The sequence below is a fragment of the uncultured Algimonas sp. genome (genome assembly GCF_947498175.1).
GTDB lineage: Bacteria > Pseudomonadota > Alphaproteobacteria > Caulobacterales > Maricaulaceae > Litorimonas.
Genome location: NZ_CANMJB010000008.1, coordinates 57,481 through 103,112, shown reverse-complemented (window position 1 = coordinate 103,112; position 45,632 = coordinate 57,481). Strand labels below are relative to the sequence as shown.

The following is a 45,632-nucleotide window of genomic DNA, read 5'->3' as shown; positions in this document are numbered from 1 at the left end:
TCCTCCCCCGCGAGGGGGAGGTGCCGAACGCAGTGAGGCGGAGGGGGACATACGAAAAAGCCCGCCGTCAGGCGGACGTTCATGGGCTTGCAACGCGCCGTTTCCTCTCGCGCCCTTTGGGGCGCGTGTCCGTACCGGACAAGGTTTGCGACGAACGGCTTCGCCGTTCTTAGACCCGCACGCGGGACGCAAACCTATCGGCCAGCATCAGTCGCGTCTGTAGATCCGCTCCATCACCCGCGCCAGGGTCGCGTCCGGGAGCAACCGGGCGGCGTGGGCGGAGAGGCGGTTGAGGCGGCCGGGGACGCGGATCGCGCGGTCGGACGTATAGAAGGCCAGCAGTTCGGCGGCCACTTCGTCCGGGTCGGCCAGATGGTCCTGCAGCGTCGCCAGCGCGTCGATGTCGGTCATTTCGGTCTTGATCCCACCCGGTTCGAACACGCCCACGCTGGTCCGCCCGTTCCATTCCTCGCGCAGGGCGAGCGCGAAATTGTGCAGGAAGGCTTTCGTGCCGGAATAGACGGCTTGGTAGGGCAGCGGGATCTGACCGGCCATCGACCCGACGAAGACAAGCCGGCCGCCCTCCAACGCGTCGTGGAGGCCGCGCGCCAGGCGGATGTTCGCCATGACGTTGGTCTCGATCATGGCCGCGTCGAGCGCGTCGGAGCCGTCGGCGAACCGTCCGACATCGGTCACGCCCGCATTCAGCACGGCGCCCGTCAGCGGCCCGGCATCCGCGCACAGCGCCTGGATGCCCTCGGGGTCCAGCAAGTCGAGGATGCGCGTCTCCACGCCGGCATGGCGTTCGGCCAGGTCTTCCAAAGGGTCGGGGCGGCGCGCCGTCGCGACGACCTTGGCCCCGCCTTGCGCCAGCAGAACGGACAGCGCGCGGCCCAGCCCGGAGCTGGCCCCGGTGACGAGAACGCGCTGGTCCGAAAGCGGCAAGACCCCCGCCCTAGAGCTGCGGATTGACGAGGAACTTCTCGCCCGTCTTCTTGGCGTTGTAGCGCGCGACGATGTCGGCGTTCAGCGCATCGGCCAGACCGATTTCATCGGTATAGGTGGAGGCGAAGGTGGTGGTCAGTTCGTCGGCCACGCGCTTTCGCAGACGCATCGCCGTTTCCATCCCCGCCTTGGCGAGGAAGTTGGGCAGCAGCCAGCCGCCCACGCCCCAGGCCATGCCGTAGCCGCGCGTCAGAGTGGTCGGCGAGGGATCGAGCGACCCGTAGAGATAGACCTGCTTGTGGTGGACCGACCCATAAATGCTGTAGGCTCCGGGCGTGCGGGCCGCCGCGCCTTCCATGGCGGTCAATATGTCGGAGGCGAGCCGTCCGCCCCCCGTCGCGTCGAACGCCAGCGTCGCGCCGGTCTCGTGCACCGCGTCGATCAGCTGTGGAATGAAGTTGTCGTCCGAGCTGTCGACCACATGGGTCGCGCCGATGGATGCGAGCAGCTCCGCCTGCTCTTTCCGGCGCACGATGTTGACCAATGGGACTTCGTCCGCCTTGCAGATCTTGACCAGCATCTGGCCGAGGTTCGAGGCGGCCGCCGTATGGACCAGAGCGGTGTGGCCGTCCTGGCGCATTGTTTCCGGAAAGCAGAGCGCGGTCAGCGGATTGACGAAGGAGGATGCGCCGTCGCGCGCCGTATGACCGTCATTGAGCGGCAGGACCTGCATGACCGGAACGGCGCGGTATTGCGCGTACATGCCGCCGCCCATGGCGGCGACCGTCTTGCCCATCAGCGCCTTCGCCGCCGGGCTGTCTCCGGCCGCGACCACCGTTCCGGCGCCTTCGTTTCCGATGGGCAGGGCTTGGCCGATCCGGCCCTTCATCATGCGCATCCCCTGCCCCGGCACGGGCGCGACCAAGGCATCGCCTTCGTTCTTTGCCTGGCTCATGTCGGAATAGCCGAACATGACGCCGTGGTCGGACGGGTTGATCGGGGCGGCCTCGACCCGGATCACTACCTGGTCCGGTTTGGGCACGGGCATGGGCTTGTCGACCGTTTCCAGCCGCAACCGCCCGTCCTCCGTCACGGTGGAAACCAGGGCTTTATAGGTGTCGGGCAGGCTCATGCGGTCGTCCTTCGGCTAGGGGCTTTGCGCCCTGACTAGCCTGTCGCGCGGCCGCCCTCCACCCTTCATGCATGAATGCGAGGTCGGCATGCGCTGGACAGCACCGGACCGGCGGGACAAGGGGACCGCATGTCACGCACCGCGAAGCTCGCTCTCATCCTGCCGTTCCTGCTCGGCCTGTTCATGTCGGTGCAAGCTGTCTTTCTGCCGGAGCGCTTGCGCGAGACGCTCGGCGGGCTCGCCGCGACGGGACCGGTCGGGGCGGCCAGCCTCTATGCGGATTTCCCGGCCTATTTCCTAACCTACACGATCGGCATCGGCGCCGCCCTGTTCGCCGGGCGGCGCGATTGGCTGTTCGCCCCGATCGCCTTGTTCGGCCTGACGGCGGTCGGCCGGATCGGGCACGGCCTGGTGAACGGTTTCGTGCTGGGCGCGCTGATGCCGATCGGGGTGGAAATCGTTGCCTGCGCGCTGATGGCCTATGCCTGGCGCAGCCGACCCGTGACCTAGCCGGCCGATAAGCTAGCCAACCAAGGCGGCCGCCGTCTTGGCGGCGACATCGTCCGCGCTCACGCCGGGCGCGAGTTCGACGGTCTTCAGCCCGCCCCCGTGGTCCTTGGCGACCACATCGAACACGCCGAGGTCGGTGATGATCCGGTCCACGCAGGCCTTGCCGGTCAGCGGCAGGGTGCATTCCTTGAGCAGTTTCGGCTCGCCGCGCTTGTTGGTGTGGTCGGTCACGACGATGACGCGGCCGACGCCCGCCACGAGGTCCATCGCCCCGCCCATGCCCTTGACCAGCTTGCCCGGGATCATCCAGTTGGCGAGATCGCCGTTTTCCGCCACTTCCATCGCGCCGAGGATCGCCATAGCGATCTTGCCGCCCCGGATCATGCCGAAGCTGGTCGCGCTGTCGAAGAAGGCCGTGTGCGGCAACTCCGTGATGGTCTGCTTGCCGGCGTTGATCAGGTCGGCATCCTCCTCGCCCGCCACGGGAAACGGTCCCATGCCGAGCATGCCGTTTTCCGACTGCAGCGTGACGCTCATCCCGTCCGGGATGTGGTTGGCCACCAGCGTCGGTATGCCGATGCCGAGATTGACATACATGCCGTCTTCGAGTTCCTGCGCCGCCCGCGCGGCCATCTGGTTTCTGTCCCAAGCCATGCTCTTACGCCTCCCGCACGGTGCGCTGCTCGATGCGCTTCTCGTGCTCGCCCTGGATCAGGCGGTGCACGTAGATGCCGGGCAGGTGGATGTGATCGGGGTCCAGCTCGCCCGGCTCCACGATCTCTTCGACTTCCATGACGCAGATCTTCCCGCAGGTGGCGGCGGGCAGGTTGAAGTTGCGAGCCGTCTTGCGGAACACCGCGTTTCCGGTCGTGTCGGCCTTCCAGGCCTTCACGATGGCGAGGTCGGCGACGATGCCGCGTTCCAATATGTAGTCCTCTCCGTCGAAGCTCTTCACCTCCTTGCCCTCGGCGATGACGGTGCCGACGCCCGTCTTGGTGTAGAAGCCCGGGATCCCCGCCCCGCCTGCGCGCATGCGTTCGGCCAGCGTGCCCTGCGGGTTGAATTCCAGTTCCAGCTCGCCGGAGAGATATTGGCGCATGAATTCGGCATTCTCGCCGACGTAAGAACTTGCCATCTTCTTGACCTGCTTGGTCTGGAGCAGCAGCCCTAGCCCGAAATCGTCCACGCCCGCATTGTTGGAATAGACGGTCAGGTCTTTCGTTCCCGCATCGCGGATCGCCGCGATGGCCAGCTCCGGAATGCCGCACAGGCCGAAGCCGCCCGCGGCGATGGTCATGCCGTCGAACAACACGCCGTCCAGCGCGGCAGCCGCGGAATCGTAGACCTTGTTCTTCATCAGACCGCTTTCACCTGTTGGTCGATCGCGCCGAAGATGGAGTTGCCGTCCGCGTCGAGCATTTCGATGCGGACCGTGTCGCCTTCGCTCATGAAGGGCGTGACGAATTCGCCCGTCTCGATCTTCTCGATCATGCGCAGCTCGGCGATGCAGGCATAGCCGCGGCCGCCGTCCTCGACCTTCTTGCCGGGCCCGCCGTCCTCGCCCTTGTTGGACACGGTGCCGGAGCCCACGATCGTGCCGGCCAGCAGCGGCCGCGTCTTGGCCGCGTGGGCGACGAGGCGCGCGAGGCTGAACGTCGCGTCCTGATGGGCATGCGGGCGGCCGAAAGGCTCGCCATTATAGTCCACGTTGAGCGGACGGTGAACCAGTCCGTCGGCCCACAGGTCGCCGAGTGCGTCCGGCGTCACGGCAACCGGCGAAAAGGCGCAAGGCGGCTTGGACTGCACGAAGCCGAACCCCTTGGCGAGTTCCGCCGGGATCAGGCCGCGCAAGCTGACATCGTTGCAGAGCAGGACCAGCTTGATGTGGTCCAGCGCGTCCGCTTCGCTGACGCCGAGCGGCACGTCGTCGGTGATGACGGCGATCTCGCCCTCCATGTCGTAGCCCCAGCTCATGTCGGTGAAGGGGATGGGATCGCGCGGGGCGAGGTTCGGGCCGTTGACGCCCTGATACATGAGCGGATCGTCGTAGAAGCTCTCCGGCACTTCGGCGCCGCGCGCTTTGCGGACCAGTTCGACATGGTTGATATAGGCGGAGCCGTCCAGCCATTGCGCGGCGCGCGGCAGCGGGCTTTCGCACTCGGTCTCGTCGAAGGGTTTGGCGTCGGCGTTCCCACTGCATAGATCATCGCAGCGCTTTTGCAGCATGGTCGCAACATTGGACCAATCGTCCAGCGCCGCTTGCAGGGTCGGGGCGATGTCAGACGCATCGACATAGGTGGACAGGTCCGGCTTCACGACGACCAGTCGGCCGTCGCGCGTGCCGTTCTTGAGGGTGGCGAGTTTCATGGTCAGTCCTTAAGTCGCGTCGATTTGCGTGTCGGGGTGAGCGCGCTGGAAAGGCTCCAGCGTCGCGCAGATGGTTTCAATACGCCGGATCAGGGGAAACGGCTCCAGATTCGTTTTCCAACGCCGCGCATTGTAGAGGCGCGGCATCAGGACGATCTCGAACAGCGACGGCGTTCCGAACGGCAGATCGCCCATCCAGTCAGTGGCTTCGAGACGCTGCTCGATCGGGGTGAAAGTCTTGTGGATCCAACGTTCCTGCCAGGCGATCACGGCCGCATCGTCCGCCCCGAATTCGGAGCGCAGATAGGTCAGCACCGGCATGTTGTTGGGCGCGTGGAGTTCGGTCGCGACGGCGAAATAGAGATCGCGGCACAGTGCGGCCATCGCCGGATCGTCTGGCACGAAGGGCGCCTGCGAATACGTCCGGTCCAACCAGTCGATGGCCGTCAGGGACTGCGTGATCTGCAGATCGCCCGTGTCGAGGAGCGGCACGGTGCCGTGCGGATTGACCGCCTGGTAGGCCTCGCTCCTATGCTCGCCTTTGAGCAGGTTCACCGGGGCATAGTCGTAATCCAGGCTCTTGAGGTTCAGCGCGATGCGGACGCGGTAGCTCGTGGAAGAGCGCCAGTAACCGTGGAGCTTCACTGAGCGGCTTTCTTCGCGTTCTCCGCATTGGCGATCTCATGTAGCCAGGCGGCGTGGCGGGGCGCTTTCTTGGTCTCGCTCCATTCGTCCAGCATGGGGCGCGACACGCGCTTGAGTTCGGCATATTGCTCGGCTGTCCCGATATCGGCGGCCAGCTCGACGCGGTGGCCGTTCGGATCGAAGAAGTAGATCGACTTGAAGATGCCGTGATGGGTCGGGCCGAGCACGTCGAGACCCAGGCCTTCAAGATGCTCTTTGGCCGCGGTCAACTCGTCCTCGCTCCCGACCTTGAACGCCAAGTGCTGCACCCATTCCGGCGTATTGCCGTCGCGCCCCATGTCGGGCTGTTCCGGCAGCTCGAAGAAGGCCAGCACGTTGCCATTCCCGGCTTCCAGGAAGACATGCATGTAGGGATCGTAGGCGCCCGTGGAGGGCACATGGTCTTCGGCGAACGCCTTGGTGAATTCCATGCCGAGCGCGCGCTCATAAAACTCGACCGTTTCCTTCGCATCCTTGCAGCGATAGGCGACGTGGTGAACGCCGCCCAAATTGACGGGATGCGTGGCCATTACGCAACCTCCTCGGCAGCCTTTTGAACCTCCAGCACCCCGCGTTCGATCTGATCACGCTCGATGCTCTCGAACAGGGCCTTGAAGTTCCCTTCCCCGAATCCGTCTTCGTAATCGCCAACGCGCTGGATGAATTCGAAGAAGACCGGACCCACGCGCGGTTCGGCGAAGATCTGCAGCAGCAGGCGCGGCGTGCCGTCCTCCGTTGTCCCGTCCAGCAAAATGCCGCGCGACTGCAAGGCTTCCACGTCCTGGCCGTGCCCCGGCAGGCGCTCTTCCAGCATGGCGTAGTAGGTTTCCGGCGGCGCGGTCATGAACGGCACGCCTAGTTCCTTCAGCTTGTCCCAGGCCGCGACGATGTCGTCGCAGATCAGGGCGATGTGCTGGATGCCTTCGCCGTTATATTCGCGCAGGAACTCCTCGATCTGGCCCTTGCCGTTCTCGCCTTCCTCGTTGAGCGGAATGCGAATCTTGCCGTCGGGCGCCGTCAGCGCCTTGGACGTCAGGCCGGTATATTCGCCCTTGATGTCGAAATAGCGGATTTCGCGGAAATTGAAGAGCTTTTCGTAGAAATCCGCCCAGTAGGCCATGCGCCCGCCATAGACATTGTGCGTCAGGTGATCGATCCGCTTGAAGCCGCAGCCTTCCGGGAATTTCTCGACACCCGGCAGGACATCGAAATCGATATCGTAGATCGACAGCACGCCCCGATCCCGGGCGCTTTCGTCATTGTAGCGATCGACCAGATAGATGATCGAATTGCCGATGCCGCGAATACCCGGGATGCGCAGTTCCATGGGTCCGGTCTGAACATCGACGGGTTCCGCCCCCTGCTCCAGCAAATGGGCGTAGGCCGCCTTGGCGTCACGGACGCGGAACGCCATGCCGCAGGCCGACGGGCCGTGCTCGCGGGCGAAATAATGGGCCGCGGATTTCGGTTCGTAATTGGTGATCAGGTTGATGCCGCCTTGGCGCCAGAGATCCACGTCCTTGGAGCGGTGACGCGCGACTTTCGTGAAACCCATCGTCTCGAAGACAGGCTCCAGAACGCCTTTCTCGGGAGCGGAGAATTCGACGAACTCGAAACCGTCGAGTCCAGCGGGGTTTTCAAACAGGTCGGCCATGACGTGATCTATCCTTGCATCGGGCGGGGTCAGGTCACATATAATCGAAACAGGTTGCAATAACAACCATTTTCGGGATGACGCGTCATGACCCCCTCCTCGACCGACCGATCGGACACCGATCTCGATGCGCTCGAACCGCTCAGCCTGGATGCCAGCTGGATCTACAAGGTCGCCGTCCTGGCCGACCGCGTCGCGCGCCATACGTCGCAGACCGCCTCGGACGTGGCCGGCCTAAACCTCAGCCAATGGCGCGTGCTGGCCGCCATCGCCGACGAGACCGGACGCACCGCCTCCCAAGTCGTCGCCCTCACCCCGATGGATAAAGGCTTGGTCTCGCGGGCCGTCGCGACCTTGGTCGAGGCCGGACTGGTCCAGCGCGAAGCGTCCGACCAGGACGGCCGCCGGGCTCATCTGCATCTCACGCCGCGAGGCCGTCAGACCTATGACCGGATCATCGACCGGCTCCGCCTTTCCGGTGGGCTCGGCTGGAACATGCTCAGCGCGTCCGGGACGGATCGCTTCCTAAAAACGCTCGACCGGCTGATCGGAACCTATCCCCGCGCCAAGGGCTGACGGACACGCCGCCCGATCCACTGCGAAAGCCTGCAAACCCCGCGCGAAAACCCCTTGCCCCCCCGCCCCGCCCCGACTAAAGCCCGCCGCCTAGACGCACCGGTAGCTCAGCTGGATAGAGCACCAGACTACGAATCTGGGGGTCGGGGGTTCGAATCCTCCCCGGTGCGCCATAAACCAAGCTCATATTTTCTATAAGTCGTTGGTTTCCTTAGGGAAATTAGCGTTGTCCTTAACGGTCCTCCTACGTCCTCTTCTATTGGGGTCCAGATTGGGGTCCAAGCTGGGGTACATAGAAATATGTCCATACGTCGTAACCACTACCTCGAACAACGCGGCCACCGTTGGTACTATGTGCGCCGCGTTCCAACCCAATACAGATGCATCGACACGCGCCGCCGCGTGAAGGTCGCGCTCCTCACAGACTCGCTCACCATTGCCCGCGAGAGGCGGGACGCCCTTATGGATGCCGACGAGCATTTCTGGGAAAGCTCACTCGCCAAGCACATGGGCACGACCGTCGAAGAGACACCCGAAATGTGTCGCTATCGCAGCGCCAGACGCCGTGCGCGGGCCATGGGTTTCGAGTTCAAGCCAATGGCGAAGATCGCTGCGTTCGAGCCTGTCGAGACTATCGTTGAACGTGTCAAAGCACTTGCCAAACCTGACGTAACAGACCGCGAAGCAGAAGCGACCTTGGGCACGATAGAGCCTCCCAAGGACACGGTGCGCGATGCGTTTAAGCTCTATTGCGACAAGCTCAGCATTGGCGAGACGAGCACGAAATCGCCTGAGCAAATCGTGCGCTGGAAGGCGACAAAGGCTCGTGCGGTGGAGCACTTCATTGCGCTTTGCGGCAACGTCACGATGGACGCCTTGACGCGAGATCACGGGCGGCAGTTCTACGACTGGTGGGGCGAAAGATTGCGCCCGGACAATCGCGAATGCCGAACCTATCGCCCCAATAGCGCCAACCGAGAGCTTGGAAATATGCGCCAGTTGTTCCGTGAATACTGGACCTATCAAGGCGACGAGGACCGCGAAAACCCGTTCCGCAAGCTCCGCTTCAAGGACACACCCGCCGAGCCGACACCGCCTTTTCCAGACGATTGGGTACGCTCAAACGTCATCCAGCCGAACGCACTGGAAGGCATAAATGAGGAGGTGCAGCTCATCGCCTACGCGCTCATCGAGACCGGGTGCAGGCCGAGCGAGATCGCCAATCTACGCCCGGAGAACATCTGCCTGGACGCCGACGTGCCGCATATTCGCATCCGGCCCACGTCGAAACGAGAGCTTAAATCCGTGTCGTCGCGTCGTGATATTCCGCTCATCGGCGTGTCGCTGGAGGCCATGAAGCGAGCCCCAAACGGCTTTCCGCGCTATCGGGATCGCGGCAATTCGCTGTCCGCTGCGCTGCTAAAGAGCTTCCATAATCGCGGCCTCATGCCGACCGACAAGCATTGCATCTACAGCTTCCGCCACGCCTTTGAGAGCCGAATGTTGGAGGCTGGATTGGACTATGGATTGCGCTGCACACTCATGGGCCACAAGAACAATCGCCCCCAATATGGCGATGGCGGGTCGCTCGCCTACCGCCACGCAGAGCTTTCAAAGATTGCTCATCCGGTCAGCCGAGCCTTCATTGAAAGCTTGCCGAGTTTGGACCGCTAGCGCCCTCTTTCAGCAAGTCATCGAGCAGCTTTTCGCGGTCCTCGATAGCTTTCAGCTCGCGCTGCAAACGCTCCATGATCGGCCAAGGCGCATCGCCAAACTTGCGGATGATGCCTGCAAGCGTCGTCATGGCTTGCCGAATGTCGTCAGCGGTCGCGGCGGTCTGTGGGGAGTCAGTCATGGTCAAAACCTACCACGGGAAGGCGTTTTCGCGCCAGCGAAGCGTTGCAGGCGGGAAGAGGATGGATGAGGAATCTGGGCTGGGCACGGGTCAGGGCGTGGAGTGCAAGATAAAAGGAGGTGTATACACCTAGGGCCTAAACCCTTTCTGCACATCGGTTTTTCGTGTCGACACCGCGAAATGGGTGTATACACCAGTTCGCGTTTTTCTCAGGTTTTACTGAGGTTTTTCGTGTCTCCACCAAGGCTCAACCCTTTTGCAGCCTCTTCGATCCTCTTCCCAGCGGTTGGTCAAAACTCTCCGATATCGCCGAGAACCAATGGTGCAAACTCGCCTCAGTTCGTGCGCTATCGCTGCCGCATTGCGCACGTTCCGGCTGTTTCGTGCGTCATTGGCCTTATCCGTTAGGTCGCTAAGTTTTCTTAGTGGCAGCCTTAAGAAAAGATTCGGCCATATCCTTTCTTAAGGGTCAGCTCTCGGCTGAGAATCACGGCGGATGACAATCGGGTGTAATTGGGTATAAACGGGTATGGACTACACCCGATTAGATATCCGTTTCGGCCAAGACCTCGTCAAACTCGTCGCCGAGGTGGACGAGTTCAAAGGGCGTTGGGATGCGCTCAAAACGCTCGCGCCGGATCGCCTGCAAAGCTTGCGCAAAGTCGCGACGATTGAGAGCATCGGATCATCCACCCGGATCGAGGGCGCGAAGCTCACAGACGCGCAGGTCGAGAAACTACTCACCAACCTCAAAACGCAGAGCTTCCAAACCCGCGATGAGCAGGAAGTGGCAGGCTACGCCGAGGCGATGGATTTGGTCTTCCAAGCGTGGGAAGACATGGCCGTCACCGAGAACCACATCCGGCAGCTCCACAAGACGCTCTTGCGCCACAGCACGAAGGACGAGCGGCATAGGGGCGGCTACAAGACGCTCGACAATCACGTCGTCGCTTTTGAACCGGACGGCGAGGAGCTAGGCGTCGTCTTCGAAACGGCCACGCCATTCGAGACCCCGCGCGAGATGGAAGCGCTGGTCGCCTGGACGCAAAAAGCCATCCGCGAAGAAGCGCTACACCCGCTCCTCATCATTGCCGTTTTCATCGTGCAGTTCTTGGCGATCCATCCCTTCCAAGACGGTAACGGTCGCTTGTCCCGCGTGCTCACCACACTCATGCTGTTGAGGGCTGGCTACGCCTACGTGCCCTATGCGTCGCTTGAAAGCGTCGTGGAGGAGAACAAGGGGCAGTACTACAACGCGCTCCGGCGAACGCAGAAGACGCTCGCGGATGAGCCAGATTGGGAGCCGTGGATTGGATTCTTCCTGCGGGCTTTGAAGAAGCAGGCGAGCATTCTGGCGGCGCGGGTTGCCGATGAAGGTATACGGAAAAAATCTGAGCAAAGACTTCATCCTTTGTCGCAACAGATTTTAGAGTTGTTTCATGATGCAAATCGACTGACACTCTCTCAAGTTGTTAAACGTACAAATGCGAATCGAAACACTGTGAAGGTCAGAATGCGAGAGTTGGTCGCATCGGGTCATATATCGCAACACGGGAAGGCTCGCGCGACGTGGTACGAGTTGGAGAGGGCTAAGACCTGAATGACAATCGGCTATCAACCGCTTCACGGATATTTCAATGCTCACCACCTGACACTTGAAGGGACGGACGAAGGGGCATTCACCCGTTCACTTTCATCCGCCCGTGTTGAGATGAATCCTCACCAAGTAAATGCGGCGTTGTTTGCTCTTAGCTCACCGCTTTCAAAGGGTGTGCTCCTCGCGGACGAGGTTGGGCTGGGTAAGACAATCGAAGCTGGGTTGGTCATCTCTCAACGCTGGGCTGAGATGAAGCGGCGTATAATTCTGATCGTGCCTGCTTCGCTCCGAAAACAGTGGGAGCAAGAGCTGTTTGAAAAGTTCTCTCTAAGAAGCACGATCTTAGAGTCGGCGACTTACAAGAAGATGGTTTCTTCCGGCAAGCGAAGACCGTTTGAGGACGCAGGCAACATCGTCATCTGCTCCTATGCATTCGCCGCAGGAAAAGCGGACGAGCTACGTTCGGTAAATTGGGACCTCGTAGTGTTCGACGAGGCTCATAAGTTGAGGAACGTTTATAAGAAGGGTGTGTCGAAACGAGCGAAAGAGCTAAAAGCAGCTCTGCAGGACTCCTTCAAGATTTTGCTCACAGCAACGCCACTACAAAACTCGTTGTTGGAGCTCTACGGCATCGTCTCGATAATTGATGAAGAGCACTTTGGCGGCATCAATGCTTTCAAGGCACAGTATGTCGGCGCGTCGGCGAACCCGGCAAATATGGAGATACTCCGTGAGCGCCTTAATCCAGTATGTCACAGAACGCTGCGGCGACAGGTTCAAGAAGCGGGGCAGATCAACTTCAAGCGTCGGCACGCTGTAACGTTCAGCTTTGATCCTACCGATGCAGAGTGGGAGCTTTACACAAGGCTTTCTGATTTCCTGCAAAGGACTGACACCGTCTCTTATGGAGAGCGTGCGAACCAACTCGTAGTTCTGCAAATCAGGAAGATACTGGGTTCATCGACATTCGCGATATCGAAGTACTTGGAAACACTACTCGCTAGACTTCACCGCCATCAAGCCGCGTCTGTCGATATGACGGATGATCTCGATGACTTCTCCGTAGTCGTAGAAGAAGACATCGATGACTCGTGGGATGATGAAGAATCTAGCGATGAAGTCGATCTCGAAAAAGTGGCGGCTGAGGTTGTCGAAGTCAAAGCCATGCTGGACCTGGCTAGGTCCATTGGCAGCAATGCGAAAGGGGACAAGCTAGTCTCTCAATTGCCAAGCGCCTTCGAACAAATCGTGGAAAAAGGCGGGCAGCGAAAAGCGGTCATTTTTACGGAGAGTGTCAGAACACAGAAGTATCTCAAGGAGCTTCTAAGCGAGCGAGGCTATCGTGGTCAGGTTGTCATACTTAATGGCTCCAACTCCGATCCTGACAGCCGGGCAATCTACAAAGCTTGGAAAGAGAAGCACGAAGGTACGGACAAAATTTCTGGCTCTAGGACCGCCGACATGAAAGCGGCTCTAGTCGAAGCCTTCAAGCAAGACGACAAGACCATCTTCATATCGACAGAGAGCGGAGCCGAAGGGATTAACCTGCAATTCTGTTCGTTGCTGATCAACTTTGATTTGCCTTGGAATCCACAGCGGGTTGAGCAGCGCATTGGGCGGTGTCATCGCTACGGTCAAAAGATCGACGTGACGGTCGTGAATATGCTGAACTTGAAGAACAAAACAGAAGAACGAATCTACGAGCTTCTCAGCGAAAAATTTCATCTTTTTGATGGTGTGTTCGGCGCAAGTGACGAGGTTCTCGGCTCTATCCAAAGCGGTGTCGCCTTCGAAAAGGAGGTGCTGAAGATTGTCCAGAAAAGCCGGACGGACGAAGAGGCTGAGGCAGAGTTCAAGAAGTTAGAAGCCGAGCTGCAAGACAAAATCGATGCCGACATCGAAGCCGCGAGAAAGAGCGTCTTGGAGCAGATGGACGGTGAGGTAATCTCCAAGCTGCATAGCCGAGAGAAAAAGCTAACGGATGCGCTCGATGATTTTGCGAGGCGTCTGATGATCACCGCAAGAGCAGAATTTCCAGAAGCTCATTTCCCCTCAGATGCGCTCGCCCGTTTTGTACGGGAAGGGCAGACGCACACAACTGAATGGCCTGTCGCCGATGACAATGACTGGCAATTTTTCCGAATATCGGACGGCCTGGGTGAGCAGACCGTCAAGTCTGCGATGGAGCGAGACTACCTAAGCCATGTCCATCAGATGACATTCCATCCTGACCGATACCCTTTCACTGGAAAGGTTGGCGCTTTGGATGATCTCAAAGGCCAATCAGGTTGGTTGAAGGTCTCGAAGGCAAAGATGCCAACGCCCAAAGCAAGGCGAGAAGAGCTTTTATTCTCGTGCTACAATGATGCGGGCGAGAGAATTTCCCCCGACATCGCGAAGAAGCTGATGGTTGTGCCGGCGTCATCCATGGAGCTCTGTCAGAGAGAGCTCGATCCACTGACATTGGATCGACTGGAGAACGAAGCGTTCAACGGATTTTCGAAGCGAGTGAAGGAAGAAAATTACGGTTGGGTACTGGAAGAGGAAACGCGCCTCGACCGTTATGCCGACGACATTCAAATTGAAATCGATGCCAAGATCAAAGAGCTGGAAGCGTTGATCAAGGAAAAGAACCGCGAGAAGCGTGACCCCATGCTGTCTATGGAGGAGAAAATCGGCGTCAGCAGAGAGGTAAAGAAATTGCAGGGCGACCGGGACAAGCTGGTCCTCACGATGCACGAGCAGGTCGCCAAGGTCCGGCAAGATGTCAGCGATAAGCTGGATGATTTTATGGAGAGCTTGAGCCAAGAACCTGTGCTCGAGCCCCTTTTCACACTGCGCTGGTCCGTCGCCTGATCCGTTGTCGTGGCTGGGTACATTGGCCGATTTCGGCCCCGCTCCCCTCGCGGTTGATGTCTATTGGGAAAGCTACCCCGGAAAGAAAGCTCATATCTGGAAACTGTGGGGGCAATCCGGCTGGATGCAGGTAGCCGAAGCAAAACTCGAGACGCCGCTATCATCACATAGGCAAATCATTGCCTGCTATTGCGATGATCATGGGCGAGCCATCCAGACCTGGCTCGGTGACCGCATTTTCGATATGCGCGCCTCCCTGCCGACGTACATGCACCAAGACCCACCCGAAGAGCTGCCTGACTTGATGGAGGGTCTCTATTGGGACTTCCTCGGCCGATGCGACATGAAGAGCTTACGGGCCTTAGAGCAAGCAGAACGAAAACTGGACGAGGCCATTAACGCGATCGAGGATGAAGCGGACCTTGGCCTAAGGGACGTCAACGCCTTCATTTTCAATCTTCGCCGAGAGCGGAGAGCTCCCGAATGCTTGCCGGAGAGGCGTGCCGCGATCCGAAAACGAATAGGGGACATGGAGGCTATGCGTCCGAGCTTGCTCAAAGCCCTTGACGCATCGGTCCGAAGCTTGCGCGACAATCATGACCAGTTTGAAGCCGACACGTATGAGGGCTTGTCCTGTCATGGGCGCATCGACGTGCTCTATACAGTTCGATGGACTTTGCGGTCGCGGCATATGAGCAAACCGATCAACGCATCCCTATGGTCGGAGGACCGATGGGCAGAGAATCTGAATCCCTTCGGTGCGTGGCGGACACAACACAAAACATGTGTTCCAGATCGACTCCTGGCGAGAGGAACGAAGAAGGCTCCGCCGAGTCGGGCAAGTGCGGAAGCGAAAGCGGATACTAAAGACACGAAGACGCAAAGATCGATTCAGCAAACACCCGCAGTACCGAGGATGGCAGACACAGTAGCTGCGGTAATTGCGGGCAAAGTCCAACCTGAAAGCCTGATTTCACAAAGCACCAGACTTCCAGGCTGGGGCCATCGGGAGAGAAAGCGCCTTGTCAGACAGACCATGGCGGAACGCCGCAAAGGTCACCTGTCAAAACTGATCCTGTCGCGGATTGGCTACAAAAACGGCCAGGCGCTGAAAACGGCACTGATAGCACTAGCCACGGACCGACAAATCAGCACAGATGACGCAATATATCTCTACAAGATTCTTTCAGACGTAAGTGAATAGCCGAGGCGACGCGAGAATGGCGAAAAAGCAGAAACTTGAATTGACTTGGGTCGGTAAGGATGAGCGGCCTAAGCTTGAACCTCGCATTCTCATCGAGGACCCGGAGAAGTCGTATCACGCCAAGGTTCGTTATAGCGATGACGATAATTTCGATAACATTCTTATAAAGGGCGACAACCTCCTCGCGCTGAGGGCATTGGAGCAGGAGTACGCGGGGAAGATAAGCTGCATATATATTGATCCGCCATATAACACTGGGTCCGCATTTGAGCATTATGATGATGGTCTAGAGCATTCAATATGGCTTGGGCTTATGAAGGATCGGCTAAAAATACTGAAAACTCTTTTGAGCGATGACGGCTTTATTTGCTGCCACATAGATGACTCTGAAGGCCATTATTTGAAGGTCCTAATGGATGAAGTTTTTGGTCGCGAGAATTACCAAACTACCTTCTATATCCAGGTCAGATACGCCGGAAAGACCCTCAAGCAGGATATGAATTTTCATAAGCAAGTTGAGATGATCCATATCTACAGAGGGGCATATGGAGCGACACCAAATTTGAATAAGAAAAAAGCCTCCTTTGAAAAGTTCAAGTTTTACATCGAAGAGAAGGCGTCTGGGACGCCAATCAGACTGGGCGGGAAGGATACGGTAATCTTCCAACCTGAAGAATATGAGATTGTTAAAGGAGAAGGCTCCGAAGACGGCAGAAAAGAAATCTGGGCTACCGGTAGTATTTTAGACGGTAATTCGTCGGGTCGGTTTTTCAGGGATAACCTTGCTGGTCGTTTCAAACAGGACGGTTATAAAGTTTTGTATAAAGTGAAAGGTATTGGCGACGACAAATTTGAACATCGATACTTTACGGGACCCAAAAGAGTTGGCGCGACGAAAGGGAAGTATTATCAGGGCGTGCCGATAAGCCAGCTTGAAGACAGAGAAGCTTTTAAAACCACGCCGATCGAAAATTTTTATGATCTCGCGGGGGCTTTTGGAAACTGTAGATTAGAGGGGGACGCAGACTTTCGAAGTGGAAAGAAGCCTGAAGCGTTGTTGCAGATTATACTGAAGCATTTCAGCAAACCAGGGGACATTGTTTTGGATTCCTTTGGTGGCTCAGGCTCAACTGCGGCGGCCGCACATAAGCTTCGTAGAAAGTGGATCACAGTTGAGATTGGTCAGCAAGCAGATCTTCATATCCGCCCCCGCTTGAAGAAAGTAATCTCGGGAGATGATCAAACCGGCATAACCAAACAAGCAGATTGGAAGGGTGGCGGAGGCTTCCGTTATTACTCGTTAGCGCCCTCACTCCTCGAAACCGACAAGTTCGGCAATTGGGTGATCTCCAAAGACTATAATCCTGCCATGTTGTCGGAAGCCATGTGCAAGCATATGGGATTTACCTATGCGCCGTCGCATGATGCCGACGAATACTGGAAGCATGGCTATTCGACCGAAAGTGACTTCATCTATGTCACGACGCAGAACCTGACCCACGACGCCTGCAAGAAGCTCGCGGATGAAGTTGGCAAGGGGCGAAGTCTGCTGATCTGCTGTAAGGCATATAGTGCGAACGCTGAGAGCTTCGATAATCTGACGCTGGTGAAAATCCCGACTGCCATCCTCGCAAAATGTGAGTGGGGGCAGGACGACTACTCGCTTAATGTCGAAAATCTCCCGATGGCCGATGCGCTGGATGAAGACGATGACCTGCCGCTCTTCCCGGAGGACAGTGACAATGCGTAAGCCTCACATTGACGAAGCCAAGATCAAGCGCGGCATCGGCCAGCGCTTGTCGCTCCGCACACCGCAGGAAGAGTCCCTTGATATTCTAGCGGATGTATTAGGGTTGATGGACTTTGACCAAACCACGGATGTAAAAAATCTGCTGGCTGAGATTGCCGCGAAATACCCTACTGTCGAGAGCTTCGAACGTCAGTTTCCGTCGCTCTGTTTTGCTCTCGCTACGGGTGTCGGTAAAACCCGCTTGATGGGTGCGATGATCACCTATCTTTTCCAGACGGGACGGTCGCGAAACTTTTTCGTGCTCGCGCCCAATACGACCATCTATGAGAAGCTGATCGACGACTTTTCAGTGCAGTCCTCGCCCAAATACGTGTTTCGCGGCATTCGGGAATTTGCGCAAAAACCTCCGGTCATCGTGACAGGTGACACCTGGGAGCAAGGCCGTGGTGTGCGCGGCAGTGACCTCTTCGACGATACGATCATAAACATCTTCAACGTCGATAAGATCAACAAGGACGCAGGCCGTATCAAGGGATTCAAGGAGACGATTGGCGACTCTTACTTCGACTATCTGGCAGGTCTGGACGACCTCGTCATGTTCATGGACGAAGCCCATCGTTACCGCGCCAAGGCCGCGACTAAGGCGATCTTCGAACTATCGCCTAAACTCGGGATCGAGTTGACCGCCACGCCGAAGACAGTCGGCGCAAAGCCCAAGGACTTCAAGAACGTCATCTATTTCTATGGCCTCGGCAATGCGATGGCAGATAGCTATGTGAAAGAGCCTGCCGTTTTGACCCGCGCCGACTTCCGAAAGGATGGCCTCGACCAGGACCAGCTTGAGCAGATCATGCTCGAAGACGGCATCCACTATCACAACCACGTCGATGCAGAGCTTGATCTCTATGCCAGACAGACAGGCCGCAAGCGCGTCCACCCCTTTATGCTGGTTGTCGCGCAAAACACGGAACACGCCGCTGCGATTAGGGCCAAGATCGAAAGCGACTCCTTCTTCAACGGTGCATTCATCGGTCGCGTGGCCGAGGTGCATTCGAAGCTAAAAGGTGATGAGAGCAATGAAGCAATGGATCGATTGGTCGGTCTGGAAACGACGAATGACACGGATATTGTCATCCATGTGAACAAGCTCAAGGAAGGTTGGGATGTCACGAACCTTTACACCATCGTCCCCTTACGCGCTTCAGCTTCAGAAATCCTAACGGAACAGACCCTTGGGCGAGGCCTACGATTGCCTTACGGCGAGAGGACAGGGAACCCAGACGTGGATCGTCTAACCGTTATCGCCCATGATAAATTTCAAGACATCGTTGACCGCGCCAAGGCTGACGATTCTGTCGTAAAACTCAAGACCCTGACGATTGGAGAAGGTGGGGATATAAGCGACGATACCAAGGTCATCGTGGAGTCTGTGCCCGCCTACATCGCCGCGATGACTGGTGCGGCTACCGTTGAGTCTCAGATTGGGCTGGAGGTCAATGACGCCCAAAGTCAGTCGGAAATTACATACAACACACCGATAGAGCAGGAGACTGCAAAGGATATTCTCAACGTACTGAACGCCATGGGCCACGTAGTCTCAGGCGCAAACGAGCTATCAACGGCAGACAGACAGAAGGAAATCGTCAAGCGCGTTTCGATGATGCAGGAGCGACAGCAAGGCGCGCTTGAAGGGATAGTAGATGCACCGGACCTGGAAAGAATGGTCGCTCAGGTCACAAAGGTCTTTACTGAAAACCTCATTGAAATCCCAGACATCGTGGTCTTGCCGAGCAATGAAGTGAACTTCTGGTTTGAAGATTTCGACCTAGATACAAGCAATCAGTCCCGGTTCCAGCCGATTTCAGAGCGGCTGATAATCCAACAGTTGAGGGATGAAATCCGAACGGAACTCGCTAGGACACTAGATGCGCCGAAAGAAGAGCGCGTTGAAAACTACATTGTCAAACATCTGATGGACTATCCCGATATTGACTACGATAGCCAAGCTGAACTCCTTTATAAGCTCGCGGGTCAGTCTGTCGCTTTCATTCAAAGCTATGCGGAGGGCGATGAGGCCGTCGAGAATATCGCACTGTCTCACGGCCGTCAGCTTGCCGAATTTATCTATAGGCAGATGAAAAAGCACTATCGGCAAACCCCCGCAGAATACATCCCGAAGGTCACGCGGTCCTATCGTGCTTTCACAGGCCGACAGTTCTCATTCTCACCGACTAAGCAGCTATTTCTCAATCAGGCGGCCAAGCCTTTGTCTGCTACGAAGAACTTCGTTTTCAAGGGCGGGAACAAGTCTCCAGACCACTTCCATAAGTTCGATTCTGATCCCGAGCGTCGCTTTGCAGTCCTCATCGACAGCGATTTCGAAAGCGACGTTCTCTGGTGGCTGAAGCCAGCGCCGAAGCAGTTCAGGATCGAATATGACACGAACAAACCATACGAACCGGACTTCGTCGTTGAGACAACAGACCTGAAGCTAGTTGTCGAAGTTAAGGCTGATCGCGATATGCAAGATCCTGTTGTCCTCGAAAAGAAGCGGGCCGCTGAGACGTGGGTGTTCCATGCAAACCAGTTCGAGACCGGCGGAAAGACATGGAAATATTTGCTGGTTTCGGAGAGCGATATCAACGCCAGCGCGACCCTTGAAGGCGTTATTGCGAAGTGCGGATAAGATAGACGACCCGCTAGAGAAGGGCCATCGACCACATACCCAGCCGCAGCCTTTGGCCTGCGTCCTCGCCGGACGGGCAGGCTATTCGCTTAACGCTTAAGCTACGAATAGCCTCTGGCTTGGCGGGTCTGGCGCGCTAGTTCTGCGCCAGATCGGCGCGAAAGCGCTGGGGGGTGGAAAGCAGTTGAAACCAAGGGTGCGTTGACAACCATGCACCTTATAGGATATTGAAATACATAGAAAATATAGCCTTGGGGCCGCCCATCCCCGGTGCGCCATAATACCCTTAACACGCACACTCAAGGTATTGGAAAACCTGCGTTTTCCTTGTCCAGCCTACAACGTCCTTAGATTACATGACATTTGTACGACAGATCATGTAATATTAGAGCGGTGCAACGTGGCCGAGATGCAAAGCCTGAACCAAAACCTTCAGAATCGTGGTGGGCACTTGCATTAAATCCGGCACATTCAATTACGCCCTCACACAATTGATTTTAATACCGGTAAGACTAAAACTTCTAATTTTTACATATCTACAGTCGTATAGAAGCAGAAGACGCCTTAGATTACAGTTGTGATCGTCACAGAAAACCTTTTTTATTCTATACATGCGCTATAAATAACTCACTGCGGCTTCCAATAAGCGAAGTGTTCCATTATCGGCATTAAGCTCTGCCCTGATGCCGAGAGGCACGGTAAACTGGTCGGCCATATGGCCAAAAAATGCGCCGTGGAAAACCGGTATACCGAGCGGTTTGAAGTGCTGACTTAGGATTTCGGCCAGCTCGAACCCACTCCCATTTGACGTCTTACAGTCGGTGCATTGGCCAAACACAATACCCTTCAAACCACTTAACAGGCCCGCTTGTCCCAGTTGCGTCAGCATCCGGTCGACACGATATTCAGCCTCGCCAATATCTTCCAAAAATAGAATGCCACCATCCGTATCAGGCATATAGGGTGTTCCGACCAAAGCCGTCATAACGGTTAGGTTCCCGCCGACGAGATAGCCCCTTGCCGTACCTCCAGTAATCGTCTGCGTGCGCCATTTGCGCTGGACAAGGCGATCACTATCGAGAACGGGATTGGTGTAAGTCGGCATTGCGCCGCCAAAGAGCAGAGGATGAAAATATTCCAACGTCCTTTTGCCCCAGGCACTGGCGGCATTCGGTCCGTGAAAGCTGACAAGTCCCGTTTTCGCCTGTAGTGCCAGATGCAGGGCGGTGATGTCGCTATACCCGATAAGCGGTTTTGGATTGGCCCGTATCAGATCGTAATCGAGAAAGGGCAGTATCCGCGCAGAGCCCCAGCCGCCACGCACGGCCATGATGGCCTTAACCGATTCATCCGCAAACATAGTGTTGATGTCCGAGGCCCGCTCTTTGTCCTGCGCAGCGAAATATCCAAAGTCCTCACCGACATATCGACCGCGCCGAGGCACAAGACCCAATGCCGTCACGACCTCTTCAGAGATCTGGTATTCAAAGCGCTCCAGGCTTTTGCTGGCGGGAGAGACCAAGCCGACCACATCCCCTGCCTTAAGGCGCGGCGGTTTTATCTTCGAAAAACCGGTGGTCTGCGAAAACGCCGGAACCGCGTTTCCGACCATACCGGCGAGGGTCAACGAGGCGGACAACGCCAATAGATGTCTTCGTTCAACTTCCATGATCCGCACTCCTCGTTAAGCAAAATCAATGGCAGAGACATGGAGCGTGTAAAGCCAAATCTTGACAATTACGGGCATTTTCAGACAGCCTAAGCACCCTTTCTGATGTACAACTTCAACATTCTCCAGTCAGAATGGGCTTCTACAAAGTCTATGGTCCAGAGGCTTGCGAAATGCACCAAAGGTCTGTCTTGCTCGAGCCATCAACGTTATAATCATGTGTCCTGTAAACCCAAGACCGATGAATGTTTTCAATTTGTTGGCATATTTTGGTCTGTGTCTCTTCATATGCTGCCAGTCTGCAGTCGATGTCGTGCTGCAACCCGGCACGCTGAAGGTCGGGGCGGGTAGTTCAGAACTTTTCGACCTCTGCCTAAAGATCGATCCGTCTCCGTGGTTGCCAATTAAACCTCCATGACCGGAGATATAACATCTCGTCGATGCGCCACTTGACGCAAATATTTCGGTCCGCAAGTTTTTTCGCGCCCGAGCATGGATTCCGCGGAACAAGCGATGCGGGCACGAATATCAATTATAGCGTTGATGCGCGGACTGGTTTGCCGATATATTCTCTCTACGGACAGAACAAGAAACCGACATCCGCGCACCTTGACGATGTGGATATCATCTTATTCGACATCCAGGACGTCAGCGTTCGATTTCGAAGCGGATCCAGCAGGCCTCCGGTTGACGTTGCGCTGGCTGATCGATTTCCATGCGGCGCTTTCCGAAGATGACCGGTTTTTTCCGAACAATTTCTTCAACAAACTGGCCAGGAACGATGCGCTCATGGCGCAGATAAAGATGGGTCTGGAAGAGCATGAAATCCGGACGACTTGCCAACAGGATCTGAAGGAGTTCCGTGTGGTGAGAGAGCGGTATCGTCTTTACCAGTGAAGGGCACATATTGACACGATCATAGCTGAGACTAGTCTATTTTCTCATAGTTCACGGACCCCCAATGACTGAAGAGACGAGCCGTAAATATGTTGATCTGGACATATGGCCCGTCCGCGAGGCCGTTCAGGCCATGTATGACGGACAAGTGGACGCCGTCGCCGCCGTTCAGTCGGCTCTGGACGACGTTGCCAAAGCAGCGGAAGCGGCTGCGCTCAGACTGGGAGACAAAGGACGTTTGGTCTATGTCGGTGCTGGTACGTCCGGGCGCTTGGCGGTTCTGGACGGATCCGAGCTTGGTCCGACCTTTGGCTGGTCCTTTGACCGGCTTGTTTTCTGCATGGCAGGCGGCACGGAAGCGCTGATGAAAAGCGCCGAAGGCGCCGAAGACTCGACAGAAGACGGCCGGAACGCAATCCAGGATGTCGATATATATCCTGACGATGTCGTATTTTGTGTCGCGGCCAGCGGGCACACACCTTTTACGCTGGGTGCTTTGAAAGAGGCGAAGGCTCGTGGCGCAATGACGATCGGCATTGCCAACAATGTTGGAACTCCCATATTGACGGAGGCCGACTATCCCGTCCTTGTCGAAACCGGTAGCGAAATCATTGCTGGGTCGACGCGCATGAAGGCCGGGACTGCGCAGAAAGCCGTTCTGAATATGTTGTCGACCACCATTATGACCTGCCTCGGCCGCGTCTATAATGGCTTCATGGTTGATATGATCATATCCAATACCAAGCTCGAAGCGCGCGCCGTGAACATGGTGAGCGAAATCGCGACATGCTCGGCAGATGCGGCGCGTGCGGCGCTCATGGAAACGGACAATGACATCAAGGCGGCTATATTAGTCTGTTTCGGCGCCAGCGTGACGGATAGCGAAACAATACTGAAACAAGCGGGTGGAAATTTGCGGCAGGCCTTATCCGATATGCAAGGTTACGTATCTTCGTAGCACACTCGCATGGATTTACTTCTGGTCGAAAGTCGATTGTGCGATATTCCTCACTAGAATGATGCGGCATGATTTGTAATGTCGCACCAAGAGGATCTACCACGATCATCTTTGAAGGGTTGCCGAATGCGTCTGACTGATATCGGCCCCGACAAGTCCGTCTCCACACCGCACTACATGCAAATCGCCAAGAAGATCCGCGTCTGCATTGAGAATAACGAGATCGAGGCGGGCGAGGCCCTCCCCTCCGAACGCGAACTGTGTCAAACCACAGGGGTATCGCGCGTAACGATACGACGAGCGCTTGGCGTTCTGGAGGCGGACAAGGTCGTCAAGCGCAAACATGGCGCCGGGACTTTCGTCCTGCCGCAGGTCGAGCATTTGGGGTCAAGTCTGAAGGGCTTCACCAGCAATGCCGAGACAAAAGGTCACAAATCCCAAGCGATCTGGATCGTGAAGGCCTACGGCATGCCGACCGCCGACGAAGCCACGATCTTGCAAATATCGGAAACAGACAAGGTCGTTCGTCTCGGACGTGTCCGGCAGTTCGAAAACGAACCCGTCGCCATCGAACATGCCGTCGTTCCAGCGCGGCTATTGCCTAGCATCGATGAAATCGACGAGTCGCTGTATCATGCCTTGGAAAGTCGAGGAAATCGTCCGGTCCAAGGCACGCAAAGGGTTAAGGCCTCGCTTGCCAATCCCACCGAGGCCGGGCTTCTGTCCGTAAGGGAATTCAGCGAGGTTCTACGGATCGAGCGGCGGTCTTTCCTGAAAGACGGTACGCCCGTGGAATTGACTCGTTCGGCCTATCGAGGTGATCGGTACGACATCGTCATGGATCTTGGAAATGACCAGTTGAGCTAGGGAGTTTCAACATCGCTAAAGGAAGTTAGGCATCCGTTGATCCAACTGTCAACGATCTTGTAGCTGTCATCGACGAGGATCAGATTGGCTTGCCGGCCCGCTTTTATTTCACCCATCTGTTCACCTAGTCCAAGGAAACGGGCGGGAACGGCGCTCGCCATGCGCACGGCCCGGTCGAATGTAACATCTAGCCAGTCCGCCGCATTGATAACGGCACGCATCATGTTCAGGTTCGACCCTGCCAGAACGCCCGACTGTGTGACGCATTTTCCGTCCGTGACACTTATATCCATTTCGCCCAGGGAAAACCGCCTGTCGGTCGTGCCGACACAAGGCATCGCATCTGTGACCAGAGATATTTGATCTTCGGTTTTCGCTCTGATCGCCAGTCTCAGCATGGCGGGATGAACGTGATAGCCATCGACGATAATCCCGCACCAAGCGCGCGCATCTTCCAAAGCGGCGGAGATGATGCCGGGTTTCCGACTCTGCAACGGAGCCATGGCGTTAAAGAGATGAGTGAAACCCTTAAGGCCTGCATCCATAGCCTCGAGGGCATCATTGTAATCAGCCTCTGTGTGACCGGCAGCAATGACGACCCCGCGATCTCTTAGGCATTTGATGGTGTCGAGTGTCGTCATTTCTGGAGCCAACGTCACGAGCGTTTTGCCGTGCTTCAGACTTGACAGGAGATCAATCTCGTCATCACCAATCGTTTTGAATTTCGATGCGTCATGAACGCCTTTTCTGTCTGCGTTTAGAAAAGGTCCTTCCAAGTGAATACCGAGAACGCCGGGGACTTGCTCGGAAATAGCCGCGTCGACAGCGGCAATGGCTTCGGCCATCAGCTCCAGATCGTCGCTGATGAGCGTTGGAAGAAAACCCGTTGTTCCGAAAGCGCGGTGCGCCCGGCCGATCTCCTTGATCCCCGCGACGCTGGGGTCATTATTGAATAGAACACCGCCACCACCGTTGACCTGCAAGTCTATGAAGCCTGGCAGTAAAAGCGCGCCTTCTATATCTTGCACCGTCGTCCCGGCCGTCTCCAGCACAAGCGCCGCTCCTACATCGACGATCCGCCCTTGATCAATGACGACCGTGCATTCGTCCTTTAACCCTTCGGGCGTCATCACCCTCGCATTGGTTAAGGCAGTCAGCACTACAGAGTCTCTGTGATCTTGCTGAGATATTGAGGAGCATCGGGGTTAAGCCCCCGGCAAACGGATAATTCGTTAACGAAACGATAGAAGGTCTGGATCGTGGTCATCGGCATCAACTCCGGAATAACATCGCCGATTGAACGAAGCTGCACCGCTCCCTCATAAGAGTTGCCGATCGAGAAAATTTTCGAGGAACGGGATGTAAAATCCCGTGCGACAGCATCGATACTGGTCTGAGTTTCATCTCCGGTCACAAAAATTATTACGGGATAATCGCCTTTGACCAATGCCATGGGTCCGTGCCTGACTTCCGCCGCACTGAAAGCTTCGGCATGAAGAGAGCAGGTTTCCTTGAATTTGAGGGCAGCCTCTTTGACAACGCCCATAGCCAGCCCACGACTAACCGTCAGGAGTGATGGAACTCGTTCCAAAGGTGCAATGGCGTCGTTCCATGAGGTCTGGAAGGCTTGTGACAATTGATCGGGCAGAGCAGGAAGCGCGCCGAGCAGCGTTTTTACCTGCGCCCATTCGGCAACCATGTGTGCAATGGCAGACATAGTGCAGATGAACGTTTTCGTGGCGGCTACGCTCACTTCGGGACCAGCTCTGATCGGAATGACTTCATCAGACAAGGCAACCAGCGGAGAGTTTTCATCATTGATTATGGATACGACGAACGCGCCTCCGCGTTTGGCCGCAGCTGTGGCTGACAGAATATCCGGGCTCTGTCCTGATTGTGAGATGGCAAGGAACAACGTATTTTCAAGCGCTTGCGACACGGCGAAAACAGAACTTACAGACGGGGCCACCGCAAGGACCGGCAAACCCGTACGAGTCTCGATGAGATAACGTGCATAGACGCCGGCATGAGATGAGCTGCCTCTGCCGCAAATCATCACAAGTTTAAGGTCATTACGGAAAAAATGGCGGCCAAGCCGACCGATCAAGGATGCGTTTTCGATGAGCTGGTTCTGTACCTTTATCGAAGCTTCGCCAGCTTCCTGATACATTCGAGTCTGATCGCTGTCGATGTTGAACATGGAAGGTTTTAAATGACACTAGTTTTGCCACCAATACAATACCAGTATTGCCGATCATCTACATTTCCGCTCTTCCACACTATAAGGCTGGACTTATGATAATGCCATTCGTTGGCAGCGTCTATTCAACCTTTATCGCGGCAGCCTGCAGCGAGAAACGCTCAAGCGTATTTTCTAGACATCGATGCCGATGGGGCAAACTCAAAAGCATGCGTGACTGATCACAAGGAGTCGTCATCGGCAATCGTGTGTTGAGGCCTAGGAATAAGTAAGTTGTCGCAATAGAGATTCAATTCGATTTGTGCCGCCTATGAACATGACATTGCGGAAGTCGGCTTGTCGCTGGAACAAGTAGCACTATTTGCGTTGGCTTCGGAATTGCCGCGATCGGAAGACGGGGCACGCTCTATCTCATATATTCCCAGCCCATACCGTTTCATAGCACGACCATGATAAGCAAAGCCTCGGCCCGTTTCCGGGCCGGCGATATGAGGTCACGATGTAGTCTGGTCTAGAATTTGGCTTTTACGCCCAATTGCAGTCGTCGTGGCCTGAACTGTCTCAGCGGTTCTCCGAAATTGGGCGCGTTGAAACGGGGCTGAATGTTGTATCCCGTCTGGCTGTTGAAGATATTGAAGAGATCGGCGCGAAGTTGCACCGAATAGTCCCCAAACACGCGGATGTTTTGGGTGTAGTTCAAGTCAGCTTGGAAGTGACTGTCGCTGCGGTTCGATCCTGCGGGTTCGCTGAAACGGATCGTCGTGCTCTGGCTGCGTGTGAGCGCGCTATAAGGACGAAAGTCCCAGGTTTCCCAAGGCTGGCCTGACTGGAATACGGCAAAGCCGCCGACACTCGCATCCCATGGCAGATTATAGACGCCGTAAACCTTGAATTGATGTGGACGGTCGCCTGCGAGCGTCCCCTCCTTCAAGTCCCATAATTGACGACCAGGGCCATCGGCAAGATTGGACGATCCGATGAATATGTTCTGGTCATTATTGCCGCTTGTATTGTCTTGGTCGAAATTTCCCCGATATCTGGACCAGACATAGGAGCCGGTCAGCGAGAAATCGTCGCCTGTATATGAGCCTTCCAGTCCAACTTCGTAATATTTGGTGAAGGAATTGTCCAAGGTCGCGACGACGTAGGATGACCCGCTGCTGACCCCGTTGCCGATTTGAAGGCGTTGTTCGTCCAAATTCGGTATGTATAGTCCAAGCGCCTGGATGTCGGCTGGGGCATTCGCAATCAGGCGAGCGTCATTATTGGTATCTTCCCAGAAATTCCCGGCTTCACGATGGCGTGCATGAAGACGGATGTTCAGATTGTCGGTGAACTGCTTGTTCACCCCCACAAGATATTCGTTGATATAACGTGGATCCATGTCGGGCACGAACAGCTTGCCGGATGAACTGCCCACATCTTCGGTGTTCAAGAAGTTGCCGTTGGCATCGTAGTTGAAATCTGTGCGCTTGCTCAGGACCCTGCGGTCCCAGGATGCGGCACGCGCCAAGGACGATGCAGAGGGGTTGTAGCGTGCATAATTGGCGTAAAGCTCGACTGTGTCGGAAAAGTCGTAATTCACTCCCAAACGCGGCTGGATCATCTTGCCCCAGTCGGTCGTATACATTTTGTACTTTGTGCCTGGAGAGAGAACAAAGCCAGACAACGTGCTGGAGTCATTGGCCAAGCCTTGGCCATAGAGAATGTCCTTGCTGATCAATGCGCCGACATTGATCGTCCATCGGCCCGTCTCGATCGTGTCGTTGATCTCGAAGCTTTGCAGGATCGAAGACGATGTGAGCGTCTGACCCGCACCGCCCGGCGCAGGCTGTGTCAATCTTGCCTGATAGAATATCGGAGTGCCGTCCGCCGTCGTCGTCGTTCCGCCTGGAACGCTGATGAAGCCGAACCCGTTGGAAGATCGCTCCAAGACTTCTTTGATTTCCATATGCTGATAGCCGATATGGATCTCGTGGTTCATTCCTCCGATCGAGAAGTTTCTGCTATAGCTTGCTTCGAAACTTGTGCGGAAGAAGTCAATGTCATCGATTGTCGTTGCTCCACCCAGCCCGCTTCCTGCCACGCCATATTGCGTAATGACTGGTTGCGCGAAGGCGTTAAACGCTAAGTCTTCAGCTGTCGTCCCGTCGCGCAATGTCGGAACCCTGAAAAAACCGAGCGTATTTAAAGCATTGATATCCAATGCTTGGCCTTCGACAGGAGTAACGCTGAAAATCGTATCCGGCCGACTGGATGTCTTGAGCGCATAATCGTTGAAGCGGAAGTTGAACGCACTTTCATTATCGATGATCCAGGAGACTTCGGCGATCGCGATATCCTGAGACGACGTGGCCCCTTCCGATGTCGTCGGGGAATCAAACGCGCCGATACTAGCATTAATGTCTTCCCGGTCTGATGTCCGATAGCTTGCATCGAGTGTCAGGTTGGATATGGGGGCGAAAGTCAACTTGCCGAAGTATTCGTCGCGGGTGCTTTCGAAATCCGGCACATCGCCCAACGCATTGCTCGCGCTCACACGATTGATGGTAGGACGAAAATAAGAGCCGTAGAAATACAATTTCTCCTTCAGGACCGGCCCGCCAATATTAGCGGTGATCCAGCTTCTGTCTTCATCGAAGTCACTATTCGTAACGTTCTTGCGCTGCGATGTCATGCCGGCCGTCTGGACCTGATAGCCGACTTCGCCCTTGAATTCATCCGTGCCGCGCTTGGAGATCGTGTTGATCTTAAAGCCGCCCGCACGGTTAAACCCTTTTGCTGTCGCCCCACCGCGAACGATCGTGACCTGATCGATGTCGTGCGTGGAGGGCTCCGCCGAAAGATTGCCGAACAAAGGGAGAGACACGTCAACGCCGTCGAATTGATAGACATTGTCCTGACCACTGCCGCCCGCACTTGGACCGCGGATCTCGTCTTCGCTATATTGGACGCCAGGGATCAGCTTTTGAAGGTCTCGATATTGCTGACCGACCGGTACGCCGGTGATGATGTCGTTAGTGATCGAATTCTTCAGGGAGCCACTACCTGTTTCTAACTCAATTCTCTGTCCGACGACAATGATCTCGTCCCCGCCTCCCAAGACGATATCCAGATCCCTTCTTTGCTGAAGCAGAACCGAGGCTGAGCGCCGTGTAATCGAACCGTTAGGGTCGATGAATGTGAATTCATATTCGCCGGGAGGCAGAAGCGGCAGTTGGTAGCGCCCGTTATCATCCGTCACGGCCGTCCGTATGCCTGGAAGAACGGGGCTTCGAGCTTCGATCGTTACGCCAGGAACGACGAGTCCACCATCTTCGGTCACGATGCCCGTTACGGAACCGGACTGCTGGGCATAAGCAGTCGAGCCCATAGCACTCACTGTCGTGGCGACGATCAAGCTCGTCAAAATCCGGTTGTACTTGTAGAACGATTTAAGTGATGTGCGCGCGCTTTTCGACATTCAACAATCTCCCCTGTCGCCGCATACGGTAAACATGCGAATACAACTTGATTGATAATGTCATGATTCCATGTAAGTCAAATACCAATTAGGCAGATTTTGTCGATTATAGATGAAAATCATTCATGAGCGCAACCTTAGACAATGCCACTTAGCTACCAGTTATTACTTTTCATTCGCTCTGGTCTTATATACTCTCATCCAAGGCGAGTTTTGCGATGATAGCGCTTATACTTGCTCGGAAGATGGAGTTTCACAAATGTCGAACTGCGATACGCTTAGATATAAGGGATTTCTTCGGATAGTCTTTGTAAGCTTGCTTTTGGCTCCGTTACTGACAGCTTGCAATACGATGAAGATCGTACCGTCCGAAAATTTCAACGAGCGAAAAGATGACATCAGCATATTGGTCATTCACCATACGACGTCCAATTTCGAAGATTCCTTGCATGTTCTGACCAAGCCTTCGTCGAATCCCGTCAGCTCTCATTATCTGCTGCCCGATCCCAGTGACGAGACCTATCCGGAAGAGGCGTTGCATGTCTATCGGCTCGTGCCAGAGGACAAACGCGCCTGGCATGCCGGGCGAAGCTACTGGGCCGGCAAGGAAGCGCTTAACGACAGTTCGATTGGAATCGAAGTCGTCAACCAAACCTATTGCGTAAAACCCGACACACAGCCTGCAACGCGTTTAGTGCCGACACAGCCCGTGACGCCCGACATGCCTTATGCAGCATCAGATCAGACCGAGATGGCCGAGCCAGCCATCATTCCGCCCGTGAAGCGATTCTGTTTCTATCCGGATTTCCCGGAGACGCAGATTGCGGCCTTGGTCGAACTGATTGATGATATCCTGTCTCGCAACCCGCAAATCACAGCGACGAATATTGTCGCTCATTCAGATATCGCTCCGGACCGGAAGGTCGACCCAGGCCCGCGCTTTCCATGGCAACGTCTTTACAAATTGGGTTACGGTGCTTGGTTCGACGATGCGACAGCCGTTAAATACTGGAACCACTTTGTGAACGACCCTGTTCCCATGGTTTATGTTCAAAAAGCGCTGGGTGCCTATGGTTACAAGGTCGAGGAAACTGGTGTGATGGACGATCAGACGCAAGACGTATTGCAAGCCTTCCAGCTTCACTTCCGGCCGTCAGAATTGACGGGGCAGCCATCCATCGAAACGGTGGCAATCCTTTATGCATTGGTCGAGAAATACCGGACCGAGAGGCTCGATGACTTGCTGGATTATCCGACATCGCCTCTCATGGAGGCGCATCGTAACCACACTATCATACCATAAGCCCCACTGGAGCAAAGTGACGGACGAGACGAAATCGCTGGCAATTCTGGGCTCTAGCGAAAAATGGGCTCGACCATGATTACATCCGGCTTCAGCTACCTTGCCATTTTGTTCCTGATCAGCGGTATGATCGCAGCGCTGGAAGGATTTGGGAAGTACCGTTTCTTCAGCATATTGCCTGGCATCGTCATTCTCTATTTCGTGGTTATGCTGCTTTCGACCTTCGGGCTTTGGAGCAAGACGGATAGCGTCAACACCGCCTATAGTGCGATCAAAGGCAATCTCTTGCCGGCCATGATCTTCCTCTTGCTGCTTAATGGTGACATCCGTCAGATCATGGGGCTCGGACCCAAAATGATCCTGGCTTTCGTGACGGCGAGCGTCAGCATCGGTCTGGGGTTCGTCGTGGCTTTCCTGATCTTCGGACCCGGGCTGCCGGAAACGGCCTGGATGACTTTTGCAGCCCTCAGCGGTAGCTGGATGGGCGGCACGGCCAACATGGTCGCCATCCAGGGGGCGCTGAGCATTCCGGACTCCAGCATGGGCTACACACTCCTTATGGATTCGATCAACTATGCCGTCTGGGTCATGTTGTTGCTCGCTTTCGTTCCTCTTTCGCCGAAGTTCAATGCGTGGACGAAGGGCAATACGGATCTTATCGACAGGATCAGTGCGAAGTTGGATGCCACTCCGAAAACCCGCGGCAAAGAGATCGATGCCGCCTCGCTGGCATTTCTGATCGGAGCGGGCCTCGCTGCATCGGCCTTGGCGCAGTCTCTTGCCGCATTCCTTCCAGTCTCCGATTTTCTGTCGGGAACTACATGGACCGTCCTGATCGTGACCATCATGGGGATCATCGGCGCGATGACACGGCTGGAACGTATTGCCGGATCCGCCGAATTGGGGAATGTCTTGCTCTACGGGATCGTGGCGCTGATCGCCTCGCGCGCCAACTTTGCTGAATTGACTCAAGCCCCTCTGTTCATCCTGGCCGGTTTCGTCATTCTGGGGGTGCATGGTCTGATCATGGTGGTCGTGGCTAAGATCTTCCGATTGGATCTGTTTTCCTGCGGTGTTGCGTCCTTAGCCAATATTGGCGGTGTGGCGTCCGCACCAATCCTTGCAGCGGCCTATTCCCGCGCCCTGATACCGGTCGGTGTTCTGATGGCCATGCTTGGATATGTTATCGGCACGGGCGGAGGACTGCTGGTTGGTAAGATCCTGTCCCTGCTCGTGTGAGGCCAACGATGAAACTACGACATTTACCGATCTATATAGGGGCTGTGACAATCGTGGGGTGCGCCAGCACGTGGACGACACCGGAGGGTGATATGAGCTTCGAAGATGGTTTTGTCTCCAATGTGATTGGCGTTCGCGAAAAGCACCTGTCGCCGAGCTATTGGATGCAACCGGGTGGCGACGCCGTCATCATGACGCAGACCGAGATCGAGGCGTTCAACCGCAAAAACGTAGCCGGCGAAGCGACGTTGAACGATGTCCGGGCGATACCGGACCGTTTGTCGCGTGCGGACCTGACCGAACATCTCCGCTCGATCAGTCGCATACCACGCTATCCGCGCATCTATACGGACGGCACGAGTGTGACGGACGCCGATTTTGCCCGCTATGAAGACGCGTTGAATCTGGGGGCAATACAGAATGACAACCCGGTACGCTTCGCCTTGGCCGTGACGCGGACGTCACTCCGGACCTATCCTACAGACGATTTGCTGTTCAGCCACGATGCGACCGACCGCGATATTGAACGTTTCCAGGAGTCCATCCTGTTCCCCGGCGATCCCGTTGCAGTCCTGCATGAAAGCGCCGACGGGCAATGGGCGCTCGTGCAATCCTACAACTATACGGCCTGGGTACGGCTATCGGACATCGCTATTGCCGCGCGCGGTCCTGTCTTCGACTATGTGGATGCGAAAGGTTTTCTGCTGATCACGGGCGACAAGGTGTCGACTGTCTACAATCCCGAGATCGCCGCCGTTTCGGAACTGTCCCTCGACATGGGAGTTCGCGTTCCCCTGTCTCGCCCGGAATCGCTGCAGGACAATCTGTACGGCCAAAACCCCTATCTGCATCACATGGTCCTGTTGCCGATACGCGAGACCGATGGATCGCTGGGCTTTAAACATGCACTCATCCAGCGCAAGGCGGACGTTCATGTCGGGTATCTGCCTTACACGCAGAACAACATCATTCGGCAAGGCTTCAAGTTTCTGGGCGAGCGTTATGGTTGGGGGCACCGTTTCAACGGGCGCGACTGCACGGGCTTCGTGCTGGAGATCTACAAGACGTTCGGAATTACCCTGCCCCGCAATTCCGGCGACCAGCGTGACAGCGAGATCGGAGTGAATCAGCGCTACACGGCGAATGAGGCCGAGGCCGCAAAACTCCGCCGACTGGAACAAGCGATGCCGGGCGACCTGGTTTATATTCCCGGACATGTGCTGATGATTTTAGGTCAATCGGACGGGGAACCCTTCGCCATTCACGACGTACACGGAATGCGGTACCGTCGTGCCGACGGCACAATTTATTCGGGAACATTGAACGGCGTGTCTGTCACGCCCATTCTGCCGCTCGAATTCAATGCGACCGATTCTTATGTTGATCGTATTCTTTCGATCAAGACAGTGCGGTGAGGTTCGCTCCCAGAATAAAGGGCCGTTCAATCCTCGATGCGAGTAAAGGCTAGATCGCGGAAATTGAAACTCCAATCCCCGTTGGGATCGACATGAGCCATGGTCGCGCCAGAAATTTCGCCGTCGAAATCCGTGTCAAACCGCATATAGGCATCGGCGCGAAACTCCGGATCGTCCCACTCCACGATGAATGTGTTCATATCAAACGGGCTTAGTGTACCGGCCATCCTGACCATCTTGCGCGATTGGAACCGCAATCCTCTCCCGGTCTGGCGGATATCGACTTTGCCGAACCAAGGGTCCTCGTAGAGACCGGCATAGTCGGCGAGCGGTCGGTCGACCGTACCGGAGCCTGCCGCATTGTCATTGACCGCATCGGGCGCAATATCATTTTGCGTCCGCCAGAGGGCCTGGGCCTCGGCCAAGCGGCTGACCCAATCCACTGAAGGCTCTCCCATATACGCCTTCAGCACAGTCTGCATCAGAGAGGATCGGGCTCCGGAATTGGATCCGTTATTCAAGATGACGACGCCCAGCTCTAGTTCCGGCACTAGTGCAACATAGGCCTGATAGCCAGACAAGGTGCCTGTATGCGATACCAATTCGTAGCCATGCATGTCTTCCTTGCGCCAGCCCAGCGCATAGGTCTTGAAATGGGTACCGTCGCGTTCTCGCTCTGTCTGGCCGACGCGCAGAATCGTCTGCGATGTCCACATTTCGTCGCGTTGCTCTTCGCTGAAGATACGCGTGCCGTTGGGTCCGAGGCCACCCGAGAGTTGCGTCAGCATCCAGATGTTCATACCCTCGACATTGCAGACCAGACCCCCAGCCGCGGCCGATATATTGGACGTGTTCTCGATCCGGTTCCGGGTCACTTCCACCGTAGCATCGTCGATGAAGGCATAGGGGATCGCCGTCCGGTCGTGCAAATCGGCCGGCACGTCCCCAGCGAAACAGCCCATGCCGAGCGGGTCGAGAATGCGGGACTGGACCAATGCTTCCCACGACATATCGGCGGCCGCCGCCGCGACCTCACCGGCGACAATATAGAGCAGATTGTCATAAGCATATTGGCTGCGGAAACTGCTGACCGGTTTTAGATAACGCAGATTGTGGATCAATTCCTTGCGGGAAAACCCCGACGGTTCCGGCCACAGCATCAGGTCTCCCGCACCAAGACCGAGGCCGCTGCGATGGGTCAACAGATCGCGTATGGTGAATTCACGCGTGACCCAAGGGTCGGACATGCGGAAGTCCGGCAGATAGTCGATCACCTTGTCGTCCCAGTCCAGAACGCTGTCATCGACCAACACGGCGAGCGCGGCGGCGGTGAAGGCCTTCGTCGTGGAGGCGACCCGGAACAGGGTCCGATCAGTGACAGCATTCCCGCTGACGATATTGCTTCGACCAACCCCGCCTGAAAAGCGGACGCTGCCTTTGTGGACGATGCCGATGGCCATGCCAGGTGTGTCGAAGGCCGCCAGCGCGTCTTTAGCAATCGATTCTATCTGCGCCGGACCCATGTGAGGCGTGGCTGTTTCGATTTGCGGAACAGCAAAGGTCTGCGCAGCAGCGAACCGATCAGGTGCCAAAGCCACGAGCCCAAACAGAGTCATGCAGATCAAACGCGATGTGAATAATGGTCTCATTCTGTGGCTCTCCGGGTCAATTGATTATCGTTCCCAGCCAGACACACCAAAAAGGCGACAGCCGTTCCGATGCACAGCTTCCAGGAGAAGGCCAGGCTTTTCCAGCTCTCCGGCAGGCCGAGCACATCGACGATATAGGCTTGCTGCAACAGCGTCACGACAAAGCCTATGGCGAGGGCAAGCATTACGGATGTGGGAGAACCGCGGTGCGTGAACACGACGGTGAAATACACACCCAAAAGTCCCGAATAGGAAAACACCATGACGGACAAGGCAAAATCCAGAAGCGGCGTATCAGAATATCTTTGCCAGTAGAAACACAGCACCGCCATTAGGAATAAGGCCAGCCCGACCAGCCCCATCGATATCTGACCGGCCCTAACGAACTGCTTGTCCGATACCTGGCCCGTGGCTTCCCGCCATGGCCGATAGAAATCCTCGACAATGACGGACGACATGGAGTTCAGGCCGGAATTGATGGTCGAAATGGCCGCAGCCATTACTCCCACGGTGATCAGTCCGCGCATTCCAGCAGGAAGTTCGCTCAGAATATAGTGCATGAAAATGGTGATCCGCTCGCCGGCGAATTCCGTGCGGGCTGCGTTTCCCACACCCATAAGGTCGGGGCGGTCATAGAAAATGTAGAGCAACGAACCGATAGAAATGAAGATCCAGATGACGGGAACGGCTACGACCGCCGAGATCAACAGAGCACGCGCGCCTTCCTTGGCATTTTTGCAGGTCAAAACCCGTTGCGTCATGTCCTGATCGAGACCGAAGCTGCCGATGCCAAGGAGTGTCAGGCCCGTAATGACGGAAATCATCGCGAAGGGTGCGGAAAAATCCAGACTGAAGTCGAAGAGCTTGAGTTTGTTCTGCCCATTCGGTGTCTGACGAAGCGCGTCAGATATCTGGGTCGTATCGGCCGGGATGGAAACCCAGAGAATATATAGAACGCAGAGGGCGGCAATGGTGTAGATCAGAAACTGGATCAGATCGCTCCAGATCACCGAGTTAATCCCGCCCAGAAAGGTAATGAGGAAACTTAGCGCCATCATCAGGAAGGCCGCGATAATGATGCTGCTCGCCTCAATATTGGAAAACAGGATCATTGACACGGCGATCGCGGCGAGGAACAGTCTCGACCCGCTCGCGAAGACACGCCCGACAAGGTACATACCGCCAGCGGCGCGCATGGTCGCCGGATTGAAGCGGATGGACAGCAGCTCATAGACGGTCGTGACGCGGTGTTCGTAGAATTTTGGAATGAAGATCCGGGCCACAATCAGAGCCGCGATCAGCGTACCGATATTGGTCGACAGATAGGTGAAGTCGTTGCGGTAACCTTGGTCCGGGCCGCCGAGAAACGTCGCCGCCGACTGGGATGTGGCAAGGACCGAGATCGCCACGACCCAATAAGGCATCGCCGTTTTGCCGAGGAAATAATCCCGGGAGTTTTCGGCCTTTCTGCGGGAGAACATCCAGCCCATTCCGAACAGCAAGGCAGCGTATGCGACGATGACCAACCAGTCCAGAAACTCGAAGCTTTCAGCCATAATACCCCTTTCCCGCTCTATTACCGGAGAGTGCAGGTCTTGGGAACGGTTTTGCAAGGAATTCCCTCGCTTGGGAGAGTTTGTCTGCCCGGCCTGCGTCCGATGTGTTAAGCAGTGCAAACACTTTTCACGAGCTGCGCCCGATGACCGATCTCACTTTCGATACCGGCATGAAGCTATTGGTTTCCAACCAGCATCAAGCGCTCTACGCCCGGTCGGTCGACGCATTGAGGCAGAATGAAAGAAATCCGCTCGCTTTCTTTTTTCTCGGTCAGTTGGCATCCGTGACCGGACAAGACGAAAAGGCGCTCGAGCTTTTTGCGAAGGCGACGGAACACGCTCCGGACAATGTGCGGTTCCAAGCCTATCATGCCAAGGCGCTTATGACGGCAGGCCAGAAGGCGGCGGCAGAATCCCGCGCCGATATCGCGGTCGGCATCGGGACTGTCGATGCTTTTCTGCTCGATTTGATTGGGTCGGTCTACAGCCGCGCAGGGCGGCACGACCTGGCCTTTCCTCTGTTCGAGAGCGCCGTGGAACACGACCCGCATTGGGCAGGGTTCCATTTCAATCTCGCGGTTTCGGCGCAGTTCCTCGGACGTTTCGATCAGGCGGCGTCAGCCTACGAGAAAGCGGTTTCGCTAAACCCGAAGTTTTGCGAAGGCTGGTATGCGCTCGTCGGTTTGCGCACCCAGACAGCGGATGATCATAAGCTCGACACGTTGGTATCGCTTTTCGAAACCAGCGCGGCAGACGCCGACAGCCGCCTTCTACTAGGCCATGCTATCGCCAAAACGCTCGAAGATCTGGGTCAATACGAAGAAAGCTTCGACTGGCTCGAAAAGGCCAAGACGGTCAAACGCAGACAGATCGCCCATGATCGCGAGGCCCGAGACCGGATTTTCGAGGCGTCATGCCGTGTCCCTTTCAAGCCTGTTGCAATACCCAAATCGCAGGACACGAATATAGTGCCGGTCTTCGTCATGGGTCTGCCGCGCACCGGAACAACCTTGGTCGACCGTATCCTGTCCTCGCATCCAGACGTGGTTTCAATAGGAGAAATGAATATCGTTCCGGATGCGATAAGCCAGGCGATGCAAGCGGGCGGCATGCTGCCCACGCGCGAGACGCTCTTCCGGGCCTCGATGCCGCATCTTGATCAGGCAGCGGACTATATCATGACGCAACGGCACGACCGGGCGGCGGCCCGGACCCATGTCATTGACAAGACCCCGCATAATTTCCTGTATGCCGGTCTGATTCACCGCATGCTTCCGCAGGCTCGCATCATCGTTCTTCGTCGAAACGCCATGGATAGTTGCCTGTCCAATTATCGTCAGCTTTTCGCCTTGAATAATCGCGATCACGATTATGCCTATGATCTTGAGGATTTGGCGCAGTATTATCGTCAGTTCGACCGGTTGATGACGCATTGGCGCAGCAACCTACCCACAAATCGTTTCCTGGAAATCAACTACGAGGATATTGTATTTAATCAAGAAGAGCAGACTCGCCGCCTACTCGCCTTTTGCGATCTGTCATGGAATGCAACTTGCCTGCGCTTCCACGAAAACACGGCGCCTGTCGATAGTGCCAGTTCGGTGCAGGTGCGTCGTCCCTTGAACGCCGACGGGATCGGTCGTTGGAAGAAGTACGGTGCCAAGCTTGATCGTTTGCGGGCCGCTTTAGATATGAACGACAGGGCATGAGCCTCTTCAGTTCAGCCCTAAGGCAGGCATGGCCCTGTTGAGCAATATCCGGCTCTCGGCTGCAATCGCAGGCGGGCCGACATGCTGCGGACGTGGCGGCTGGGGCGTGGCGGTCACGGCGTGAACGATCTGCGCGTCGATCTGTGGTAGATGCCACATGCCGCCATACATGCCGTAAGCCTCCCCGTGATGGCCGACCATCAGCTGCCCCGGAATGGGCGATAGGTCTGGCGGATAGACATAAAGGCCAGGCCCAAAGCTGACGAAGTGACCGTTATCTGCCGCGCCGTTGTGTCCATCGTAGATCCAATCGGCTTGGTGTAACTCAGGGTGGTTGGCGAGCGATTCGGCGATGACCAGGAGGTCTTCAAGACTGGCGCGGAGACCGCCTTGCGGAGAGAGCAAGGTGCCATTCGTGCCAGGCTTGTAACCGCTCAGTGTGAAGTCGGGGTCGTCGCCATAGAGAACGGGCCCGCTATCGTTCAACGTCTTTGGGCCGTCGGTCTGGATTGTCATCGCCCCGTCCACCTCGCGGTAAAGCGTCGCGCCTTTGCGGCGCTTTGCTTGGCTCACACCTGCCCAGTTGAAACCGGCGTCCAGACCCAGAGGCGCCAGGACGTAGCGCTTAGTCAGAACGTCAAAACGCTCACCCGTCTCGACTTCCATCACCGTCGCAGCGATGCCGTAATTGATATTGGCATATTCGAAACTCTCCCCTGGCTTTCCGCCCTTGAACATATCGGGCGAGAGCAGCTCGCGAATGTCGCCGGACGGTTCCGTCCAATAGACCTCCGGGTCGGAAATGCCCGACCGGTGCGACAGGACCTTGCGCAGTGTGACGGGCACATCCGGATGATCCGGATGTCTGAGCGGCAAGCCTATGGCTCGGCCGATATCATCGTCGAGATCGAGTTGGCCTGTATCGTGAAGGGCATGGGCCGTGAGCAGTGCCGTCACCTTGGAAATGGATGCGACGCGAAAGGGAGAATTTGCGGTAAAGGGACGTTTGGGGGCGTTCTCACTCGCATCAAGACCTCCGGCGAACCCGCCGACGCGTTCGAGGACGCGCTTGCCGTTCCTGACGGCAATGATGCCATAACCACCTAGCGGGTCCAGACCCGGAATGTCGTCGACGGTCTTGGAGAATGCCGTGCCCCGAGTGGTACAGGCAGACAGACTCGATGCCCCAAAGGACCCACCTAAGGCAGATACCAACAAAAACAGTTTCCTGCGGCGTGTCATCATCATGACGGCAGTTAAACGCCGTAATGTATGAATAGCAAGATTCAAAAATTGTGTTCGTTGCGACGGCAGTAATCGTGATGTCGGTCTTAACGATGTCAGCATGACGATCATAGCATTTAACGATGTATTGCCATATCTTGGCTAACCGGGCGTGCGCTTGATGTAAGTGCTCCGGCAATCGAGTGATTTACAAGACGTTGTGCGTGCTTTTGTTTGCCTTGTAATGGAAGTGAAACCAGAACCCTTATCTTTCAGAGCCTTGTAGTTCCGGTTGGCACTTTTGTGAAATCAATCATCAGCAAACTTCAGCGTTGGGGAATGCTATCCGGCGGCGAGCACGCCTCTCGTCAGGGCACGGGCGACTGTTCGGGCTGCAGCAGCGCCGAGGAGGGAGAGAGTAGCGGGGGTTTCGATTTCCTTCACCTCAAGCGAAAGGGCGAAAAGAGTGTCGCCGTCCAAGGGCGTGTGCGAAGGCTGGACGGATAGGGCCAAGCCGTCTTGAGCCATGATTGCCAAGCGTTTCAGATCGGATGGTGACAGAGCCGCATCGGTGGCGACAACGCCGATGACGGTATTTCGGCCGGCTTGGGCGAAGCGCGCGAGCTTCGTGTCTTGCGGAGGCGTCCATTGGTAATCGTCCGGTGGGCGGATCCCGCCGAACTCATTATCGCACTCGTAGATCCAGGCATGCGGGACACGTGTCCCCGGTAGGAAGGGCGAGCCGACAGGATTGGCTGCAATCATTGCACAGACGGTCACCTGTCCGACCGTTTCCGATGCGATTCCAAAACCACCTCTGTAGATACCGGCCGTCGCACCGTAACCAGCACCGACCGACCCCTCTCCTGTCATGCGCGATGCGGTATCCAGCGCGTCATGGCCAAGCGCGCGAAAAGGAGGTGCGGCACCCCAGTCTTTGTCGCCGCCATTGGCATTATCGAACAAAATGGCAGCGGGCACGATCGGCGAGACAGGCACGGGCGGCGGCCCGGCTACGAAGCCGATGCCCCGTGCACCGAGATCGCGACAGACGGCATCGGCGGCCGCCAAGCCGTATACGGATCCGCCCGCAAGAACGATGGCATGAACCCTTTCGATCAGTCCGCCCAAGGCGAGCGTATCGGTCTCGCGCGTGCCAGGGCCTCCGCCGCGAATATCGACCGCACAGACAGCCGGCCGATCCGGAACGACGACCGTGACGCCCGTTCGAACGACAGGGTCATGGGCATGCCCAATCCGCAATCCGCTCAACGGAAGTTCGATATGCGCAGACGGATCCATACCCTTGTCCGTAAGCGATGACTGGCGGTGTCGCAACGCGCTGCAAACCTTGACTCTTCGTGACGGAATTTACAGAGACGGCGCGTTCGTTTCTTTTTCTCGTCTCCTTTCGAAGAATGGACCGGACATGAAGCGGCGGGATGGCACTCCCACCGCTTCACACCGAAAACCGCCCTTCAATTCAGGCCGCAACACGCCGCCATTGCTGGCTTCGCGCTAGTGCGAAACGGCATAACCATGATCCTTCCGGACAGCTTGATAGCGCACTGGTTCATCGAACGGTGATCTGCGCATAAGACGGTTTCCTGCCCGTAATCTCTTGATCACACCTGCAAAGCCTCTAAATGTTCTTCGCTTATGTGCGGCGCCGTCCTGCGTCGCGACCACTTTTCGTCTGCGAGACAGATTTATGCAGAAATTCCCAATGACTCCGGATGGGCATGCTGCGCTCCAAACGGAGCTCAAGCATCTCAAGACAGTTGAGCGGCCTGATATCATTCAGGCCATTTCCGTGGCCCGTGACCATGGCGACCTGTCCGAGAATGCGGAATATCACGCGGCAAAGGAAAAGCAGGGTTTTATCGAAGGGCGCATACAGGAACTGGAATCCAAGCTGTCCTTGGCCCAGATCATCGATACGTCCGGCTTGAGCGGCGACAAGGTTACCTTCGGGGCGCGCGTCAAAATCGTCAACGAAGACACGGATGAGGAAGCGTCCTACCGGATCGTGGGCGAAGACGAAGCCGATGTGAAAGACGGCAAGATTTCGAATACCAGCCCGATCGCGCGCGCCATGATGGGCAAGGAAGTCGGAGACGTCTTCGAAGTCGTTGCGCCGGGCGGTGCCAAAGGATACGAAATCCTGGATATCGGCTATCCGGAAGCGGGCTGAGAGTTCGACGTGTGAAACTCCTCGTCGCCTCGGACGGTCGGCGCGGGATCGAGAATCAGGCGCTCGGCTTGGCCGAAGCAATCTGCCGTCAGGTCGGAACGGATTGCCGGATCGCCACACACATCCTCGCGTCCGGACCGGCTTTCGCAGCCTTGCCACCATGGATTCAGTTGGCGGTAAAACGTGATTTCGGTCTGCCACCAGCCGACATAATAATCGGATGCGGCCGTCAGGCCATCGCCGCTCTATTGTCGGTGCGCCGCAAGGGGCGATGCGATTTTACGGTCTATGTCCAGGATCCGCGCACCGAGCCGTCGCGTTTCGATCTTGTCGTCGCGCCGAAGCATGACGGCCTGTCGGGACCATCCGTCGAAACGATGATCGGGTCGCCGAATCGGGTTACACGCGACCTCATAATCGCGGAGACGCTGGCTCATGCCGACCGTCTTTCGACCTTGCCCATGCCGCGCGCCATGATTGCGATCGGCGGCCCAAGCCATACCCATGATATGGACGCTGCAACGACAGACGCGCATCTGAAAGCCGCCAGGAACTTAGCGGATGGCGGCTACAGTCTGCTCATCACCACATCCCGGCGCACACCGGACCTTGTGCAGGACCAATGGCGGGCCTTCGCCAACGGCCGGCCTAATGATGTTTGGCTGCACACACCAGACGCTGCTGGACACAATCCCTATTTCGCCTTTCTCGGCGGGGCGAAAATTATCCTAGTCTCGGAGGACAGCACGAATATGCTGACCGAAGCCTGCACGACAGGCAAGCCCGTCTATCGTTTGCCCATGCAGGGCGATCCGGGGAAGTTCGCCGATCTATATGAGGTGCTTCGACATCGCTGCGGCGTCAGACGGTGGGACGGCCGCATCGATGATCCAGATTATGCGCCGCTGGACGAGACAGCCCGCATTGCGGACCGCGTTCTGGAACGGTATCGCAATCGATGATCCTTCCTGCCGATGGTTACTGTGGTCCATACGGCACCGCCGCTCGCACCATCGCCAGCCAGCCGTTCACAGAATTGAGACCCTCCCGCGCTTGCGGCGGATGGCCCCGCGCCCTACCTCTGCCGTTCAAATGAAAGGTTTTTCAATGAGCGACAGCGTTCATCATCCCGTCCTGGTCATTGGATCCGGACCTGCCGGTTACACGGCCGCCGTCTACGCGGCCCGGGCGCTTCTGAAGCCGGCCATCGTTGCGGGCCTACAGCCGGGCGGACAGCTGACGATCACGACGGATGTCGAGAACTATCCCGGATTTCCCGACATCATGGGGCCCGAACTGATGGAAAAGTTCAAGGAGCATGCCTTGAAGTTCGGCACGGAGTTCTACGAAGACATGATCGTCGATGTCGATTTTTCCGGCCACCCCTTCAAGGCGGTCGGCGACAGCGGCAAGGTCTATACGGCGGATGCGGTCATCATCGCCACTGGTGCCCAAGCCAAATGGCTCGGCCTGCCGAGCGAAGAGACGTTTGGCGGCTTCGGCGTATCGGCCTGCGCAACTTGCGACGGTTTTTTCTATCGCGGCAAGGAGGTCGTAGTGGTGGGCGGCGGCAATACGGCTGTGGAAGAAGCGCTTTACCTTTCCGGTCTGGCCAGCAAGGTTACGCTGATCCATCGCCGGGACAGCCTGCGCGCCGAGAAAATCCTGCAAGAGCGGTTGTTCGCCAAAGATAATGTCGAAATCCTCTGGGACCACACGATGGAGGAAATTGTCGGCGATCTGAAACCCATGCCGAGCGTGACGGGCGCGCGCATCCGGCATGCCCAGACCGGCGAGGAACGCATTTTGCCGGCCCACGGCGTCTTCATCGCCATAGGCCACAAACCTGCCACGGAAATCTTCCAAGGCCATGTGGAAATGAACGACGGCGGATACATCATTAGCGCGCCCGACAGTACGCGCACTAATGTGCCGGGCGTTTTCGCAGCCGGCGACGTATCGGACGAGACCTATCGGCAAGCCGTGACGGCTGCCGGCCTGGGCTGCATGGCCGCGCTCGAGGCAGAACGCTGGCTTGCCGCCAAGGACGCGATGGGCGCAAAGGATGCAGCTGACAATATCGGCGAAGAGCTCGTGGACGACATCGCCGCACGCAAGGAAGAGCTGGAGACGCTCAGCGACGCGGTCCAAGCAGCGGAGTAACCGATCACCTCGAGGCCGCTCGCTGCCGGAGAACGGACAGGACCACATCATGCCGGAAACGATCGACTGGGACAAACTCAAGACTTTCCATGCCGCGGCGAGGACTGGTTCGTTGACCCGTGCGGCGCAGGATCTCGGCATTTCGCAATCGGCCGTGTCGCGGCAGATCGCAGCCTTGGAAGACAGGATGAGCTTGCCGCTGTTCCACCGCCACGCGCGCGGTCTGACACTGACGGAAGAAGGAACGGTCCTGTTCAAGACAACGACCGAAGTCCACGGCCAGATCGCCAAGAGTCTCGCAAACGTCCAGAATGTGCGGCAGCTGCCACAAGGCGTCCTGCGCGTCAGTTCGCCCATATCGCTCGGGTCCAACTGGCTGACGACCGTCCTGCCGGAATTCATGAAAGCCTATCCGGAAATCGAGATCCAGCTGATCCTCGAAGACAGCGAGCATGACCTAATGGCTTTCGACGTGGATTGCGCGCTTCGGCCGTGGCCTTCCACCCAAGGCGACCTGATCGAACGCAAGCTTGGTCAGATCACGCAATCTCTTTATGCATCGCCCGGATACCTGGCGGAGTTCGGCGCGCCTTTATCCGCACCCGATCTCGACACACATAAAATCGTGGCTTTTGGCGAATTGTTGCCGGCAAAGCTGCAAAGCTCCAACTGGGCTTTATCGGTGGGTCGCGAGGACGGGGAAGGCCCGCGCAAACCGATCATGAGCATCAACAATCTGCACGGCATCATGCGGGCAGCGGAAGCCGGTATCGGATTGGCCGGTCTCCCGGATTACATGATCGCATCCAGCCGCCGTCTGGTGCGGATCCTGCCCGAAGTGCGCGGCGAAAGCTTCGATCTGTATTTTGTCTATCCTTCAGAACTTCGTGGATCCGCCAAGGCCAAGGTGTTCCGGGAATTTCTGCAACGCGTCGCGCGGACATCGCCCTCGATCGATTGACCCAGCAGTCACTGCTCTGCCTCTGCATGCGTAACTGCATGGCTCTTTTGCGCTCCTATCGGTTCTACCGGTCGGCCGGAATGCCTAAATGAAGCTCGACACACAGCGACGTCCTCCCCTTCTGCCGCTGCTGTGTTTTAATACCGCAAGTCACTCTCCCCGACTGGATTGCGAAGACTCAAGCCGGACCTTGCTGTTGCAAGCGTCCGGCTTTTTTTTGCAAAATTATTAACGTCTCTGCGTCACTAGGCCGACTCGAAACGATATTTCCGTCGTCCGGGCGAGGGCATAATGAACGATACGGCAAAAGGGGCTTTCAACGATCCCAGCCACCCTAACCACTCGGCGA

The 45,632-nt window shown here is 56.5% G+C and carries 37 protein-coding genes, 1 tRNA gene and 1 pseudogene (1 of these 39 running past the window's edge); 22 read left to right on the top strand and 17 right to left on the bottom strand.

Annotated features, from left to right (window positions below):
• Window positions 1–207: 207 nt before the first annotated feature.
• Window positions 208–945 carry an SDR family NAD(P)-dependent oxidoreductase gene (locus Q0718_RS11530; RefSeq protein WP_298917963.1) on the bottom strand — a complete coding sequence of 246 codons (738 nt, stop codon included), beginning with the start codon at window positions 943–945 and terminating at the stop codon, window positions 208–210.
• Between the two features lie 10 nt (window positions 946–955).
• A complete protein-coding gene (locus Q0718_RS11525) occupies window positions 956–2,077 on the bottom strand; it encodes a zinc-binding dehydrogenase (protein WP_298917961.1) in 1,122 nt (373 codons plus the stop codon).
• Window positions 2,078–2,206: 129 nt separating this feature from the next.
• On the opposite strand from Q0718_RS11525, the gene Q0718_RS11520 reads away from it, so the two are divergent.
• Entirely contained in the window at window positions 2,207–2,587 is a 381-nt protein-coding gene (locus tag Q0718_RS11520) for a hypothetical protein (protein ID WP_298917959.1), read from the top strand.
• Between the two features lie 12 nt (window positions 2,588–2,599).
• Here Q0718_RS11520 and Q0718_RS11515 read toward each other — a convergent pair whose 3' ends face one another.
• The 6 genes from Q0718_RS11515 to hppD are packed head-to-tail and all read right to left on the bottom strand — an operon-like array spanning window position 2,600 to window position 7,292.
• Window positions 2,600–3,241, bottom strand: a complete 642-nt coding sequence (locus Q0718_RS11515; RefSeq protein WP_298917957.1) for a CoA transferase subunit B — start codon at window positions 3,239–3,241, stop codon at window positions 2,600–2,602.
• Window positions 3,242–3,245: 4 nt separating this feature from the next.
• Complete coding sequence (locus Q0718_RS11510; protein WP_298917955.1) at window positions 3,246–3,944, bottom strand: CoA transferase subunit A; 699 nt, start codon at window positions 3,942–3,944, stop codon at window positions 3,246–3,248.
• The gene (locus tag Q0718_RS11505) at window positions 3,944–4,954 is read right to left on the bottom strand and encodes a fumarylacetoacetate hydrolase family protein (RefSeq protein WP_298917953.1); all 1,011 of its coding nucleotides are present in this window, start codon (window positions 4,952–4,954) and stop codon (window positions 3,944–3,946) included. The genes Q0718_RS11510 and Q0718_RS11505 overlap by 1 nt, the downstream gene beginning before the upstream one ends.
• 9 nt (window positions 4,955–4,963) lie before the next feature.
• On the bottom strand, window positions 4,964–5,599 hold the full coding sequence (gene maiA, locus Q0718_RS11500) for a maleylacetoacetate isomerase (protein WP_298917951.1): 636 nt from the start codon (window positions 5,597–5,599) through the stop codon (window positions 4,964–4,966).
• Window positions 5,596–6,168 (bottom strand): VOC family protein, encoded by a 573-nt coding sequence (locus Q0718_RS11495; RefSeq protein ID WP_298917949.1) that lies wholly within the window; start codon window positions 6,166–6,168, stop codon window positions 5,596–5,598. Before Q0718_RS11495 ends, maiA begins: the two co-directional genes overlap by 4 nt.
• A complete protein-coding gene (gene hppD / locus Q0718_RS11490) occupies window positions 6,168–7,292 on the bottom strand; it encodes a 4-hydroxyphenylpyruvate dioxygenase (protein ID WP_298917947.1) in 1,125 nt (374 codons plus the stop codon). The genes Q0718_RS11495 and hppD overlap by 1 nt, the downstream gene beginning before the upstream one ends.
• Window positions 7,293–7,379: 87 nt before the next feature.
• Between hppD and Q0718_RS11485 the strand changes: the two genes are divergently transcribed.
• From Q0718_RS11485 to Q0718_RS11475, 3 genes are all read left to right on the top strand, one after another.
• The gene (locus Q0718_RS11485; protein ID WP_298917945.1) at window positions 7,380–7,868 is read left to right on the top strand and encodes a MarR family transcriptional regulator; all 489 of its coding nucleotides are present in this window, start codon (window positions 7,380–7,382) and stop codon (window positions 7,866–7,868) included.
• A 96-nt stretch (window positions 7,869–7,964) separates the two neighbouring features.
• Window positions 7,965–8,041: transfer RNA gene (locus tag Q0718_RS11480), tRNA-Arg, on the top strand.
• Window positions 8,042–8,168: 127 nt separating this feature from the next.
• Window positions 8,169–9,542 (top strand): DUF6538 domain-containing protein, encoded by a 1,374-nt coding sequence (locus Q0718_RS11475; protein ID WP_366523880.1) that lies wholly within the window; start codon window positions 8,169–8,171, stop codon window positions 9,540–9,542.
• Here the strand turns inward: Q0718_RS11475 and Q0718_RS11470 are convergent.
• Complete coding sequence (locus Q0718_RS11470; RefSeq protein ID WP_298917942.1) at window positions 9,511–9,672, bottom strand: hypothetical protein; 162 nt, start codon at window positions 9,670–9,672, stop codon at window positions 9,511–9,513. The two genes, Q0718_RS11475 and Q0718_RS11470, sit on opposite strands and share 32 nt — an antisense overlap.
• 580 nt (window positions 9,673–10,252) lie before the next feature.
• Here Q0718_RS11470 and Q0718_RS11465 point away from each other — a divergent pair.
• The 5 genes from Q0718_RS11465 to Q0718_RS11445 are packed head-to-tail and all read left to right on the top strand — an operon-like array spanning window position 10,253 to window position 19,816.
• On the top strand, window positions 10,253–11,323 hold the full coding sequence (locus Q0718_RS11465) for a Fic family protein (protein ID WP_298917940.1): 1,071 nt from the start codon (window positions 10,253–10,255) through the stop codon (window positions 11,321–11,323).
• The gene (locus Q0718_RS11460) at window positions 11,324–14,176 is read left to right on the top strand and encodes an SNF2-related protein (protein ID WP_298917938.1); all 2,853 of its coding nucleotides are present in this window, start codon (window positions 11,324–11,326) and stop codon (window positions 14,174–14,176) included.
• Between the two features lie 22 nt (window positions 14,177–14,198).
• Entirely contained in the window at window positions 14,199–15,380 is a 1,182-nt protein-coding gene (locus Q0718_RS11455) for a hypothetical protein (RefSeq protein WP_298917936.1), read from the top strand.
• A gap of 16 nt (window positions 15,381–15,396) precedes the next feature.
• Window positions 15,397–17,130 (top strand): site-specific DNA-methyltransferase, encoded by a 1,734-nt coding sequence (locus Q0718_RS11450; RefSeq protein ID WP_298917935.1) that lies wholly within the window; start codon window positions 15,397–15,399, stop codon window positions 17,128–17,130.
• Window positions 17,123–19,816 carry a DEAD/DEAH box helicase family protein gene (locus Q0718_RS11445; protein WP_298917933.1) on the top strand — a complete coding sequence of 898 codons (2,694 nt, stop codon included), beginning with the start codon at window positions 17,123–17,125 and terminating at the stop codon, window positions 19,814–19,816. Before Q0718_RS11450 ends, Q0718_RS11445 begins: the two co-directional genes overlap by 8 nt.
• Before the next feature lie 616 nt (window positions 19,817–20,432).
• On the opposite strand, the gene Q0718_RS11440 is transcribed toward Q0718_RS11445, so the two are convergent.
• On the bottom strand, window positions 20,433–21,485 hold the full coding sequence (locus Q0718_RS11440) for an LD-carboxypeptidase (RefSeq protein ID WP_298917931.1): 1,053 nt from the start codon (window positions 21,483–21,485) through the stop codon (window positions 20,433–20,435).
• A gap of 479 nt (window positions 21,486–21,964) precedes the next feature.
• On the opposite strand from Q0718_RS11440, the pseudogene Q0718_RS13730 reads away from it, so the two are divergent.
• From Q0718_RS13730 to Q0718_RS11425, 4 genes and pseudogenes are all read left to right on the top strand, one after another.
• A pseudogene (locus Q0718_RS13730) lies at window positions 21,965–22,147 on the top strand (exo-beta-N-acetylmuramidase NamZ domain-containing protein); the annotation flags it as partial.
• Window positions 22,101–22,382, top strand: a complete 282-nt coding sequence (locus tag Q0718_RS13725) for a hypothetical protein (RefSeq protein ID WP_366523882.1) — start codon at window positions 22,101–22,103, stop codon at window positions 22,380–22,382. The pseudogene Q0718_RS13730 and the gene Q0718_RS13725, both read left to right, overlap by 47 nt.
• A 64-nt stretch (window positions 22,383–22,446) precedes the next feature.
• Window positions 22,447–23,340, top strand: coding sequence for an N-acetylmuramic acid 6-phosphate etherase (locus tag Q0718_RS11430; RefSeq protein ID WP_298917927.1), 894 nt, complete (start codon window positions 22,447–22,449; stop codon window positions 23,338–23,340).
• Window positions 23,341–23,466: 126 nt separating this feature from the next.
• On the top strand, window positions 23,467–24,207 hold the full coding sequence (locus tag Q0718_RS11425) for a GntR family transcriptional regulator (RefSeq protein WP_298917923.1): 741 nt from the start codon (window positions 23,467–23,469) through the stop codon (window positions 24,205–24,207).
• Here Q0718_RS11425 and nagA read toward each other — a convergent pair.
• The 3 genes from nagA to Q0718_RS11410 form a co-directional block, all read right to left on the bottom strand.
• Window positions 24,204–25,367, bottom strand: coding sequence for an N-acetylglucosamine-6-phosphate deacetylase (gene nagA / locus Q0718_RS11420; RefSeq protein WP_298917921.1), 1,164 nt, complete (start codon window positions 25,365–25,367; stop codon window positions 24,204–24,206). The two genes, Q0718_RS11425 and nagA, sit on opposite strands and share 4 nt — an antisense overlap.
• On the bottom strand, window positions 25,367–26,407 hold the full coding sequence (locus tag Q0718_RS11415) for an SIS domain-containing protein (protein WP_298917919.1): 1,041 nt from the start codon (window positions 26,405–26,407) through the stop codon (window positions 25,367–25,369). Before Q0718_RS11415 ends, nagA begins: the two co-directional genes overlap by 1 nt.
• A 511-nt stretch (window positions 26,408–26,918) precedes the next feature.
• On the bottom strand, window positions 26,919–29,870 hold the full coding sequence (locus Q0718_RS11410; RefSeq protein WP_298917917.1) for a TonB-dependent receptor: 2,952 nt from the start codon (window positions 29,868–29,870) through the stop codon (window positions 26,919–26,921).
• 352 nt (window positions 29,871–30,222) lie between these two features.
• Between Q0718_RS11410 and Q0718_RS11405 the strand changes: the two genes are divergently transcribed.
• The 3 genes from Q0718_RS11405 (at window position 30,223) to Q0718_RS11395 (ending at window position 33,827) form a co-directional block, all read left to right on the top strand.
• The gene (locus tag Q0718_RS11405; RefSeq protein ID WP_298917915.1) at window positions 30,223–31,173 is read left to right on the top strand and encodes an N-acetylmuramoyl-L-alanine amidase; all 951 of its coding nucleotides are present in this window, start codon (window positions 30,223–30,225) and stop codon (window positions 31,171–31,173) included.
• 75 nt (window positions 31,174–31,248) lie between these two features.
• Window positions 31,249–32,412: a DUF819 family protein gene (locus Q0718_RS11400; RefSeq protein WP_298917912.1), complete on the top strand. Its 1,164-nt coding sequence runs from the start codon at window positions 31,249–31,251 to the stop codon at window positions 32,410–32,412.
• Window positions 32,409–33,827: an SH3 domain-containing protein gene (locus Q0718_RS11395; RefSeq protein ID WP_298917908.1), complete on the top strand. Its 1,419-nt coding sequence runs from the start codon at window positions 32,409–32,411 to the stop codon at window positions 33,825–33,827. The genes Q0718_RS11400 and Q0718_RS11395 overlap by 4 nt, the downstream gene beginning before the upstream one ends.
• A 26-nt stretch (window positions 33,828–33,853) precedes the next feature.
• Here the strand turns inward: Q0718_RS11395 and Q0718_RS11390 are convergent, their stop codons facing one another.
• Entirely contained in the window at window positions 33,854–35,350 is a 1,497-nt protein-coding gene (locus Q0718_RS11390) for a serine hydrolase (protein ID WP_298917905.1), read from the bottom strand.
• 122 nt (window positions 35,351–35,472) lie between these two features.
• Window positions 35,473–37,032, bottom strand: a complete 1,560-nt coding sequence (locus Q0718_RS11385; protein ID WP_298917903.1) for a sodium:solute symporter — start codon at window positions 37,030–37,032, stop codon at window positions 35,473–35,475.
• A 143-nt stretch (window positions 37,033–37,175) separates the two neighbouring features.
• Here Q0718_RS11385 and Q0718_RS11380 point away from each other — a divergent pair, with 143 nt between their 5' ends.
• Window positions 37,176–38,741 (top strand): tetratricopeptide repeat-containing sulfotransferase family protein, encoded by a 1,566-nt coding sequence (locus Q0718_RS11380; protein ID WP_298917900.1) that lies wholly within the window; start codon window positions 37,176–37,178, stop codon window positions 38,739–38,741.
• 6 nt (window positions 38,742–38,747) lie between these two features.
• Here Q0718_RS11380 and Q0718_RS11375 read toward each other — a convergent pair whose 3' ends face one another.
• The gene (locus Q0718_RS11375) at window positions 38,748–40,097 is read right to left on the bottom strand and encodes a serine hydrolase domain-containing protein (RefSeq protein ID WP_298917897.1); all 1,350 of its coding nucleotides are present in this window, start codon (window positions 40,095–40,097) and stop codon (window positions 38,748–38,750) included.
• Between the two features lie 210 nt (window positions 40,098–40,307).
• Entirely contained in the window at window positions 40,308–41,267 is a 960-nt protein-coding gene (locus tag Q0718_RS11370) for a P1 family peptidase (protein ID WP_298917894.1), read from the bottom strand.
• Between the two features lie 409 nt (window positions 41,268–41,676).
• Between Q0718_RS11370 and greA the strand changes: the two genes are divergently transcribed.
• The 5 genes from greA to Q0718_RS11345 form a co-directional block, all read left to right on the top strand.
• Entirely contained in the window at window positions 41,677–42,159 is a 483-nt protein-coding gene (gene greA / locus Q0718_RS11365; protein ID WP_298917968.1) for a transcription elongation factor GreA, read from the top strand.
• Window positions 42,160–42,170: 11 nt separating this feature from the next.
• Window positions 42,171–43,121, top strand: a complete 951-nt coding sequence (locus tag Q0718_RS11360; RefSeq protein ID WP_298917891.1) for a mitochondrial fission ELM1 family protein — start codon at window positions 42,171–42,173, stop codon at window positions 43,119–43,121.
• 145 nt (window positions 43,122–43,266) lie between these two features.
• Window positions 43,267–44,322: a thioredoxin-disulfide reductase gene (gene trxB, locus Q0718_RS11355; RefSeq protein WP_298917888.1), complete on the top strand. Its 1,056-nt coding sequence runs from the start codon at window positions 43,267–43,269 to the stop codon at window positions 44,320–44,322.
• Window positions 44,323–44,371: 49 nt separating this feature from the next.
• The gene (locus tag Q0718_RS11350) at window positions 44,372–45,283 is read left to right on the top strand and encodes a LysR family transcriptional regulator (protein WP_298917883.1); all 912 of its coding nucleotides are present in this window, start codon (window positions 44,372–44,374) and stop codon (window positions 45,281–45,283) included.
• Between the two features lie 291 nt (window positions 45,284–45,574).
• Window positions 45,575–45,632, top strand: the 5' end (the start) of a protein-coding gene (locus Q0718_RS11345) for a response regulator (protein ID WP_298917880.1). The gene runs 2,792 nt beyond the window's last position; 58 of the gene's 2,850 nt are visible here — the first part of the coding sequence; its start codon is at window positions 45,575–45,577; its stop codon lies beyond the right edge, outside the window.

Excerpts from the sequence above, each read along its gene's own strand:
- Q0718_RS11520 (WP_298917959.1), top strand. The coding sequence starts at position 2,207 with ATGTCACGCACCGCGAAGCTCGCTCTCATCCTGCCGTTCCTGCTCGGC.
- Q0718_RS11450 (WP_298917935.1), top strand. The coding sequence starts at position 15,397 with ATGGCGAAAAAGCAGAAACTTGAATTGACTTGGGTCGGTAAGGATGAG.
- Q0718_RS11430 (WP_298917927.1), top strand. The coding sequence starts at position 22,447 with ATGACTGAAGAGACGAGCCGTAAATATGTTGATCTGGACATATGGCCC.
- Q0718_RS11460 (WP_298917938.1), top strand. The coding sequence starts at position 11,324 with ATGACAATCGGCTATCAACCGCTTCACGGATATTTCAATGCTCACCAC.
- Q0718_RS11405 (WP_298917915.1), top strand. The coding sequence starts at position 30,223 with ATGAAGATCGTACCGTCCGAAAATTTCAACGAGCGAAAAGATGACATC.
- Q0718_RS11470 (WP_298917942.1), bottom strand. The coding sequence starts at position 9,672 with ATGACGACGCTTGCAGGCATCATCCGCAAGTTTGGCGATGCGCCTTGG.
- Q0718_RS11440 (WP_298917931.1), bottom strand. The coding sequence starts at position 21,485 with ATGGAAGTTGAACGAAGACATCTATTGGCGTTGTCCGCCTCGTTGACC.
- Q0718_RS11445 (WP_298917933.1), top strand. The coding sequence starts at position 17,123 with ATGCGTAAGCCTCACATTGACGAAGCCAAGATCAAGCGCGGCATCGGC.
- Q0718_RS11465 (WP_298917940.1), top strand. The coding sequence starts at position 10,253 with ATGGACTACACCCGATTAGATATCCGTTTCGGCCAAGACCTCGTCAAA.
- greA (WP_298917968.1), top strand. The coding sequence starts at position 41,677 with ATGCAGAAATTCCCAATGACTCCGGATGGGCATGCTGCGCTCCAAACG.
- Q0718_RS13725 (WP_366523882.1), top strand. The coding sequence starts at position 22,101 with ATGTGGATATCATCTTATTCGACATCCAGGACGTCAGCGTTCGATTTC.
- Q0718_RS11495 (WP_298917949.1), bottom strand. The coding sequence starts at position 6,168 with ATGGCCACGCATCCCGTCAATTTGGGCGGCGTTCACCACGTCGCCTAT.
- trxB (WP_298917888.1), top strand. The coding sequence starts at position 43,267 with ATGAGCGACAGCGTTCATCATCCCGTCCTGGTCATTGGATCCGGACCT.
- Q0718_RS11390 (WP_298917905.1), bottom strand. The coding sequence starts at position 35,350 with ATGGGTCCGGCGCAGATAGAATCGATTGCTAAAGACGCGCTGGCGGCC.
- Q0718_RS11485 (WP_298917945.1), top strand. The coding sequence starts at position 7,380 with ATGACCCCCTCCTCGACCGACCGATCGGACACCGATCTCGATGCGCTC.
- Q0718_RS11370 (WP_298917894.1), bottom strand. The coding sequence starts at position 41,267 with ATGGATCCGTCTGCGCATATCGAACTTCCGTTGAGCGGATTGCGGATT.
- Q0718_RS11375 (WP_298917897.1), bottom strand. The coding sequence starts at position 40,097 with ATGATCGTCATGCTGACATCGTTAAGACCGACATCACGATTACTGCCG.
- Q0718_RS11475 (WP_366523880.1), top strand. The coding sequence starts at position 8,169 with ATGTCCATACGTCGTAACCACTACCTCGAACAACGCGGCCACCGTTGG.
- Q0718_RS11525 (WP_298917961.1), bottom strand. The coding sequence starts at position 2,077 with ATGAGCCTGCCCGACACCTATAAAGCCCTGGTTTCCACCGTGACGGAG.
- Q0718_RS11350 (WP_298917883.1), top strand. The coding sequence starts at position 44,372 with ATGCCGGAAACGATCGACTGGGACAAACTCAAGACTTTCCATGCCGCG.
- Q0718_RS11385 (WP_298917903.1), bottom strand. The coding sequence starts at position 37,032 with ATGGCTGAAAGCTTCGAGTTTCTGGACTGGTTGGTCATCGTCGCATAC.
- hppD (WP_298917947.1), bottom strand. The coding sequence starts at position 7,292 with ATGGCCGACCTGTTTGAAAACCCCGCTGGACTCGACGGTTTCGAGTTC.
- Q0718_RS11505 (WP_298917953.1), bottom strand. The coding sequence starts at position 4,954 with ATGAAACTCGCCACCCTCAAGAACGGCACGCGCGACGGCCGACTGGTC.
- Q0718_RS11425 (WP_298917923.1), top strand. The coding sequence starts at position 23,467 with ATGCGTCTGACTGATATCGGCCCCGACAAGTCCGTCTCCACACCGCAC.
- Q0718_RS11515 (WP_298917957.1), bottom strand. The coding sequence starts at position 3,241 with ATGGCTTGGGACAGAAACCAGATGGCCGCGCGGGCGGCGCAGGAACTC.
- Q0718_RS11415 (WP_298917919.1), bottom strand. The coding sequence starts at position 26,407 with ATGTTCAACATCGACAGCGATCAGACTCGAATGTATCAGGAAGCTGGC.
- Q0718_RS11510 (WP_298917955.1), bottom strand. The coding sequence starts at position 3,944 with ATGAAGAACAAGGTCTACGATTCCGCGGCTGCCGCGCTGGACGGCGTG.
- Q0718_RS11400 (WP_298917912.1), top strand. The coding sequence starts at position 31,249 with ATGATTACATCCGGCTTCAGCTACCTTGCCATTTTGTTCCTGATCAGC.
- Q0718_RS11410 (WP_298917917.1), bottom strand. The coding sequence starts at position 29,870 with ATGTCGAAAAGCGCGCGCACATCACTTAAATCGTTCTACAAGTACAAC.
- Q0718_RS11380 (WP_298917900.1), top strand. The coding sequence starts at position 37,176 with ATGACCGATCTCACTTTCGATACCGGCATGAAGCTATTGGTTTCCAAC.